Source organism: Pseudomonas sp. NPDC096917, from assembly GCF_044762555.1.
Taxonomy (GTDB): domain Bacteria; phylum Pseudomonadota; class Gammaproteobacteria; order Pseudomonadales; family Pseudomonadaceae; genus Aquipseudomonas.
The window spans coordinates 172486-227244 of the sequence record NZ_JBIWEO010000010.1 but is presented as its reverse complement, the minus strand read 5'-3'; the positions used below and the strand labels follow the sequence as shown (position 1 = coordinate 227244).

The window sequence follows — 54759 nt, the reverse complement described above, 5'->3', positions numbered from 1 at the left end:
CAGCACTAAGGGGAATAACCTGGCAACCTGCCTGAGTTCTTATTAGGACTTTTGACGCATGTCAGTGCGCGACAGCCCTGACATACGCCTGACACGTGGCCAATGCTATCAGTCCTTGATCGCCATCGCCGGTGATTCCGATAATTCGTTGAGCATGCGCTTGGTCAAGGTGGGCTCTACGATCTCCATAAACCACGCCGCCGGGGCTGGTGGTGGCTTGCACTCGATCACAACCAACTGAGTCGGTGGCATCGAGTTGGACTGACAGCCGCAGGTCAGCAGTAGCAAGGCGATTACGCAGGCGTGCCTGTTTCATTTTCTCATCGTTCAAAGCTCGGTAATAGGCTTGGTCGCTGGCTGCCAGCCACTGCTCAAGGGCAAAACGCTTACCCTGTTCCATCAGGATTTGCGCGGAATTGGCATTAGCCAGATTCGTGCGCTCGGTTTGGTAGGCAGCTTCCTTAGCAGCCAACTGCTGACCGGAGGCGTTGGCCTGCCACGCCCATGCGGCCCAAGCGCTACCAGCCATCAGAGCTAGGATCATCAGTAGTTCTCCACCCTACTTCACCGCGTCGAACTTCACGCCAACACCTTCAGCGCCCGGGCATACAGCGCCTGACGATCCGCCGCGCCGTTCTGACCGCCATTGATGCGCAGAGTGATCGTATCGAACTTACCCGCATCGGCCAGAGTGTTCAGGCCTCTACTCGACCAGAAACATGCGGCAGACATACAGGCGTGCTGCGGCTTCTCCAGCAGTTCAGGGTGAGTGAGCAGGTCAAGACCCAAGGCTTCGCCGCATTCGGCGTAATTGGCCCGGCCGGTGATCTGGATCAGGCCACGGCCGCGATACTTGGAGCCGTCACCCACCACGGTATTGCCCAGGTCTACCCTGCCCTCGTATTTAGCCTGGGCTTTTGTGGGGCCCCAGATCTCTTTCACATACTTGAGCTGGCCCGACTCATGCCCGATCTGGGCGATGAACGCCGCCACCCGCTTCAGGCCAACGATCTGGTAGTGGTTCATGGCGGTGTTTATTGCGGACACAAAAACGCCGGCTGCTTGGCCGGCGTTCGGGAGGATCTGCAGTAACTGCTGCACAGTGATGGGCATTACTTTTCTCCGGAGGAATAGCCCGCACTGGGCGGGCTTCACGAATTTCAGGCACAAAAAAACCGCACTAGGCGGCAATTAGGTTCTTACATTCAATCAGACGATGATCCCAAAGCGCCGGATCATATAAGCCCGAATACGGGCAACTACAGCAGCAATTTCGGAAGTTGTAAGCTCAGTAGAATAATGCGCCCACATCGCCATGTCTGCCGTGCCTTTCCACAGGCTGCTGGCTTCGTAAATTGAGCCAATCCTATAAGGTTCCGAAGATACTTTTCGCCCGTACGTGGTGTCCGTGCGTTCTGCGGACGTAGACATCGTGGCGTTTTGTATTGCGTTGAAGCCCGCTTTTGTAATGTCTACGACTAGAGACCATTCGCCTAGGTTGACGGCAGCAGGTGCCCCTAATGACACGGGTGAGGATGTTACGGCTGTCTGTCCCATATCTGTAAATCTGCATGCTACTTTTGTCAGGCTGGCGGCGCCCGCCGGGATCGCCAAATATGATCCTCCATTGCTAGCGGATCGGTAATTGCCATAGAAGGCCGGAAGGTGATCGAGGCCAATCCGTGTATCTTTTGTTCTAATCACGCTGAAGACGGTCTGTGTGGCGGACTCAGCCACCTCCGTCTGAAGGTAGTTTGCCAACCCTTTAAACTGAATATAATCAGAAAACTCTAGCGGTGCGCCCACGACCACTGCGTCAGGCTTACCCCACGCGTAGTTAGTGGCTGCCTTCGCTACGTCGGTGTTTAGGAAATGCCAGGCCTCCAGGTTGCGCGTGACCGGAGGAAAGAATTTCCTCATCCCTGAATTCTCGGCATTGGAGTTTTTTGCAGTTATAGCGGTTCCCATTATTATTCCCCTTAAATTAAATTTGCGAAGATGCATGCAAGCATCTTTGCGTAAGCCTTATGGAGTTCAAGTCGTACGCTGCCACGTGGGTGAACCGTATCTCCCAGCGCGCCTGTGGAGGTGCCGGTGAGCGGGTCAACCTTGGCAGTCGCAGATGCGATTGTGTACCCGGCCTCCTGTGTCATGTGCGCCCATGCCGGAAAGACGATTACATTCGTACTGCCTGCGTCCTTCTTTGCTTGGATTAAAGCCCGTAAATAGGGAACATACTTAGTTTCCCAAAGCACGTCGCGGGCGGGGTCCCTAGGAGTTCCTGGACAGGATAGAACGATCTTTGCGAGAGGCCATGCCGCCCGGCATTGGCTTATAAGCAAGGTTAGATCTGAATAGGCATTGTCGTATATTTCCGCAACAGACCTATCCCGAACGTTATTAGTGCCGAGAGTGATATTTACGACCGCCGGCGTACCCAGAGAAAACCTCGATTGATAAAACGCTGGGTCGAATACCATACCGTTGCGAATAATATCGGCTGAATCGCTCCCGGTAGCTACGCGAAGAAATGGGTTGATTTTCCATTTAGAGCTTTTAGGTAGGGCTAAGTATGCAGCCTCCCCGCCTGGCTCGACGATGCTCACCCTGTCAGTGATCGAGTACGTGAAGTCGCCGGTTTCCCAGCCCTCACGAGACTCACCTAACGGGCCGTCGGAATTCTCGGTGTCTTCAGCTTGGGTCGAACCTTCGAGGGTTCCTATAAAGTCTGGAAAATAACCCCAGCTCTCAGCATATTGTTTCTGTAAATGCGCGCCCTGCCTGTTCTGGATTGAGTCGCCAATAGTGAGAACGTTACCACCCCCAGCTCCTGGATTAGGGGCTGAAACACAAGACATTAAAAGCCTCGACCTCTCGGCATCAGATAATTCTGATCTAAGGTATAGATATGCACTTGCACCCATACTTTCCGTAAGAAACTTTAGTTCGAAGTCACTCGTCTGAATCTCTGGCAGGGTGATAGAGGTAATAGTTCCGAGAACGGTGTTTTTGGCTGGGCGCTCGGTTAATACGTTACGCACGTATAGGGAGGTATACTCTCCGTGTACGCCGCAAATTGGTCCGTAGAGAATAGGTATTGTCGAGGGGATTACCGGATCGACAGGCACTACCTGCGAAGCTGAATCCAATAGGTTGTTCCAGACAAACCCGAGATCGTCTAACACCCACAGACCATCACCGGGCACGTGTCGCACACTTAGTGGACCGAGGGTCATCCCCTCTTCACCGTCTTCAAGAATCAAGAATCCCTCCGGGTCCAGTAAAGTGGTGCTGCTTTCCCGCGTGGGCTTAACTGACAGACCAGGAAGGTCGAAGCCGTCGGTGTTGATGGCTCCCCAGGCAAATCCAATATCATCTAGAAGAGCATAAATGGGCGTCCCATCAGCCGCTCTAATCAGCTCCAGCACTTTCTCTATAGTTTCTGCGCTTGAGATCCGACCAACTTGGACCGCTGCTCCCGCATCATTGCGATAGCGCGTCTCATAAGTATTCCCCGCTTCGGGCACAGTGAAGAACCGATTGTTCGTACCAGTTCCATTGGTAGCCTCAAGCCCATCAGCCACCGTAATAAAGGTGCCAATGCTCGCCATGAAATCAGCATATATTTTCTTCAGCGTTGGCTTCGTGACCCCGTTGATGACGACAAAGTCCTCATCGGACAAAAACAACGAGTTGGCGTTGTCCACCAACTGCTCAAAAAGCTGAAGGTCTTGGGCTCCGCTCATATTTACTCCAGGCGAAAAAAAGCCCACTCAGTGGCGGGCTATAGAATTGAAAAGTGATTTTTAAATCGAGCGGTTATGTCGCACCTTGCCATGACTTGGTGTGCCAACGCTGTAGCAAGCCGCGCAGCCGGGAGTTCATGACGGCGATATTCATGCCGGCCATCATGTCGGTCAGTTCGGCTTCGGAAATAACCGGCATTTCAAAGAGTGAGAGCACAGCGGTATACCGCCAGTGGTCGACACCTACGAGCTCAGGGCCTCTGTAGATCCCAGTAAATTGCGCTTGGGTTGGCATCAGACCCAGCGGGCTTTTGATAGGACAAATGAACCAATCGGCCCAACCAATCCCCCACTTGCACCACCCCTCAAACAGGCGAGCTTGTTTGGCATTGCATAGCCAGGTAACGGTCACCTCAGTCGGCACACTCAGATACCGGCGCCGATTGCGCGCCCGACCGGTCAAGAATGGCGTGCGCGCAATCGGGTTGGTTGGCGTGAACCCATAACCCTCACGCAGTGGTAGCGGAATCCCATCAGGCATTGTCAGCATGTTCCGCAGTCCTTATGTGGGGGCGAAGTGATCGTCATCCGCATAAATACGCGGGTCATAGTTGACGGCCTCCACGTCCGCCGAGTGGTCGCCTGGTTCAATTGAAGTAATCAGCACCGGATAGCACCATCGTGTCGACTCACCGAACAGAAGGTGCGGCGGATCGATGTCCCAGGACAAGCCAGGCTCGAAGTCGAGTGAGGGAATTGCCAAGCGGAACTCATCGATCCTCGACGCAGCCCAAGGCCCGCTGAGCGAGCCGTCCGGCCGGCGAAGCGCCACCACATGTGAGGCTCCCGAAGTCCAAACGAATCGCTCCGTGCTTTCCAGAATCACCGGCCCTACACCGACTGTGCAATCCACGAGAACGGCCGACTGCCCATACCCTGGAATGTCATCGGCGACGGCGTCGTAGCTGAGATAGCCGCTATTGAGCGCGTCGAGCTCAGTACTCCAGCTGTAGGTTTTGTTGCGGTAGACCTGGGCTCGCCGCAAGCGCATACCATAGCGCCAGGCTCTGTCGCGGTTCGTCACGCCTTTTACGGTAACCGTTTGCACGGTCTTGCCGGCATCACCTGGCAGACGGCACGGAACCGTCTCTGTCGCTCGCGTAACCTCGTCCACATACTTGATGTCCACTCCGTCATAGGCGTCTGGCTCCAAAAGCGTGAAGTTGCGCTTCAGCTCCTCGGTCATGTTTTGCGGCGTGTACATGTGACCGATCTGTGTGCGTGGCTCATCCCGCACCGGACTAACCCGCCCCCGCTCCAGGGTGAACTCGGCGAAGCCGGCAAGCAGAGCGTCATTGATGCACTCCTTGACCGTGCTGTCATCCTCAACTGGGAAGTCGAAGTAGTCGCCGCGACTGCTCCAGATCGCGCCGTAGCGCGCCAGCTCCTCGACGTCCATATCCTCATCGGTTCCGCCGACCGACTTCATGACGTAGTTGACCCAGGGCACGATGTCGCGCGTCGCGGTTGGCACGCTCCATGCGCCATTGACCAAAATCGGAAGCTTACGGGTGGCGACGACAGACACCTGGCTTTGCGACTGAGCGGAAAGCTTGTCGCCGCCGCGGACGTAAAGCGCCATCACCGTGCAGCCTTGGTAACGACTCGGGGCCTTATCGATCCGGCCCCGCAGGCCATACCACTGCACTCGGTTAAATTTGAAATTTTCAGAAGACTCCTCGCCAACACGCCGAACTCGAACTTCCGGCCTAATGTAACTCGGGGCGAAAACACTTCGGGTGTAGCCTTGTTGGTCAGCGCTCATCGCCTCAAACTTGAATTTAGCGCTCGTCCAGGCTCCAGCTGTTTCGATGTCACGGTATTGCACTTCCACCTCGGCCCAATGGGAGCGAGTGTTGCCGTTGCGCTCCGTGTATCGAACCAAACCTTGGGGGAAGAAGAAATCGAACTCGATGCGGCGCACGAGCTCACCTTCCGGGCAGGCTGCAAAAGGCCCTGCCCAGTCGCCCTCAGTGGTCGAGCGATCGAGCACAATCGAAGCGCTGTTGGATTGGATATCATCGAAACCCACCCAGTCCTCATCTTCTGCGCCAGTATCCGTCAGGCGGATAACCGTGATCGCTGACGGGCCATGGCTTTCGTCAACATCTTCAGTGTCTTCATCGTCATCAACCGAGTCACCTGAAACGGAGCTGATCCGGTACCGGAGTCCCCGATAACCGATGCAGGACCAGAGCATCCCAGTTTGCAGGCCGATCGCCGGCGCGCCGCCGTCATAGGCTAGGGTGATCTTTGCGGACACCGCATCAGTCGCAGCTACCGTTTTAACACCCGTGACGTACACAGGAGCCCCGCCAAATACCGTTGTCACTGATCCAGCCAACGAAAGCGCCCTACCGCTGAAGGGAGGGGCGGCCTCAGCAACGCGAAGAAACCCGCCGGCGGCGCTGGCCAACAGGCCGGAACCCGCCAATTCGGCGTTCACAGCAACCACCAAGCCAGCCAGATCCGTTACGGCTGAATTGAGATCTACTCTGAAAGTAATGGCTCCGTGGCTGACGGTGAAAGTCAGGGGCGTGACGTCGAAATCATATCGCGCGGGCACGGAGTTACCGGTCACCCGCGAAGCGCTTCCAGAAACAGCCGGGACGCCTGGCACATACGGGGTATAGGTGGCCACCACGTACTCACCGGCATTGGCGCCCGTGATTTCGATTTTCATGCCAACGAAAGGATCGAGCATCGGCACATGGTCACCAGTGATGACCGTCGCCGAGCCATCAGCCGGCGCAACGAACACATAGGGGTACATCACCTCGATTCGCGCAATCAGACCCGCGTCCCAGCCATGCGGGAACCACCCAGCCAACGGCGGAACCGAAATCACGAACTCGCTAAACTGGACGGTTTCAGCGGCCAACTGCTGATCAATGTTCGTGGTGGTAGTCAACGTCAGACCGGCACTTCCTGTCGAGGTTGAGCCAACCTCATCAGAGTTGTGCCACCACAAACGAGCAGGCTCCGCTGCTAGCGACTCACCAGGGCCATAGATCGTGTAGCTGGCCGTGCTGCCCAACGATGCGATCGGTGTTCCACCAATACGTACCTGCCCAGGCGGAATATCGAATTCTCCGACGCCGACACAGAGCAGCATTTCCACCCACTGTACCGTTGGGTCGCTACCAAAATATCGGCGTGTAGGCGTCAGGTAGTCCGGGAAAATTTCGTTCTTGCCGGAGCACTCTCGAATGATGTCCCCAAGCTTCACCTGGTTGGCAGTGGTTTTCGCCAGCCCGAGCCCTTTGCCGGTTGGGTTGTTCGCTGAGGTCGGTACTGCAAGCGGCTTCTGGGTCAGCATAACCACCGCGACCGCCACTATCGCGGCAACAACTGCCCACGCTGCGATCTCCAGCCCGGTGCCCTTCGGCTCCGGGTAGATGCGCACCGTGTCGGGCGGCGCGAATTCGACCTTGGACCATCTGCCCGGATCGATGAACACGCCATTGACCTCAATGCTGATCGGTGGCGACTCCATGGCGCGGTAGGTCCGCACGTTTTCGATCAGCCACGTCTCGAGGGTCATCACGCGATCAGTCTTGTAGCGCTCCAACGGCTGGCCTTCCAGCTTGCTCGGGTAGAGTTCGATCACGGTGATAACTCACTGTCAGATATTGGTCTTGAAATTTGCGCAACGGCTTGATGGTTGCGCCGGAGGACTTCATTTCCATGCCATGAAGCCGGCCGTCGACCTCGACGATGACGGCGACATGGAAGCAAATGCGCCCACGCCAGACGCAGGCGATAGCGCCGATCTGCGGTTCGCAGCGCTCCATGGCGGCGGCGCCCTCATTCACCGCCCGGGTGAATTCCATCGGCATGGTATTGCGGACGTAGCCCCAGCTCGGTAGCAAGGACAAGCCGTAGACTTCATGCCGGACCAGCCGGACCAAGCCCCAACAATCCAGGTGCGCATGGCTTCGCCCGCCATCCTCGTAGGAAGCGTTCAGGTATTTGTCGAACATGGGATGCCTCAGTGCTGGGGAAATACCCAGTAACGCCGCAGAGCTGCCGCGTAGTAGCGTTGTGACTTCATGCAGCAGGATTTCCCCCAGTCCGTTGCCTGCAAGCCCATGGACTGGGGTACCGCCAATTTCGGCGTGGTTTATGACCTGGAGGTCAAATGAAGATTCGCGAAGTTCTCACTCAAGAACAGGTGGATGCCGCCCTTGTAGACATAGCCCGCTGGGCGGATGGCGAGATTAATCTTGGCGAACTGCAGCAGCTAGTCAGTTACCAAGCCGCTGCAGCAGTTCAAAGAACCGGCCTTGCAAACATTTCAGCCACCCAGATGGTAGCGGGAAACTGGAGAATCAGAGTCAAGATGTCACCAGCAATCATGCCGCTCGGGCGAGCACGGATTGAAGCCCTTATGAACAAATAGGGAATGACGGCCTCTATTGAGAGGCCATCTTTTCTTCAAGTAGCTCGCGCGCCTTAACCTCGTTCTCAAGCTCTATCCAAAAGTCTGTTATCGCCTGATGGATCTCCCCAGCAGCTCCGGTTTCCTCGGACAAGTCCCACCACCCCGAACGCAGCATTTCCGCCTTTTTTAGAACACTCCTCTCAAGCGTCAAAAGCCGCTCATTCTGGGCTATTAGCGCATCCAGCTGAGAAAGCTGCTTGCCCTCTCCATAAGCAGCAATCACTCCCGCGCGCAGTTCGGTGTGCTCGTTCATTTCTCTTCCTCTGGTTCGATTAGATGTAGCGAAGGCAGGGCGCGAAGGCCAAGGTGTACTTGCGGCGGGGCCAGCCGAGGTTGATCAAGTCGAAATAGCCGGCGTTAAGTTGGACACTCGCCCCTTGCATAAACCCGTTCAGCACGGTCATGCGGTAGGGGCGCTCTGCCGGCGCGCTCAGGTCACTGGAGATGTACACCCGGAACACGAGGCTGATCCTGGCCCGGGCATCAAGCGCCTTGTCGATCAGTTGCTGTGCCTCCCCTGTCACGTTATCGATGGCAAAGGTCAGCGACTGGTTGCCGCTGTTGTCCCGCTTGGGCAGCGCCACAGCAAACCCCGATGCAGTGAACTTCACTGTTGCACCGGTGTCCGTCTTGGCTGTGGTGTCATCAAACCCATGACAGAGGTAGATAGGCGCCGGCCACGCCGAGCACCTCAACTCCAACGTGGGAATGATCACGGCTTTGCCGCCTGAGGCGTAAAGCGTTTCAAGTGCCGTCATCGCCCCACTCTCTTCAGTCCATAAGTTTGCTCTAGGGTTTTGGCCATCTGGCCGTGGGCGCGGATGTTGGACACCCACATGTCAGTGATCTGCTTGCCGTCCGGGCCGGTACGGTTCTCCACCTGACCCGCGCGGCTGGCGTCTTCGTGAAGGTTGACCACATTGCCAGAGCCGCCAGATGCATCACGCTGGACTCGCTCCAGCGTTCTATCCAGCTTTGCGCTGGTTTCTGCGGTGGTTACCCGCTCACCTTTCTTCAGGTTCCACGTGCCATCAGCCGGAACGTAATCGATACCGTCGTGCGCCTGTCCGTCCAGTGCCGAACCTACGGCCGTCATCATCACTCCAGCAGCAGCTGTCGCTGCGATGGCCGCACCAGGTGCAACGACAGGGCCAACGAAGGGAATGCCGATCATCGCCGTGAACGCGCTAAGTCCGGCCATCGCCACTTGAGCGGCGGCATAGGAAAGCAGCGCATGTCCCACGGACTGGATGAAACTCGCGGCCAAGCCCTTGGCATCCAGCTTGCCGGTCTCGGCCCATTCCGTGATGGCGTCGGTGAGATTGTGGAACGTATCGGCACCTACGCTTTTCATCGTGCCGTAGAGATTCATGCTGGCTTCGGCTTGCGTGGAAACCCCGCTGATGAAACCCACGACTCCCATCTTTTGAAGTTTGTCTATTTGATTGTAGTGGTCCTGCTGTAACACCATCCGCGCCGCCAATGCTTCTTTGAGAATATCGGTTTCTTTGTCATACAGGCCTTTCGAAATATCGCCGGTATTCAGTTGCTCCTGCAGGCGGGTCATCTTCTCGTTGTAATCTTGTTGTATTGCTAGATCCTGCATCAGGCGGTCGCGCGCCTGATCGCCCATAGCCGCGCCGGCCAACTCCATATCGAAACCGGACTTTACCGTCGCGTTTTCCGCCTTTAGATTTGCAGCGAAGGCAGCAGATTTCGCATCATCCTCATTTGCCACCTTGAGCTTTTGGAGAACATCAAGCTCGGCTGCTAAGCCTTCCAAGCGTTTTTGCTGAGTGGCGTTAATGCCAACCAACTTGCCTGAGGCCAGTTCAAACCTGAGCTTGTCAGCTTCCGTTGCTTTCTTCTGCGCATCTGCGGAGGTGTTGATCAGCGCGATCTGGCGCTGATAGTCGGTAATCGCATCCTCTCCACGCTTGGTCAGCGCGGACGCCGCCGTGGCTGCTGCCGTAGCGGCTTGTTTCGAAGCAGCAGCGCTTTTCTTCTCTGCCTCGATCGCAGCTTCGCTGGCGTCCAACGTCTTGGCTTTCGCTATGAGCAGGTCACCCTCGCCTTCTTTCAGGCCCGTGACGAGCCCGGCACCGATACGGGCGGCGAGCTTATCGGCGCTTGTTTTCTTCCCCGAAAGCAATATCTGCTCGTCAAGCGTCTTCGCCAGGTCTCTGAAGGCTTTCGATTGCTCCACCACCACTGGCGCAGCAAGGATCCCGTTCAGCACATTGATTTGCGCGCCGAAGGCCTCAACCCTTTGCCGGGCTGTATCAAGCTCGCCCTGTGCGGTTATCAGGGACGCGTTCCATTCGCGCTGCCGGGTATCATCGGGATGATCACGCAGCAATCGTTGGTACTGGGAAACAGCGCTCTCTGCATCAAGAGCTCGCAGCTGCGCGTCCATCAAATCCTGGTTGATGTCCTGCAAGGCCGAGGCGGCCTGATTCTTTGTGAACCCGTCGAACGACTTATTCAGGTAATCAATCTTGCTGGTCAGGGACGTCGCCGATTCGTCAGCGTCATCGCCGCTCATGGCGAAGTAGGCAAGCGCACTGGCAGCGAGTAGCACTACCCCAACCGGCCCCCCAAGCAACGCCATGGCTGCCGATGCACCACGGGCAGCAACCCCGATTCCGACAAGCCCTGCGGCTGTTGCAGGCGCTACACCGGCCATGCGCGCAAGCGCGAGCTGATAGCGGACAGCCTCGACTTGAGCCGCAGCGAAAGCGATAGCGGTTCCGGCGGCACTAGCGGCTAGGCGAGTTGCCAACACAACAGCTAGAGCTGCTGCTGCCTGTGCAGTTAGTCCAAGCGCGGTGCGTGCCGCCGGAGATCCCAAGGCCGAGTTAAACGCCTCGACCGCTGCGCGTGCACCATCGAGGCTCCCCTCGCCGGTCAGGAGACCGGCAACTGTATTGCGAAGTGCATCCAGCGAGCCGCCGAAGGTGTCCCGGGCAGCTGCGGCGGCACCGCTATACGATTCCTCAAGTGCATTTAGGATAATGCCCTGGGCACCCGCCACATCCCCCACAGACTCAAGTGACTCCGCGAGCTTTTTCTGATCCTCGGTAAATCTGAAACCTTGCTTGCTCAGAGAACTGAGGCCCTCTGTTGGCACGTCCAACGCCCGCCCGATTGTTTCGGCGGCCTGCTGCACTGTTGTGCCGGTACGCGCGGCCATGTCGGAAGCGGCTTGAAGCGCTCGGGTGAACTGCGTCCCGACAACACCGGTGAATGCCAGAAGCGCTGTCTGCGCCTGGTTGATATCACCACCAGAAAACGTGCTCGCCTTCTCCATGGCGTCAGCCATTTCGTTCAGCTGGTCTCGACTGAAGCCGGCTGACTCGCCCGTCGATTTAAGTACTGCTGCCAGCTGGGCTTGTTCCTTTTCAGCATCCCGAGTTTCGGTGATGAAGCTGGTAAGCACCGCACCCACCGAGAAACCCGCAACAGCACCCGCAACGACTTCGCCAAGCGCACTCCAGGCCAGCGAGGCCATATTCGCAGCGTCGGCAATCCCTTTGCCTGACTTCCGAGCCGCAACTTCGGCCTTGTCCAGCGGACCAGTAAAACCACCGATACGCGCGATAAGATCGAGCGTTAGCGTGCCCAGTGAATTAGCCATCTGTAACTCCAAGCGACACCGGCCATTTTGAGAAATGGCCTGTTTTTATGCCCATGTCTCCATGGCCTGTTCCAGCGTCAGTGGCTGTTCCGAATCGTGCGGCATGAAGTCGTAGATTTTGTAACCGCCCTTCGCGCTCTTGGAGTTGGCATAGAGCGCCGCCAACATCGCCGTTCCTCGCTCTATGCGCATGCCCCAGTTAAGTGAGCCTCGCTTTTCGCGATATCTCACCCAACTTCTGTACTCGGCAAGACTCAGGCGCTCTTTCGCTTCCGCGATCGTGGCGCCAATCGAGATTGCAATTTCGTGCCAGAGCTCGTCGGCGTCGGAGAGCTCGTCATCTTTCCCAACTGGTTCACCTCACCAATCACGGTGAGCAGAGCCATGGACAGGCTGCCATCGAGCGCGCCGCGCTCGGGGTCGGCGGCACCGGTGATGTCACCCACGGTGAAGACCGGGTTCCCGGCCTCATCGCAAATGCTTACAGCGATTCGTCCTGCCACGCCGTCCTGCTTCCCGACGCCGGACATCAGGTCGCTCACCGCAGATTGGTAGCCCAGCGGCCGCACAAACACCGTGGCCGTATGCTCGGTATCACCCTGCTTCCAGGTGATCTCTTTCTTAACTGGACGGCCCGTGAACGAGCCACGCTCCATCAGAGACTGAATACTCAGCTGCATAGTCGATCCTTACGGAGTGGTAGTTTTGCGAATCCAGGCGGAGCCGCCCGAACGCTGGATGGTGGCCGCAGTAGTGACCACGGTGTTGGCTGCGAAGTCGAACGGGAAGTCCGAAACGTAGCCCTCGAAGATGAACCAGGTTCGAGTCGTAGGAAGCTCGAAATCGTCCCCGGCAACGTTCACTGTTGGAGGGATTCCTTTGCCGTCCGACCAACCGACCGCCCAAGAGACGCTCTCGATGCTGTCGTCCTCGGAAAGCTGGTACAGCCGAATATGGGACGCATTGCGCGAATCGGCGTTGAGGGTCAACGACGCCTGTCCAGGTGTGCGCAGGCCGCGCATATATCGACGGACGGTCTCGCTAAGACAGGTGGTCTCGATCTGGTCCGCAGGGTTGCCGCCCGGACTTAAAGCGGTAGCACATTCGATCTCAACGACTTCAAGAGTTGAAGGGTTGGCAACGCTCGGGATGAGAGCGTAAACCTGAGTGCCTTGGGTGAGCATCGACATGGCATTCTCCAAATGTCGGGCATAAAAAAACCCGCACATGGCGGGCCTGGGGTTGAAGTTTTCTATCTGGGTACAAGCCAGTCGATGTCGAAGCTCGACCGGTAGTTCTTTGTGGCGGAGTCCTTCGATTCGCCTCCCCATCGCGTGACATACGCGACGAGCTCGATCGCGGAGCTGATAGCGGAGGTCACGGCTCTGGCCGACGTAGCGGTGGCTGCGTAAACGTCAACCTGCAGCGTGTATCCGTCGAGATCAGGGCGACCTGCGAGGAAGTTCTCAGGGCTACCATTGATTAATTGCCAAACCGCATAGGGTTTGGCCACTCCCTCCGGGGCTTCACCAAACGGATACAGCCTAGTGGGCACGGTCCCGAGCAATGCGGTGACCTGAGGACTCGCGGCACAAACCGCAAAGATTGGTGCTGCTGCCATCAGGAACCCCCTCTCGATTTCGCTTCGCGCTTGATGGCCCGATCAATGGTCTTTTCGTAATTTGTGATGAACGCATCGGTCGCCTCGTTGATGCTGTCGGCAAGCGCATTCCTCATAAACGGATCTGCCGCAATTGTTTCTGTTCCGAATTCCAGCAGGCGCCAATGAGGGGTTGGGCTGTTCTGTGACTTTTCGCCCCCATCCTTGAGAACCGCCCCATGCTTAACGCCGATTCGGAAACCAAGATCTCCAGAGGCTCTGAACAACCGTCCGTTCCAGCGCAGAGCGATGTTGTCGGCAATAGAGCGCCCGGTCTCGGCATCATCCAGGCGCAAAGCGCCTTCCCTTGCTTTGTCCGCTATCAACTGCGCAGCCTTGCGTAGAGCTGATCGCCCACCTTTGCGCTTCATGTCGTAGTTGACCGTCCTGAGCTTTTCGAGCAGCGAATCCACACCGAGCATGCTGAATTCAACGGTCTCAGCCATCATTCAACCCCTTCGACACCAGGATGGTGAGGTACTCAAGACCAGAGTCAGGATCGGGAAGCGGCGGCCCCTGTATGTTGTAGATGCCACCTCGGTACAGGATTCGCATCGTGGGCAGGACCCCGGCGCGGTAGCGGATCACCATCCGGCCAGATGCTTCGGACTGGCCCGCCTGTGCAGCGATTAGGTCGCGGGCACTCAACGGCTCAACTGATGCAGGGACTTTCTCCCAGATCGTTTCCCAGCCGTCGAGCATCTCGCCAGTTTCTGGATCTTGAACCTGACCTGCCGCCTGGAACGCTATTCGATGTCGCAATTTGCCCGCGCGCATCAAACACCCATCCGGATGCGATATGGCATCAGTAACGACTTGGATGCCAAAGGCAATTCGGTGGCAATGGTGCCGGTCACCACTTCTTCACGGTTCGCGAACAGGTGGCCCAACTTCAGCAGACAGGCCGCAGTGATTGCAGGGTTGATGACGATCCCGTACTCGTCCATGTCGATGGATTCGAAACTGTCAGCGAGCGACTGTCTTGCCCGCTCACGCAGGCGACAGCGGAATTCGTGGTTCTCAGGTAAATCAGCTACCGCCTTGGCCGCGGCATAAACATCGCGTGCAGCCCGAGTGCGTTGGATGGTTTGGGATTTGGCGGCATCCATAGTGGCCTGATCAACAAAGAACCGGCGCTGCAGGAACTGCTGGGCGGCCTCTTCTGCAGCATCGAGCTGAGCCTGGACAAGCACCTGGTCTTCCGGCTCCGCCAGCAAATGCCTCATCGCTAGTTCAATGTCGATCACGCTCATGCTCAGTCAGCCTTTTTCTTATCGGTGGCCTTTGCCTTGGGGTCAGGCTTTGGATCGTCCACGCTGGCGGAGGTCATGGGTGTTGGTTGGGTTTCCGAATCAGTCAGATCCACAAGCGCCTCATCCTTGCCTTCGTCCAGCTCGGCATAACCTTTCTGAAGCAGCTGCCGCCCGTGCTGTTCCCCGGTTAAAAACGAGGTGCCTTCGACGAGAGTTTTACCGCCGAGGTACAGCGGTTTTAGGGTCTTCAATTTCATGTCGGACTCCGAAGGGCCGCCGCTCGGGCGGCCCCGCTACATCAAGGGGTTGGAGTGGCGAAGGTGCCGTAGATGAACGCTTCCGGACGCTTGACCGCCAGAGCAAGACGCTCTTCACAACGGATCGAGATCATGTTCTTCTCGAAGTCGTCAGCGTTCTCGGTGGAGATCACCACGTTGGCATCTTCGCGATCGAAGATCTGAGCGCCGGTCTGGAAAGCACCGGTCAGGAACTTGCCGAGGAAGGCTGCCAGCTCAGTCGCAACAACTGGCAAGCCCCACAGCGTAGGACCTGCAAGGCTCAGCGGGTTGCCGATGATGTAACGACCCAGGGTGTCCTTCGTCAGCTCGATCTTCGCCCAGTCGGTGAAGTGAAGAACGTGCCCGCTGGCCGGCAGGCGTGCCAGTTGAGACTGGAGAATGGCCAAGCGCAGCTGGTCGATCTGGGTCATGGCGTCAGGCTCGAAGGCGGCCGAGTAAGCCTGGGCCTGCGGCACGATCCCGTGCAGGTGCACACCAGTACCGTCGCCGAACAGGATCTCCGACTCTTCAGCGTATTTCAGGCCATAGCGCATTTCGGCGTCGATGGTCGATTGCAATTGAGCGAAGTCGTCCAGAATCTGCTTCGATGCCTTGAACATATGCGCGATGGTGGTAACCGGCGTGATCTTGGTATCGAACTGGATATCGCTGTACGGCTTGGCGGTGTTTTCAGCAACCACACGGGCGGCGTTGGTGAATCCTGTTTGCTGTACCCAGAAGATCGCCGGGGAGGTAGTACGACCTGGCGCAATCAAGTCGCGGATGAACAGACGCTGCTTCGGCATCACGTCGATACCTGGCAGGCGCTGAGGCTCAACTACGCCTTCGGCAACACCGGTGCTCAGCAGCGCCGCGTTAACCGGAACGCTGACGCGGCGGTTGCCTTGAATGCTCTTGGCGAATTCAGCCAAGGCCTCGCTCTTGATGACGGTACCGCCCAGGGTCTCGCGCTGAGAGGCGGCGGCCTGGGTGGGAATACGGGCGAACTCCTGCTCCAGCTCACCGAGTTGAGCTTTGAGCTGCTTCTCGGCTTCGGTCAGGGTATTGAACTTCAGGGCCATCTCATCGACGGCGGCCTTGGTTTCAGCAGACAAAGTGCCTGCCTTTTTCGCTTCGCCGAGCGCGGCTTCAGCTTTCAAGCTGAAATCACTGGAAGCTTTTTCGAGCTCGGCGCTCATTTTTGCAAGCAACTGGGCTTGGTCAGACATAGTTTCGTTTCCTTAATTAGTAGCGGCTGCCGAGAACCGAGCGAGCGCTCGTTCCAGTTCGGCGATTGGTTCGGCCAGATTGGCCAGGTTTTCGGCAGCGTCTTGCGTACCGGGTCCAGCAGCGCAAGGCGTACCGGACTTGATTTCTTGAATGAGTGACCGTCGCTCGCTGCGGGGCATGCCCTGCTTGGCGAGGATCAAGTCGAGCTTTCGTGCGGCTATGAGACCTACTTGAGCCTTCGTGCCTTCTTTGATGGAGTCGGACTCGAGAAGCGAATCAGCGAACCCTTGCTCAACTGCAGCAGAGCCGCCGATCCAAGTTTCCGCGTCCATAAGCTTTTGCATTGCCTTCAGATCACCACCGGTGCGGGCGGAGTAGATATCGCCCATGGCCGCGTCGAACGGCTCCATCATGTCGGCCACTTCACGAAACTGGTGGCGGTTACCGGCAGAGATGGTCCATCCGTTGTGCACCATCAAGAAGCCCGACCGAGCGACCTGAATTTCATCACCGGCCATCGCGATAATCGACGCGGCAGAGGCGGCCAGTCCCAAGACCTTGATGGTCACGTGGCCTTTGTATTCGCGCAGGATGTTGTAAATCGCCAAGCCTTCAAACATATCGCCGCCCGGGGAATTCACGTTCACCGTGACATCAGCTCCAGCCATGCTGCGCAAGGCGGCAGAGATACGCTTTGCAGTCACGCCCTCGCCGGACCATGGGTCAAAGCCGATGGCGTCCAGTATTGAAATCGTGTTTTTGTCATCTTCCGCCGCGGCTTGTATGTCTGCGTTCCAACGCTCCATGGCCTGAGGCATGAGATCAAAGGAGACGCCCGCGCAGGGACGACCCGCCGGCGCTGCCGGAAGGCTTCGAATTGTCATGAGTCAGTCTCCAGAACTGCCGGGGGCCCGGCTTATTTCATTCGGTAGAAGCCAAGCTGATAGCGCGGCGCGTACTTGCTCGCCACCGTCCTTTCCTTGGCCAAGCTGTTCGATCGGGAGCAGGTTCGACTGCACGGTGTAAACGTCACCACCTGGGATAGGCGGGAGGTTTTCGAGCTTACGAACTTCGTTTCGGCTCATCCAGCCATTCTGCAGGCAGATGTTGTAGTAGCTGGCACGGCCTTGGCTGTCAGCGCGGAGCAAGCCCTCGACGGCGAATTCAGCGAAGTAGCGGTCATCCCGATCCAGCAGGCAACGAATGATCTCTTGCTCAATATTTTCAAGCAGTGGTCTCAGGCAGTTGGTCAGAAACTGAAGGTTTTGACCCTCAACGCTCGACGCCCAGCTGCTCTGCTTGTCCATGTGCCCCACCATGAAAGGCGGAACTCGGAACCAACGGCAGACCTCTTCAATGCCATACGAGCGGGACTCCAGCATCTGAGCCGCCTCAGGGTTCATGGTGATGCCCTGATACTTCAAGCCAGCTTCGGCCACCATGATCTTGCCGGCGTTCTTCGAGCCCATGAAAGCCTGCAGGCTTGCCCGTAGCTGTTCACGCTGCTCGGGCTTGAGCGCGGTATCACTGCTTAAAATCCCTGAGGCCTGCATGCCCTGGGCAAAAACCTTTGCAGCGGCTTCCTCGGCGGATATCGCGGCACCAAAAATCTCCTTGCCAGTTGAAACAGGCAACATGCCGCACACACCATCAAGACCGAAGCCACGGATATGCATGAGGTCGGCTTCGGGTATTACGCGGCTATGCCCCTTGGTGGTGTACTTATATTCAAGCCGGCCCGTATCCAGACGTTTGACGGTCATGTACTGAGGCAGCAGAGGGTCAAGAGCGACAATTCGGCTACCTACACGCTTTTTTTCAACGAATGCGTTTCCGCGCAAACAGATGCTCGCGACGACCATCAGCATAAATCTGCCTGGGGTCATCTCCGCGTTGGGACGCTTGGTCAAAATGTCGTAAAGGGGGTGATTAGTTGCAACAACTCGACCGCCATCTGGTCGGCGCTCGTAAAGCCTGAGAGGCAGAGTGGACACGGTCTCAGACAAAAGACGGACACAAGACCAAACGGCGGATAGCTGCAGGGCCTTGTCTACCGTAACAACTTGGCCGCTGGCTGATGTTCCAAACCACTCCTGCCAAAATGAATCGTTATTGAGCCCAACCGGCACGCCAAGCCAATTCTGGAGGGCAGATCGAACCCGCCCGGGTTTCTTATCGCGCGCCATTAAATGCCTACCATGATTGGGTTGTCGTAAAAGCCACTGGTGTCTGGCTCTGTTGCGGTTATCAGAACCCTACCGACGGCCATGATCAGCGCCACCGCGCCGTCGATCTTGTTGTCGTCGCCCTGCTTGATCGGACGCACCACGTCGTCATTACCGGGCAGGTTCTTCCCAATCACATTGCCGATACACCAGGTCATGATCGGATTGCCGTCGTGATGGAACCGCCCGGCAGTGATGGCCGCCTCGAGCTCCTTCATCGGATCCGACATGTTGGTGTAGTTCTGCGTGATCGTGATCGGATTGAAACCTTCATCGTCGAGGTCGTGGCTCAAACCCGTAGCACCGTGCGGGTCAATCGGGCACTCGCGCACCGGTGCCTGGTGGTTGGCTTCCTTGGTGTCTTCGAGGATCTCGCGGTAATCAATCTCGGCGCCGTCAGTCAAGTCCAAGTGCTTGGAGTTGACCCAGGCCTGAAAGCGTTCAGACATCCGCTTGTTATCGCTGTAAAAAGCAGTGTCGTAGGGGACCCAGAACTTCGGCGCAACACTGTAATAGTGCATTTTCCCGTCGATCACTCGCCAGAACAGCCGGGCTCTGGAGTTCATGTCCAGCTTTCGCGCCAAGTCGAAGCCCGCGATCCATTCGTGCCCCTCGAATTGCTCCAAGGTGAGTGAGGTGTCCTCGCAGGATTTCCAATCCTCCATATTGAAGAAGCCAGTTTTGGCACTTACCCAGAGGTTGAGATGCTTGGTTTTAAACTTATTGGTAAATCGTGCGGAACGGATCGCTTTAGCCTGCATGCTCTCCAAGTAGTCTTGGAACACCGAAACTCCATGGTTCGGGTTAGCCTTCGCGAGTAGCTTCGGATCAGTCCAATCGTCGCCCTCATCGAGCGTCCAGATCCAGCCGAACAATTCATCGTCTGGCACCGTTCCCTCGAGCATCTCGATGACCTGACGCCGCTTGTCATAGCAAGGCCCTTCGATGTCGTCGCCGGCGGTAGTGATGATGAACATCAGCGGCTGCCGACGTGCACCCATACCGGTCAGCATGGTGTCGTATTGGGCCGACGTCGGGTGTTCGTGGTATTCGTCGACGATGGCGCAGCTGGGTGACGCGCCGTCGCCCGGGTTGCCTATCAGCGGCTCGAAGCGACTAAAGTCAGACGGAATATTCATGTTCGAGGCGTTGACCTCGATACCCGCAGCTTTAATCAGCATCGGGGACTTGCTGACCATCAACCTCGCGGGTCGGAACACCTCCCACGCTTGCTTCTCTGTGGTCGCTCCCGAGTAAACCTCGGCGCCGTACTCGCCATCGGCGACAAACATGCTGATGCCTACGCCGCCAGCGACTACTGATTTGCCGTTTTTACGAGGCACTTCCCAGTAGCTTTCACGGAACCGGCGGTGGCCGCCTTTCTTCTTTACCCAGCCGAAGGTGACAGCCAGGCCGAAAAGCTGCCACCCCTCAAGGGTTATGAGCTGTCGCTTAAACGCCCACTCCCCTTTGGTGTGCGGCAGCAACTGGATTAGCTTGAGCTTTTTCTCGGCCTTAGCGGGGTCAAACTTGTACCGATACCCGCGTTTTCGGCTGGCCGCCAGGTCGTCGAAGTGCCGCTGGATCGCCTGGTGGACGTATCGACAGGCCGGCACCTTCCCGCGGAGCACGGACCTTCCCCACACCATCGCCTTGTCGACGTTGGGGTGCAGGGATTTGGTCATCAGGATCTCAGCAGGTTGGCGAATTCGTTGGTTTCTTTCTCCTTGTTGCCGCCAATCAGACGGGTCCGGCTGGCCGGGTCAAGCCCAAGCATCGAACCGAATGTGACCATCTGGCGCATTGTTTCGTTGGCTGCGGTCAGCGCCGGATTTTTCATCGGCCCACCAGTGGCACCCTCAACCACGATACCGTTTTGCTGGATCGATTCCTGTGCCATCCGCCAGTTGTCGTAGGCAACACAGAACGCCTCGACGTTGTGCAAGTCGGTGAGCGCGACCACGTTTTCGCGGAGCAGCTCCGGAACAATCATCTTCCACATCGTGGCGGCGCGATCACTCAGCCACTCAGGCGGATCGACGTTGGTGATCTTCGAGAACTGCGGCTCATCCTTGTTCAGCGCGCGTTTGCCGGGATTCCCGGCCAGTGCTTTCTTGGCCGTCGGCTTGGGTTTGCGACCACGGCCGGCGACCGTGGCGGTGCCTCCCATCGCGCAACTCCTGAATTTTTAATTTCGCGGGTGTAAGAAAACGATTGAGGGCGCGGTCTAGAAGCCAAAAGGCCAAGACTTTTGACCCTCCCCCTCCCCGTGAGCGCGAATCGCTCTCATTTGGTCGAATTTCGCTGTTTTTTCGGGGTTTTTCTGCTTTCAGCGCCTCGCATTGCCGAATCCGCCGTCTTCGGCGGCCGTCTTGGCCGAGTGGCACGGTCCGCACAGGCTCTGCCAGTTGGTCTTGTTCCAGAACAGAGCCATGTCGTTCTTGTGAGGGATGATGTGGTCGACATCGGTGGCCACAACCACCAAACCCCGTGCCGAGCAGTGAAGACAGAGCGGATGCTTGGCAAGGAACCCAGCACGCGCCTGCTGCCACTTGTAGTTGTAGTGTCGCTTGGTGCTGCTCTCCCGAGGCTTGGCCCGGGCCGTGCTCTTCAGTAGGTGAACATGATCATCACAGTAGCGAGGGTTGCGCGTGAGCACGTTGCAGCCCTGAGCGTTGCATGGTTTCTGCGGCCTCAGCGGCATAGCGTGCCATCCATGTAGGTCAACGGCGCCGAGTCAAGGTCTTCACCCTGGTCCTCTGCCAGCGCCTGGATCAGTACCACCTGGTTGCTTGCGATCTGCCTCAGCAGCTCGGTCTGCACATGCTGCTCGACCAGCATCTGCTCTAGCAAGGAGGTCACGGGCTCGCTCATAAGCAACTGCACTCCACTTCTTTATCCAGTCGCGCCGGGCGGCGCATACAGTGCATCCCATCACCAGCAACCTACTTGTTCAGCTTCGGTTGCAGCACGACCCGAGCAATCATCACCAGGAGCCCCAGCACGCCATAGGCAATAGGTGGCAACACGGCCTGAAGTGACGGCATCAGTTGCTCAGCAACTCCAAGGGCAGCGATTGCACCACCAGCCTGAACGCTGGTCATGCTCAGCGCTTGTTTCCAATTGTCGATCAGTTGCATGGGTCACTCCTGCCGCTTGGGCAATTTGAAGTCGGTGAATCGGTCAGCCAAGGCAGCAACCTTTTTCACGCCGAGGGTGCCGATACAGGCTCCGACGGCAGCTGCAAGGCTCGATGGGAGGTTGAAGTATTCGAGCAGCGGGAATGCCCCAGCGGTGATCGCGCCACACAGGCATGACTCAAGCAGGGCCTGTCGCCGGCTACCTCCACCGTAGATGACACGCAAGAAGGCGATCCAGCACGACAGCGCAGCGGCATAGAACATTGGGGCGTTCTGGCTGAGCCAGGCCATGGCAATGAGCCAGGTCTCTGGATTCTTCTCTGGCATATGTGACATCCGGCATCCTCCCTTGCGGGGAGCGAGATAGGTTCGGCCCCAACAGCACTCCCAGCTCGGAGCAATGGGTGTGATGGAGCCGATAACGAAAAAGCCCCGCACGATGGCGGGGCTTTGGTATTTCTTGACATCTTAAGCGCGTGCTTCGCAACCTGGACGCGATGTATCGATTACCAGGTCGCCTTCAACACGGAAGCCGATCATCCCGAACAAGAAGGAATGGTTCAGCTGAGTCATGACAACATCAGTAAGGGCTACTGCGCAGGTATCCTGCTGGATTGCGTTATCCATCGCCGTTTTCATATTTGGGATGCCTGTTGGGAAGATAATTACCGGGTAATTATCCTCGCCAATCACGCGCTTACCCTTTACGAATTTTGAGGCGTTGATGTTGTAGTTCTTGGTGCTCGCGACTGTCATGTCAGCAACACGGAGAGTACAGCCCGAGGTAGCAACGGCTGCAAGAAGTAGTGCAATGGCGGCTTTTTTCATGAGTCCCTCCTGAATTGGGGCGGGAATATATCAATTAGCCACTATTACAAACAGAATTTTTGCCACAAAAAAGCCCAGCTATTAACTGGGCTGCGGATGTCGCATCTCATAACGCGCAACATCGACATTATGGGGTTAATTTACGATCAAAGCGCCACTACGGTCAAGCTGCTTCTACGAAAATTTCTTCCATGTCAAAAAGCTCGGTGGCGTGCACTACTGCGGCCTCTTCCAACCGCTCAAGACACCGGGCTATTCCGGTCTTCCAGCGGCGCCGGGTGGACTCTGGTTTGCCCTCCGTATCCCAAGTATTCATGTCGTAGAACTCAGGCGGCAAAACAATCATATCGGTGGAACGTTTCACGTACTGGTTACGCTCGACCTTCACTTCGGTCTTCCAGCCAGACGCAATCTTCTTCCCAACAGCGGCATGTTCTAGGTCTTCCCGCAGCCCACGACTGACCACTTCACGACCGCCGCGCGGCGCAACATGCACGCCCTTTAGTTTAGGGATCGCCCAAGCGGTCACCGCCTTATAAATGAACAACTGAGGCGCTGGCGTTTGAATCCGATTGATGAGCCGGCCGATTGCCGCGACTTTATTCGCATTGTGCGTCGAATACTTGGCAACAAGGACATCCCACTGGGCCGGAGCTAGACGACTGTGCAGCAGCGCATACAGACAACAGTCATAGTCGAACTTGTCTCGCACCGAGATGCCGGCGCCCTGCCCACCTGAGCGCAACTCGGCATCGATCAGTTTCTGCCAGCTCTGCTTGGTGGAGTTGTCGATGTTGTCTGCCGCAAGCACACGCACCAGGGTGCCCATTACGTCTTTGTACATACCCATCACTTGATCTCCAACGCTACTGACTGGGTGGACTTCAAAGCCCGCACACCACATCTGGCCAACACCATGTTCTGGCAGGCATGAATAGCGCTGCAGAACTCTTTCTGCTCCATCGGGTGTTCGATGGGCAGCTTCAGGTATTCACTCCAAGCATCCCCCAGCATCTGAGCAACCTTGGCTTCTTGATCAGTCAACTCAGCAGCTGCGGTGGCCATTTTTAATCCTCTACTGTGGTTGTTTTCTGAATAGCGCTGCGCGCCACGCCGTTAGCGGCTTCCAGCGCATTACCGGATTCTCCGAATCTAACGCCTGTCTGCCCGTGGATCAGGCTGAAACCCTTTTGGTCTAGATGGGCGTGCCACTTCTCCAGCGCGTCACGCTTGCGACTCATCACATCCGACTGGATGTACACCTTCACGCTGTGACCCATCGCGTGATTGATCAGCAGCTCACCGATCAGGTGGTCGATGCCGAGGTCTGCCCAACCGGTACGGGCCACCTTGCGCAGGTCGTGACTGGTCCACTCACCCTTGCCCAGCCGAGCGAATACAGCACTGGCCTGCCCTTCACTCAACGCCTTGCCATTGCGAGCCGGGAACAGGTACTGGCCGTCATAGCCGCGGGCGGTTTGGGTGTCGCGGTACTGGATCAACAGGCCGCGCACTTGGTCGGTCAGCGGCAGGTGATGCTCCACGCCGGTCTTGGTGTGTTCAGCCGGAATGAACCACTCCCGTTCGGCCAGGCTGATATGCGACCAGCGCGCTTGCCGGGTCTCCCCGATCCGGGTGCCGTGGCACAGCATCATCAAGGCCAGCATGGCGTCAGCGGGTTCATTCGCCATGACCGGGGCCAGCTCGTTCAGCAGGTCCTGCAACTGCACTCCTCGCAGCCGAGAGGGCTTTATGCCGCGCTTGGCCTTCGAGAAGTCGCTGAACTTGATGCCTGCCATTGGGTTGGTCGAGATCCAGCCCAGCGTTAACGCCTGACGGAATGCCGAGGCCAGTAACTGGAACGCCAGGCGCACGTAATCGATGGAGAGGGTTTCCTGCAGCGGCCACATGAGCAGGTTGTCGAGGGTGGCCTTGTTGACCTCGGTCAGCGGCAGTCCGCCCAAACGCGGCAACAAGTGGCACTTCATGGCCGAGGCCCCGGTTGTCTTTCGCTTGGCCGACAGGTTGCGGTCTAGAGCCATGCGACCGGCATACCAGTTCAGCAGCTCGCCCGTGGTGACCCATTGGGAAATGGTCGAGCCCGCATCAGCTGATACACGCAGGCGCACGGCCGGCAGCGCTGCCAGTACCTGCTTGGCGCTCAAATCAGGGAAGGCACCGATGCGATGCCAGCGGCGTTTGTTAAGCAAGTACCAGGAGCCACGGGTGCGGTTCTTGGAGAAGCGAAAGTGCAATGCTGGGTGACCGGCATCCCTTAGGTCGCGCACATGCTCAAGCTTGGCATTTCGACCAATCTCCGCGTCCGACAGCTTCACGGTCAGGGTTTTGATTTTGGTGTTCAACGGTCACCCTCCTGTCGGGGCTGCTGGTGTACAACCTCGTAAGTGGTTGGCCACATCAGGCGACCAAACGTGTGCGCCACGCTTTCATGCTCGAACAGAGCCACGGCGCGGTCTGGGCTGTGGCTCAAGTCGAGCTTGTAGGAGCAGCAGTGAACAGCCCAGCGGTAGGCGCTCTGCTCCACCGGAGCCAGGTGAGGATTAGGCATGCGCTGCACCTCCCGAGCGCATGGCCCGCAGTGCCGCCAGAGCCTTGTTGCCCACTTCGGGCGAGCTGCGTTCAATGGCCCGTGGCGGCAAAGCCAATGGCATTTTCTGCAACGGCAGGCCCGCCAGAATGCGACGCACCGTGATCGTGTAGTTGCGCTCAAACAGCTTGATGCTCAGGTCGTGGGACAGCCGGTTGAGGTTTTCAAAGCCGCACTCTTTGGCCGTATGCCACACCGCGTCATGAGTCCACTTGGCCTGACCAGCCATCGACGGATGCGCGTTACGGCAAGCCTCGCGGTGAGCCGCAGCCAACCTCGGCAGGCCGAGTATTTCCGCTGTCGGTGTGCACCAACCGATAAACACACCCACGTTCGGCACAAAGTCCTTGGCGGCTTGGCGCGCCTGCAACAGGCCGAAGCGCAGTTGCTCAGTGCTGCAGATCCCGGCCTCAAGAAACCCGCGCATCCACTGCTGCTTGGCGGCTTTGTAGGTCGCCATATCCGGCCAAGCCTGCTTCCACGCTGGGAAGATCGAACGCAGTTCGCGGAACAGGCCGTTGATGACCTTGGCCGTGGCCTGGGACAGTTCTGCGGCGGGCTGAATGTGTTCGCTTTCACCGGCAGCGATGAACTGGCCGGTCTGCACCTTGGCCCACAGGCCGGTGGCGATTACTGAAACTTGATTCATTGGGTGGCCTCCTGATGCAGCCAGTCGGTGTTTTCATCGTCAAAGGGTTCGTCAGTACGGGACTTGCCCGGGAAGCGGCTGACGTTGGTTCCGGCGGTCTTGACCTGATCACGCTGTACCCACTTGACCAGCATGCTCACCCATTCAGCCTGGGTGTTGATCACACCCTTCGGCTCGTAGTGGCAGGTGAACAGGGCAATCACCGCTGGAGTGAACAGAGCGCCAGACAGGCCAACGTGAACGGCATAGGTTTTTAGGATTTCTGGATCGGGCAACCAGTCCAGGGTCATGGCGACCATTTCCCGAGGGTCGAACGGTTCGAGCGCGTTGGGTGGGTTTTCTCCCTTACATTCCCCTTCCCTTCCGGGGGTGAGGGCTCGTCTAGGCTCTTGCGATTCCTCGGCGAGGGCTCGTCGAGCATTCTCCGAATCAGCGTCGATAGTCAGTCGATATGCAGGGTGTTTAATCGTCGGCCGATCGATCTTTTGATGCTTCCAGCCGCTGACGTGCAGGTACTCTTTACCCGACACCTCGTAGAGATCGATCAGCCCATTTGTTGACAACTCGGCGAGCAATTCAGCGACTTTCGCCGAGGTGATGTCATCGCCTGGGAACACCAGTGCCTTCAGGGTCTTGGCCGACATGGGGTGATTGCCCGCGTCGTCGCAGAAATTCCACACACCGATAAATAACAGGCGCGCCAGAGGACTGCATTCCATGACCTGTTCACTGGTCCAGAATTCGGGTTTGATCGTGCGGATACGGGCCATTACACGGCCTCCTGTGCGGTGGTCGTGGCAAGTAAGGGTGCAAGGCGAGGTCTCACGTCAGCGGTGTTGCGTGATGAGAAAATGGTGCACATAATGGCCCCCGAAATAAGTTGTGAAGAAGCCGGTCTAGCCACCGGCTTTTTTTTTGCCTGCGATTTGGTAACTGGATGGATTAACAGCTAATCCGAGGTGCTGTTGGGTGAGTTCGGAAGGATTGATAATTCACGTCCCAGATAGCTCCTTGCAGTGGGGTTGGGTTAAGCGGCGGATTTTTGGGACGGAAATGGGCGCTGCTCCAGCGCCGAGAGGCTCCCATCTTCGTTACAGGTCACGACTACATCGCGACCTACGCGAATAGCTTTGCTCAGGGCACCCTGGGTGCAACCAAGCATCTGCGCAGCCTTGGTATGGCCGTACTCTTTAGCGAAATCAGAAAGCGGGATACGACGCATGTCGACGGCCTCAACATAATTACGAGCAACGAGTATGACCGCCGGTATTGTTTTCAGTCAATACCGGCGATATTGGCTGGCTGAATACCGCAGGTAATATGATCCATCCATGATTAAAGACTCTCGAAGACTTCCTCTTGCCGACTGGCAGCTGGAAGACAGTGATCGCCTGAAAGCAATTTTTCAGAAAAAGCGCGGGCAACTGAAGCTCACCCAAGAAAAGATCGCCGCCGAGCTGGGTGATGGAGTAACGCAGGGCGCTGTTAGCCACTTTATGAATCGGCGCACAGCTTTGAGCCTACGTGCTGCAGCAGTATTTGCCCGTATGCTTGAGGTTCCAGTGGCTGAGTTCAGTCCTGTCTTAGCCGAGCAACTTGAGAAGATGAGTTCGGCGTTGACACCGCCTCAGGACTCTTCCCCATCCAAGGATTCAGTGCTGACTGCTCCGGCTGCCAACACTCCTTTCCCTGCCGGCGATGACGTTAAGGCTGTAGATGACAAGTACGCCTTCATCCCTCAGTACGATGCAAGAGCAGCTGCTGGCCTTGGAAGCGAAAACTCGCACGTTGAAATTCGCTCCACTCTCGCTTTTAAGCGTGACTGGCTGAGAATGAAAGGCGTGAACCCACAGAACCTGATTGTCATCTACGCCGAAGGCGAAAGCATGTGGCCAACGATCAACGACCGCGATGTGCTGCTCGTTGATAGATCAAGAGTCGAGCCTACCAGCAAGCACATATACGTACTGACCAGCACTGACAACGGCACAATCGTAAAACGCCTGATTCAGACGGCTATGGGCGATTGGATCATACGTAGCGACAACAACGACGAAGAATATCCGGACCGCACGCTTTCGCGGAGCGAGTTCAACGAGCACCACATCCTAGGCCGAGTCATCTGGCGTGGCGGGGATTTGTAGTTTTTCAATAACCACAGGAAGTGCGTCATGAAAATCTTCACCTTGATACTGGCTGCTGCACTGGCGATAACTTCTGTGTCCGCTATCGCGCACGGCGGGCGCACCGATAAGCAGGGATGCCATAACGATAAAAAAGCTGGCACTAGACACTGCCACTGATCCTCTCCCTGTTCATTTGAAGCCAGGAGATCGCCTTATGCCCCTAACGAAACCCAATCAAGAACTGAAGCGCGACCTGAAAGAGGCCGCTGCCCTACTCAAGTGGTCAGGAGTGGATTTATTCACCATCTCTAAAAGGTTGCTCGATGCCGGGGATGAGATAGGTGCCGCCGAACTGATGAAGATCGCATTGAGCTACCAGGCGATCGAGGACAAGCTGGTGAGTTATGCGGATGAGGTGAAGTCTGGTCGGGTTAAGCGGAATGCGGAACAAAGCGGATGAGGTGAAGGCTGGATGATTTGGCGCGGTAACGACTTTCAGGGGGATTCATGGAGCTCAATAAACCAGAGCAGGATTTGAAGCGCGACCTACAGGGCATCGCCTCCGACCTGAAGTGGTCAGCCGTAGAGCTGAAGAGGATCGCTGAGCGACTGAGCCAGTCGGGGCATGAGGCGGATGCGCAGGCGGTGCTGAAGATGTGCACCGTGTTTCAGGCTGGGGAGGATCGGCTGGCGTGGTATGTGGCAGATATCACGAGTGGGAAGATTGTGCGGGAAATATAAATTAGACGGCTCAGCGGGGATTTTTAGGGTCGCTGCGAAACTGCACACCATGCACGGAATATAATTAGAGCAAGGGGGATGCGCTTTGCCTTTACCAGAGCTTGATAAGCGCGGTTTCCTGCCCGAAGGATGCCATAGGGCGTCATGGGATGAGATCAGGACGACCTTCTGCTTCAGCGGTCACCGCCGAAATCTCATGAAGGAATTTCACCGCTTTATAGACACAGAGCTAAGACCCGCAGGTAGCGGTCTGTCGCTTATCGTCGCAGGGAGCTTTATCTCTGATAAGGTGACACCAGGCGATATAGAATCATCCATACTCATTCCAAACGCAGAGCTCGCGGCACGCGCAGATCTTTTGCGCATCGGCTCCCCAGCAGAAAATGCCCGCATTAAGTCCACTTATGGAATGGATTTTTATGTGACTTTGGACCTCGCCGGGCACAACGATTTCTATAATTTCTTTCAGTACGTTGGCCCAAAAGCCGCCGGAAAGAAGAAAGGCTTAAACGAAAAGGACCGGCGCGGGATAATTGAGGTTTCACCATGGTGACCTGGGTAGATCAAGTTCACAAAAGAGCTTCAGCTTTTCAAGGTCAGATTGCGGCCGCAAAAGCTGCGGAAGCCGGCACGGGGATCGATCTCTCAGGGATGATTGACCTCTACCGCCTAAAGCTTGAGGAAATGTACCTGGAGGAGATGCCGCTCGCCAAAATAATGGATACCTCTGATTTGGTATTTCATGCTGAGGGGCCGTCCACCTTTGCTGGGGAGCCTGGCCTAAGAGCTTTCAACTGGCTGTGTGTTTCTGCAGAAAAACAGTTGCGCATGCTCGCTAAGGCGATCTTCAATTTGACCGACCTAGATGCCAAGAAGCTTGCCAAGAACCTTGATCTGCGTTTTTCAGGGTTCGCGCCTGGCAGTATCTATGCCGGCTTTTCCATCGCCCCTATGGCTTCGATCATGGATAGCGATGAGCCAGAGTCTGTACACGAGGCCATCAAGTTCGCCATCCGCCAACTTCCGACCATTCCTGAGTTCATTGACGACGAGTCGCTCAATCTTGGGATTGCAGAGCTAATACCTGATCCAGCGATGCGCGATGCAAGCCTGGAGGCGCTGTTTAAGCTTTCACCTACTGGCAAAGTTGGAATTCATACGCTCGATATCTCGTCCCCTGACGCGGGCCAAAGCGAGCTTGGCAACCGCGAGCGCGTCGTCCTTCGGGATGCTCTTCGGAAACCAGTGACACTCAAGAAGAAGTTTGGAGAGTTTATTGGCGAGGTTCGCGAGGTTGATCTTGATTCCGGGAGATTCCATCTGCGCAATATTTCCGGCGTCGGCACTCTTCGCTGTGTCCTCCCGAGTGTAACCAGTGAAATAGGTCAGAAAATACTTGGTAGCGTTATCGCAGTCTCTGGTGATTATGAGTGTGACGCCTCAGGACGCCCCCGGCTAATGTTCGCCCATGACCTGAAGCTGGTTAAGGAAATGTCCGAACAACATCGGATCTCAGTCTAATTATCAAGCCCGGCCCAGCGCCGGGCTTCTTGTATCTGCCATCCTTGCAATCACCCGCACCCCGCCTAGACTCCAAGCACCGAGATTGAGGCTCCATCCTCTCGGTGTTCGCCCGCCCCTCCACAGGCGGGCTTTTTTGTGTCTGCTACGCTTTCCTCATCAACCAGAGGAGACACCATGGCAGCCCTTCCTGATGATCCAACCCCTGCCCTGCTCAGCCGCTTGAATCAAAATATCAACGCCTTGGGCTCAGCTATCGAAGAAATAGGACTCTGGATTGATCAGCGAGGCTCCGCAGAGACATCCCATCGAGTTAACGAGCACCTTGAGGTGCTGTCAGATAACAGTGACGCTATCGCAGAGCTGCTGGTTGATCTAATAGCCAGATGGGTACCAGAGAATGAGACTGATCCGGAAGACTGAGCTCGTCACCAGACGCAGACGGTGCTTTTGTGCATGTCACACCTAAGTAATACTCCCTAAGCATAATCGGATCAGCCAAAGGGATCTGGCTCCTTTTCTGAATGCCGGATTGGCGTCGCAATTTGATTCAGGCAACCGCGTTACGAGTACTTCAAGCCCGCCACTGAGCGGGCTTTTTTATGCCCTCCGAAAATACATCACCGGAGGTATTGACCAACACACAATACCGGCGGTATTGTTGCCACCAATAAAGCAAACCGAAGCGACCCGCTCTTTAACAACCTGCAGACGCACCCTGACGCCATACGGCACTTGAGTTCAGGGAACAGCACGCAATACAGCCTGCTTCCGTGACCGATAACTCGACACGCAAGGTTTGCTGGCAACACCGGACACTTTCACTGCTGCACCTGGGCAACCGGGTGCATCGGGAAAACAACCGAGTAGACATCATGGAATCGACAATCGTAGACGGTGCATGGAAGGGCCACCTCGGCCGAGGCCTTGCGCCACGGGAACTGCAGTTCGTGCTTTCAGTTGCCCAGGGGCTGACAGCCAAAGAAATCGCCAAGGTGTTCGACATTGCACCGGGCACCGTAGTCAAGCGACTGGCATGCGCCATGTTCAAGCTCGGCGTTCACCGCCAAGGCGCAATGGTTGCCGAAGCGATGCGCCGACAGATCATTACCCCGCTCTGCTTGATGCTCATCGCGATCATGGCAACTCAGGGGTTCGATGATGCCGGAATCTCTCGTCGTGATCGTCGCCCAACTGAACGCCGAGGCGGCGACCTAAGGATGGTGCGTCGCGCAGATTCATTTGACCTAGTTGGCTAGAGCCGCCAACCAGGTCATGGAGTAAACGGCGCAAGCGAGTCCGAGGGCGAAGATCGCCAGACTTGACGCATTCCGGGAAGCGCCGGACGTCTTGCGCATAAGTGACCGAACAACACGGAGGATTTGCAGCCATGCACAACTAACCTACCAGGGCCCGCCAACTTAGCGCGCCCCGGCCTTGCTCTCACGTACGGAGGCGTTGTTGAGAGCGCAACACAGCCCGGTTTCGACTGGGCTTCTTCACGCCTGCTTTTATTCGTCAGCACTCCATTGCGCACTACTGACAATCCGAGCGCTGACGAATAACCGCAACCCTGTCGAGGATCGACCATGCATCAATCTATCTTTCAACGCCGCGCCATTCTTGAAGGGTTGCGCGAGCGAGCGCGTCAGGCTACAGCCGACTTTTACCAAAAGCCCGGCGTCATGCCGCCACCCTTGGCGCCACTGATCGTTGTGAAGCCGAGCGGCAACAATACGTTCGCCCTCATCAATCGCGCTACTGGCGTGGTCGTCGCCGAGCGCTTCGGGCACAACAACGCAACCAGCCATGCGCGTGCGCTGGAAGCCAAAGCCAAGCAGTTCGACGTCAAGCAATTAGGGCGTGCGCTGAGCATTTGGGCTTTGCGTATTGGCGCAATCCTGACTGTGTTCGCCTTCTTCGGAAGTCACGTGTGAGGCGCGTCAATACCTCCGTGCGTCATCGCCTTCGTCAAATTCAACACCAACTGCCGCCAAGCGGAATTAAAGAGGTAGGCCGTGGCCAAAACTCCAACCGAACGGAAGCGCGATCAACGCGAGCGGGACAAGTTGAGTGCGCAGGAAAAAGAAGCGCGATTGCTGTCAAGAAAGATTGTCACATCGCTCTATCACAACGATGAAGCGGCGCTAAAGCGAACAATGGGGCGAACCGGAATCGACGAAGAGTCGGATCTTTTGTAGCGCTTCATTCGCGGCGCTGACCGCATGACCGATCAGCAATTGGCCGAGTTTATTCACCTGCCCTAACTGTCACGCCCTCATGTCACCAACAATAAACCACCTTGCTGCATCCGGTCACGGAGGGCGGCGCCATCCCGAGGTAAACACATGCCCATCCGCCACAGCATCATCCACCAGATCGACAAGAAGCCAGACGGCACTCCAGCCGTGCTGCACGTCAGCGACATCGAGCTGGTCGAGTCTCAGTCCACCGAAAACCTGCTGCAGGACCTGAACGAAGCCTACAACGCAAAGACTGGAAAGGGTTGGGGCTTCTTCCATGCTCAGTCCGGAGCCTACCCGCTCAGCGGATGGCTACAGGCCTATATCGAAGGCGGCGACTTCATCGAGTTCAGCCGTACTGCTATCGAGCACCTGACAAAGCTAATGGAAGAATCAAACCTCTCTGTTGGCGGGCACGTGCTGTTCGCTCACTACCAGCAAGGCATGACTGACTACCTGGTCGTTGCCCTGCTCCAGCATAGTGAAGGGGTAACCGTGAATGCAGATCTGAGCGTTACGCCTTCCAAGCATCTGGACTTCGGCAACATCAACCTGGCTGCCCGGATCAATATCTCGGAGTGGCGCAACAACCCGAAGTCGCGACAGTACATTTCATACCTGAAAGGCTCGAAGGGCCGCAAAGCAACCGACTACTTCCGCGACTTCATCGGTTGCCAGGAGGGAGTTGACGGCCCGGGCGAAACTCGCACTCTGCTCAAGGCGTTCAGCGACTTCGTGGAAAGCGAAGACCTGGGGGAAGAGTCGGCCCGCGAGAAGACCCACGCCTTGGTCAGTTACTCCATGGCCCAGGCCAAGCTGGGCGAGCCGATAACCATCGACGAGTTGTCAGAGCGGATCGATGAAGACCAGCCTAATATGTTCTCCAAGTTCATCCGCGACAAGGAGTACGGCCTGTCGGACACCATCCCCGCCGACAAGAAGACCCTGAACAAATTCAGGCGTTTCACTGGTCGTGCCGAGGGCTTATCGATCAGCTTCGAGCAGCACCTGCTCGGCTCGAAGATAGAGTTTGATGAAGCAGGTGGAACACTTACTCTCCGTGGGTTGCCATCCCAGCTGAGCGAGCAGCTCAAACGCGCGACTACCTCATAAAGCTGACATGCTAATTACTGAAGTTGGAGTCTAATTTTAATTAACATGCGTCCGAAGTACCTGCAAATTGATCGATGAGACATAAATAAGGGTGCTTGCTTCCTTGATAAAGGCATGCTCCTTTTTTGCAGATTCCTGATCGATTAAGCCATGGCATAAACTTTCTTTTTGCAGGGCCACTTCTAGGGTTGATCGCACCTTGAGAACCTCAATTAGAGTTTTTTCGCTAGGAAGTTTCAGTAAATCGATCGACATAAAAGATGCAAGACTGCTTTCAACGTAAGCAACATCCTCAGCACTTCTTGAGTTCGGAGAAATGTTTGCATGCAGGCGTTCGACTGCGAGAGCTGCGTTGTGAGTCATTGAAATAAGTCCTGAGATTAAAACTCTCTCATGTTCGGTTCGTTCTTTTTTTAATCTTCTTGATTCGCTGCTTGCTATATAAATGGCAACAAATATTGCCACTACAGAGCCCATTGCTTGTATCCAACCAGACGAATCGCTTGGCAGCCACCCTGACTTACTGAAGAAGCCGATCGATCCAACCGCAACCCACAATGCGGCTCCGCCGACGAGCAATCCCCAAACCGCCCAGAGGGTAGGCTCTAAGAACCTCTTCAAATGCATATCTTGCCGCTCCCGATCAGTCGCGGCACTTTGCCTTAAAGCGCTGCCGCATATCAACCCACCCTCCACCGCCCCGGCATAGGACGCCCCATGCCCACAGAAAACCGCATCGACTGCCCGACGCTGCTCGCCAGCGCCGCTACGGTTGCGCTTTTCTAGATCGGAACACCTTAGAGGCCGAAGAATATCCGATGGCGATCTCGACAATTGCCGCGATCCCAAAGACGGGGCCGAACGTGAATGACGAGGCGACAAACCCTATTCCTGCAAGGACCATGACGCCCTCGGTAATCCACTGAGTCTTTTTTGATAACGGCAGTAACCCAGACTCAATGAACCCAGCAACAAACCCGATTAAAAGCCCCGCGATTATTCGCTCAAGCATCGCTTCTCCAAACCGGCTCCATGCCGGGCCGAACACAAATACCCCACTTCAACGAATCACGCCAGCCGGCGAGGATCCCCTATGTCCGCACAACAGAAGAAACACCCCTTCGATTTCAAAACTCAATACGGACTCGGCTTCAGCACTCAGGACGATGAGATCGTTGTCGATTTCTTCTGTGGCGGTGGCGGCGCTGGTACCGGCTTGGAGATGGGTCTGGGCCGCGCGGTGAATGTCGCGAAGAACCACAGCCCCCAGGCGATCAGCATGCACACCGTCAACCACCCGGGCGCAGTGCATTACACGACCGACGTGTTCGAAGGTGATCCGGACACGGAATGCGGCGGCAAGGCCGTTGGCTGGTTCCATATGTCGCCAGACTGCACGCACCACAGCCAGGCGGCCGGCGGCCAGCCGCGCAAGCGTGAGATTCGAAACCTGTCGTGGATCGGCTTGAAGTGGGCAGGCAAGAAGAAGCCCCGGGTGATCAGCTTGGAAAACGTGAAACAGATTCTCCAATGGGGGCCGTTGATTGCCAAGCGCTGCAAGGTGACCGGCCGAGTAGTGAAGCTGGGTGGCGTCATCGCCGAACCGGGCGAAGTGGTTCCGGTCCACCAGCAGTTCCTGGTGCCCGACCCAAAACGCCGCGGGCAGACCTGGGCGGTGTTCGTGGCCGAGCTCCAGCACCTTGGCTATGTCGTCGAGTGGAGGGTACTGAAGGCCTGCGACTTCGGCGCACCGACCAGCCGCGAGCGATTGTTCATGATCGCCCGCTGCGACGACCAGCCGATCGTGTGGCCTGAGCCGACCCACGCTAAGCACCCGGCCAAGGGCCAGAAGAAGTGGCGCACTGCCGCCGAGTGCATCGACTGGACAATCCCGAGCAAAAGCATTTTCGACCGGCCGAAGCCGCTGGCACCGGCTACGCTGCGCCGGATCGCCAAGGGCATGAAGAAGTTCGTCATCGATGCCGCTGATCCATTCATTGTGCCGATCGCGAATTGGTCCGGGGAAAGTGTGCAGTCAGCGCATGACCCGCTACGCACCGTGACCTCCTGGCCGCGCGGTGGTTCGTTTGCCATGGCCAGCCCGATCATCGCGCCAGCCACGCATCAAGGCAGCGATCGCATCAACGACCCGCACGCCCCGCTGCCGACGGTGACCTGCGCGAATCGCGGTGAGTTGACGCTGATCAGTCCGGTACTGGTCGGAGCCGGAGGGCCCGAGTACAGCGGTAAGCCAACAACAGCGGATCAGCCTGCCGGGACGCTGATGACGCAGAATCACCGAGCGATCGCAGCGGCACACTTGGTGAAGTTCCGGTTTGCGGACGAAGGCAAGGCGCTCGACGAGCCGCTGCCGACCATCACCAGCGGCGGTAACTACCAGCGCCCGGCCGGCGCCACGCACGCCATGGGCATCTCTACGGTGTTCATGGCCCAGATGAATGGCGGGTTCAACACCACGGCTGCCAAGAGCATCGAAGACCCGATGACCACGGTGACCAACACCGGCAGCCAGCAACAGCTGGTCACCGCCAACCTGGTGCACTTGCGTGGCAACTGCGATGCACGGGACCTCAACGATCCACTGCACACCATCAGCGCAGGCGGTACGCATCACGGACTGATGACGGCATTCCTTGAGCGTCAGTTCGGCGCCAGTATCGGCCAGGGCCTGAACGAACCGGCCCCCACCATAACAGCGGGCGGAGGCGGCAAGAGTTCGCTGGTCGAGCTGCAACTCTCGCCAGAGGTTGAGGCCGGTGCGCTTAGGGTCGCGGCCTTCCTTATCAGTTACTACGGCACGGAGAATGTGAGCGACGCCAGCGAGCCTGCACCGACCATCACCACCCGCGACCGCTTGGCACTGGTCACAGTGACCATCAAAGGTACGCCGTATGTGATCGTCGATATCTGCCTACGCATGCTGCAACCCGCCGAGCTGTACAAGGCGCAAGGCTTCCCGGACGACTACATGATCAGTCACGGCGCCGACGGCAAGCCGTTCACCAAGACTCAGCAGGTGCACATGTGCGGGAACAGCGTCAGCCCGCCGCCAATGGCTGCACTGGCCAGAGCCAACGACCCCTGGCGTGCTGCTGAGCGCCAAGCAGAAGCCGCTTGAAGAAACTTTCATCTGCCGGGCATCACCCGGCAAGGAGAAACCATGACCGCCCTACGCCGAACCGTCCGGTTACGCGGCGCGCCCATGCGCCCGCTGGACCTTCAAACCATCTGCGATCAATGCAGCAGATCACGCGCCCACGGCAACCACACCAAATGCAGCAAGTTGCGCCAGGCCGAAGCGGCTGAGCGAAGAGCCCGGGAGAGGGTATGACCAATAAACCGATGTTGAGCGTTGAGCGGGAGTTGCTGGAGGAATTGCTGGCAGCTATGAAAGAGATACATAGCCTTCCCGCAAAGTTCTATGGCAGCACCCTGGGTGATCGCGTGCGAGAGATTCTCGAAAGTGCAGCCGGCCCTGTGGCAATCGGAACCCTACACCGTGACTGCGACGAGCGCATTGTTTTTGAGTCGTCGGGTGAAATTCATATCAAGGACGGCATGAAGGTTTATTCCGAGCCAGCCGCCCAGCGCCAGGGCGAGCCGGTGGCATGCGCCCACGAATGGACTGATGACGGCGAATACCTACTTGTGTGCACCGCTTGTGGGGTGCAAGAGGATTACACCCAAGCATTGCAGCTCGCATTTGAGCTGGGCGGTACTGATGACGGCAGTTATCACCTTGAGGCTGAAGAGCTGTGCGAAGTTATAAGGCGCTACGCCGAGCAGCCCACGCCGGTAGCGGTGGTGATGCCTGAGCGCTCAAGTCAGGACTATGCAATCGAGCATGCCGAGTACATGGCCCAATCGGCCGATGACGCACTAGCGAAGTTTCAGGCGTATGGTCTGGCCCTGTTGGCGGTAGATGAGGGCGGCGACGAAGGCGAAGGCGAGCTATTCGAAGCGATCGATACCGCCCGCGGCGACCTTCAGAAGTCTCTGGTAGATCTGCGCAGCATGGTTTACGAGTTCCGCAAGCGCTCCAGCCGCTGCACATCCCTGTAACACCTAACCCTCCCCCAATTCAAAGTCAGCCGCTATAGCGGCGGAGGATGAGTCATGCCTGAAGAAATCAAATTGATCCAACCGGCCCCAGTCGTGCGCGACGCAAACGGCATGTTTGCTCACCCCGACATGCCCGATTTCGACGAGGGCGACGGAGACAAGGTGAAAGCCTGGGTTGCTGAGCAGGCGTTAGAAGTGGCAATGGTCAGCATCGAATACGCGGATCAAGCAATTGCTGATCGTTATTTTGAAGCCGGCGATCCGGACTGCAGCTACTGGGAGCCGGATCGGCCTGATGGCGAAAGCTGGTTCTGCCTGGCAATTCATGACACTGACGACGGCCCGGTCTGCTGGTGGGCACGCCGCGAGGTGGCGCCATGACCCAGCAACGTGAACCGCTGCGGCGGTCAGAAACAGACGAAGACCGTATGAACCTTCCGGAAGGCAAGACCTGCGGTGACTGCGTGCATGCCCGGCGCTGCACGATGATGTTCGGTCACATCCCGGAAGATGAGGCTTGCGACTGGGCACCGTCCCGGTTCCGCGAGGCAACTCAGCAGGTGACGCCATGATCGCCATCGCCTGGTTCGCCTACGTGTACAGCTACAAGGGGCCGCGGTGATGAACTTACCACCGCTGATCAGCAGCCAGCGATATCTGAACCGCGATGTCATCGCCAGAAAGGCTGCCACGTTCAAGGTCTTCGTTGTCAGGACAGTGACCATGGAGATTCGCGGCAAGCACTACCGCCTTCTACTGGATGGTCACCATAACCTGGCAGCCGCCCGCCTCGTCGGTGCAGAGCCAACTTGGAAAGGGCCAGCGCCGAAGTTTGAACGGATCATGAAGCGCATGTCGGCTGACAGTTTCGCCGCCTTCATGATCAACAACCTGACCGACAGCGACTGGTACTTCCACGATACCGGCGAAGTGGTTCCTGACCTGCTCGCACCACAACTCTAACCCCTCCCCCACTCAACAGCCTGCCGGTGTACGGCGGGCGAGGTATTCGTATGTCTGACAAAAATATCAAAGCCATCATGGACCAGGCGCAAGTGTTCGCCAGCAGCTGGTCGATGGTCGAAGGGCCGTTCGCCGCAGACGATCAGCTCGAACGCGCCGAAGAAGAGAAGGCGGAACTGAAGAAGCTGGTCACCGGTGCACTGGAGGGATCGGTGAACGCCCCGCAGGACGTCGGCGAAATGATCGAGTCGTTACTGGCGTGGCACAAGCGACAGGCCGAACAGCTGGAGGTCATCAGCGACAACGCAAAGGAAGGCGTGACGCTTCAGCTCGGCACCGACGACCCCGTCGAGATCGTTCTGACAAAAGACATGGCCAAGGGATTGAAGATCGGTCTCGTACTCGCCATCGAACGCCTCGGCAAACTGCCGATCAGCGTGAGCCATGACGGCGATGACGACTTCGATCCGGACGAAGACGAATAACCCATCACCACCTTGTGCCGCCACGCGCGGCATGGAGACGCTCATGAGCATCCAGTTTTTATCCCACGAGGAGGTTTGCGAGCTCACCGGCGCGCGGACCAAGGCAGGTCAGATCCTCAACCTGAAGAAGAACGGTGTCAGACACACCATCAAGATGAATGGCTGGCCAAGTGTCACGGCAATGGCTGTGACGGCCGTCGGTATGTTTGAGCCAGAGAAACCCGTATGGACACCACGCAAGGCTAGCTGACATGGGACGACGACCAAGTAAATCCGGATCAATTGCCCGGCTGCGAGAGCGAAAGAAAGCCAGTGGTAGGATCTTCTACTACTACGATACCGGCGGTAAAGACCGCAAAGAAATCCCGCTCGGCAGTGACTACGGCCTAGCGATCATGGAGTACGCCAAGCTCGAGCGTGACCGCACTGCAACCGACCTTGTGGCCAAGGTGATTACTTTCCGCTACGTAGCCGAGAAGTACCTGGTTGACGTAGTGCCTTCAAAGAAACCAGCAACGCAGAAGGACAACGTCAGGGAGTTGAAAAACTTGATGTCGTTCTTCGACGACCCGCCGGCCCCGCTCGAAACCATCCAGCCACTGCACGTCCGCCAATATCTGACCTGGCGCAAAGCCGCGCCGGTACGTGCCAACAGGGAGAAGGCCCTGCTCAGTGCGATCTGGAACTTTGCCCGGGATATCGGCTATACCGCGCTCGCCAACCCTTGCGCAGGAATCAAGGGCAACAAGGAGACGGGGCGGGACATCTACATCGAAGACGCACTCTTCAAGCGCGTGTACGAGAAAGCGGATGCCGGCCTACAGGACGCAATGGACCTCGCCTATTTGACTGGCCAGCGGGTTACCGACACTCGACTGATGGATGAGAGAGACGTTCGCGAGGGTCAGATATGGGTACTTCAAGGCAAGACAAACGCAAAGCGTCGAATTGAAATCACTGGAGAGCTAAGGGTTTTGATTGATCGAATCATGTCCCGAAAGTCAGAACACAAGGTCCGCTCGACGCGGTTGATCGTTACAGAGAATGGCACACCGATGTCGGTGGCGATGCTGCGGGGAAGGTTTGACTTGGCCAGGGAAGCGGCCGGGGTCGAAAAGTCCGAGTTCCAAATGCGCGACTTGCGCGCTAAAGCCGGCACAGACAAAGCCGAATCAAGCGGCGATATTTTGCAGGCAAGGGATCAACTTGGGCATACGACCGTCGTGATGACTGAGCAGTACATCCGCAACCGGAAGGGTAAAAAAGTCTCGCCAACCAAGTGAGTTGCGGACCAATCCAATAATTGCGGACCAAAAACGAACAAGGGCCTGCCTGATAAAATCACGCAAGCCCTTGATATATATGGTGCCCGAAGCCGGAATCGAACCGGCACGTCCTTTCGAACGGGGGATTTTAAGTCCCATGCGTCTACCAATTTCGCCATTCGGGCGGTAGCGCTGTAAAGCGGGTCATGCAGGGCAGGTTTTGACGTTTAAAACAATCAGTAGCCTGCGTGACAGGTGAACGAATATATAGAGCCTGCGCCGATGAGGCAAGTTGCTTAATGGCTTTTGAGTGATATTTTTTAAATTTTCATTCACGCTAAAACCATCGAAAAATCAGAGAGCTAGGTAACTAGCGGTTAGACAGAGTAAGAATTTTCTCCGTATGGAGGCAGATAAAAACACCAAGCTGACGGTTCTGGTAAAGCGTACTCGAATGGACCTGATATTTAGACGCAACGGGGTCGCCGCGTTTAAGGCGGTTTGAAAGGTGATGGTTTTTTTCAATGCCGCATTTAGTCTTGCGCTCCATCACGCCAGTCAATAGTCACCATCAAGCCTGCTGAGTTTGTTTTTCCGCCCGGAGTTGGATAATAGCGAGCATTGAATTGCGTCCATACCGCTTGCTGACACATTAAAGGTTTCAACCCATGCGTATTGCTGCCATTACCAGCGTCTTTCTGTTGCTGTCATCACTCGCAGGGTGCGCCAGCGCGCCCAACCAACCCACTTTGACCCTGGACACTCAAAAAACCCCTGAAGCCTACGCCGCCTGTCTGGTGCCAAAGCTGCAGGCTAAAGCGTTTGATCCGAATGTATCCCAGACCAATCGTCACTTTAGAATCGTGGTCTCCAGCTCACTGGCCGCAGACAATATTGTTGAAACATTCAAAGCCAGCACAGGGGCAAAGGTCGTTATCTATCAACGCAGCCTCTTCGCCCCAGACTTTGTGCAGACAGCCAAAGAGTGTGTCTGAACAAGAAAAAAGGGCCGGCACACGATTCGCCTGCCGGCCCTTGGGTGTTACACCGCACCGATCTCATCGCGGGCAAGTCGGCTCCCACAGAGGACAAGCCAAGATCAGCCCCCTGCCCCCATGAAAGGCAACGCCAAATACAACTTGATCACTATCGCGTTCATGATGTCGATGAAAAAGGCCCCCACCATCGGCACCACCAAAAAAGCGATCTGCGATGGGCCGTAGCGCTGTGTCACCGCTTGCATGTTCGCAATCGCCGTTGGCGTTGCTCCCAACCCGAAACCGCAGTGACCAGCCGCCAAAACCACCGCATCGTAATTGCTGCCCATGACGCGAAACGTCACAAAAATCGCGAACAGGGCCATCATTAACGCCTGCGCAGCCAAGAGAATGAAAACAGGCAGCGCCAGTGCGGCCAGATCCCAGAGTTTTAGCGACATCAGGGCCATCGCCAAAAACAGCGACAAACAGACATTGCCCAACACTGAAACTTCGCGCTCGAACACCTGATGCCACCCCAGCGCTGACAACCCATTACGCAGCACCACGCCCACAAACAGCACACACACGAACGTTGGCAGTTCAAAAGCCGTGCCCTGGATATAACCGCTCAGGAGTGTCCCGACCTGCAGGCTGATGGCAAGCAATGCCAACGTCTCGATAAACGAGAACGAGGTGATCAGGCGCTCCTGATTGGGTTGTTCAAAGCCGGTTGGCAGCCTCGAATCGGCTTGCCCCGCTTGCCCAAGACCCGGTGTTTGCACCCGCTTAATCAGAAAACGAGCCACCGGGCCGCCAATCAACCCACCCAGAATCAGGCCAAATGTGGCTGACGCAATGGCCAGCTCAGAGGCCGAAGGCACGCCGTATTTCTCACTGAACACCGCGCCCCATGCAGCCCCAGTGCCGTGACCACCCGACAAGGTAATCGAACCGGCCAGCAAGCCCATCAACGGGTCCAGCCCCAATACCTTGGCCAGCACTATACCCATCGCGTTCTGTGCCACCAGCAGGCCCGTCACCACCAGCAGGAAAATACTCAACACTCGCCCGCCTTTCTTCAGGCTGGCGAAATCCGCGTTCAAGCCAATAGTGGCAAAGAATGCCAACATCAGCGGCACCTGTAACGAAGGATCAAACCGTACTTCCACATCAGTGAACAGACGCAGAACCAGAAGCAGCACAGCCACTAATAACCCGCCAGCAACCGGCTCCGGAATATTAAACGTGCGCAAAAAACCGATTCGGGCCACCATCCCGCGCCCCAGTAAAAGCACCAGCGAAGCCGCTACCAGCGTGGAATAAAAGTCGAGTTGGAGCATCGGGCTGCATCCTCTGTATTGACCATCAAGCACACTCACTCCAAAGCTTCGTGCAGTGAAGGAGCCGTCCCCTCGTCGCTTCAGGCTGAGTCAAGCGAGGTATTTCCTACAGTCTAGATGCCTTTTGCGACAGCAATCATAGACTTGAGTGTATAAGCCGTTCGCTCACCGCCAACCTTTGTGGGCAAAAGCCGTAGCACGAGGGCATCACTATGGAATATCCGATTCGACTCGCAACCTGCCAGGATGCTGACGCAATTAGCCGCGTGGTGATCAGCGCATTAAAAGAATCCAATGCACAGGACTACTCGCCCGAGGTCATTGCCAACGTGATGCAGAACTTTTCATCCCAGGTAATTGTGCAGTTGATGTCCCGCCGCCAAATAACAGCGTGCCCCCCCCTCGGACGGCAGTTCCTGGGCATGCAGCATCGAGCCCAGGCTTGGCAGTTCTTTATAAGACAGGTCGGAATGCCAGAACTTGCCAGCATCCCCCAGGCCGATGGATTGGCCGTTTTCAATGATGTTGGAAACGATGAGGATTTCCGGGTGGCCGGTGAGCAAAAACTGCTTGAGCACATGGATTTGCAACACGCCAAAGCGGCGGCTGAAATCGATCTGCTGCTGCGCAGTGATGCGCTGATCTCGGAATACCACCACATGATGTTCAAGATGAGCACGGTGAATACGGGCTAAATCCTGGTCATTGACCGGCAGCGCCAGGTCCAGACCGATTATCTCGGCACCTACGGCGCCACTGAACGGGCGAATGTCGAAGACTTGAGGGGGGATGCCAACGGCATTCGCAGAGGCAGACGGTGCAGACATGATGTCACTCCCACACGGTGCGCAATCAAAGGCGCGCACCTCGATCAGAAACTCACGGTGGTCCCGTGTTCGTTCATTTCGTGCGGCGCGCCGATTGGTCGGCCTGTACGCAGGGAGATAACTTTATAGGCATAAGAAACTAAATTTAAATACCTTTAGAGAATAACGATATGACGCATTGAGCGCGCCACTCAGTCAACGAATCCGAAATCCAAGACCCGGCGACTCATTTGCGTACCGCCCAGGCCTTGGGACGAACGCTTTTTTCCTGAGCAATCCCACTGACGGGGCTGAACAAATCCGGCACTATCGCAATGCTTGCAGCGGCCAACGCTCGTGTCTACAGGGCCCGCTTAAGTACACAGATTGTCGCTATTATCGGCCCACTCGCCCTGCCCGGTATCGCGCAGGTCGCGCACTCGGGACACTTTAGAGGAGTAAAAATGGACAAGCACATTGCCGCCGTCCCCTTGGACAAAGCCTATCGACTGATCAATCACGGCCCGACGATTCTAGTGTCGGCACGCCATGCAGGCGTGCAGAACGTCATGGCGGCCTCCTGGGCCTGCGCGCTGGATTTTGCCCCGCCAAAAGTCACCGTGGTATTGGACAAAAACGTCAAGACCCGCGAACTGGTGGAACACAGCGGGTTGTTTGTGATTCAAGTACCCACCGTGGCGCAGCTCAAACTGACCAGTCAGGTTGGCAGCCTGAGCTTGAATACCGACCCACACAAGCTCAGCGACAGCGGCGTTGAACTGTTTGAGATCGATGGGCATGACCAGCCATTTGTAGCCGGGTGTTCTGCCTGGCTGGCGTGCAAACTGATTCCGGAACCCCACAACCAGACCACCTATGACTTATTCATCGGTGAAGTGGTCGGCGCCTGGGCCGACACCCGGGTGTTCACGGACGGGCACTGGCATTTCGAAAACGCCGATCCGGCCTGGCGCAGCCTGCATTACATCGCGGGCGGACACTATTACGCGACCGGTGAAGCGCTGGATGTTGATGATGTCTTGTAGCCGCTTTCGAGGTGCGAGGTTGCGATCGGTTGCGCAGCAGCCGCAACCCTATAGCGTCTGCGTTTTTATCTAAAACAGCCCTAAAGCCCCTGCTCCAGCGGCCGATGGCCTTTAATGAATGGGCTTAAAGGATAAAACATCATGCTCGGCAGCATAAACAACCTGGCAACCAGCTTGAACGTTCCTGGCGCGTCAAACGTGAACACATCAGGCACCGCCAGCGTGAATATTCCAGATGCGACCGGCACCACCCGCAAGACCGTGATCCCAAACGCCGACAATACGGCTGTGTCTGATTCCGAGGCGACAGCTACCCGCGAAGTCAAGCCGCGTGCCGCCCGAGGGGCCGCGTCAGCACCTGCGGACGATAGTGACGACAGTTCCGACATCGTCAAACAGCTGAGAAAACAAATTGCGCGCCTGCAAAAACAGCTGCAACAACAGTTGCAAGAGATGCAAAGAATTCAGGCCAGCAATCAGACGGCAGAGGCCAAGGCCGCCGCCTTGACTGCGGCTCAAGCTGCCGTGACAACCACCACTACCGCCTTGCAAGAAGCGACTGCTGCACTGCTGCAAGCTTTGACCGTACAAGGTGGCAGCAGCTCGGGCTCGATGGTCAACACCTCAGCCTGATCCGCTTAGTGAGCAACGATATTCAAACCTTCTTGCTCATTCGGGGCCTGGAAGTGGCTCGTAATCAGGTCGAACTCGGCATCGGTCGCAGCGAAATCATGATCACCTGTGGCATTGCGCGCCCTTAACCGGGCGCGGCACGTATCGTCATCGACAGCCAGGTAATGCAGGCAATGCGGCACCTGAGCGCCATCAGCCAAGGCGCGCAGCCATTCGCGATCAGCGCGCGTATTGGCCGGTACATCCAGTACCACGCTCACCCCCGAACCCAGCAGTTTGATCACCAACGGTTGCAACACCTGACGAATTCGTCGGGCGCAGCGCACGTAATCAGCCACCGAATGAATCTCATCGGGATAGAGCGCCGCCAACCAGCGATCTTCGCTAATCAAAATCGCGGCGTGTTGTTCAGCCAACGTTGTTGCCAGCGTCGATTTACCCGAAGCGATCTTGCCGCACATCAGATGCAATACAGAGCGGGTCATGGGCGTCTTTCCTATTGGCGAGCCAACGATCATGCCCAAACACGCAGTCCACGAGCAAGTGCCCCCCGCGGCGGACATTCCACTTTCACGTTGCTGTCCGCTTGGGACGGCATCCACAGATCATTCAGCAACACGGGGGCAGGAGCTGCAAATGCACGCCCTTTCGGCAATCGGATTCGATTCTGCCAACGCGGATGTGCCCAATCACAAGGGCCATAAAAAATTATGTGGTAATGATAGTAATTCTCAATAGAATGCTCGCCGGGCACGCGGGATTTGCGTGGGGATGGCGGGAGCGGTTCGGCATGAGCACACAGGACAATCAGCAAAAGCTGAGCGAGCTGTACATCAACCAGCGCAGTGCGCTGGTTCGGATGCTAGCTCGGGTGGTGGGGTGTGCCAGTCTGGCAGAAGACCTGGCGCAAGAAACCTATGTCAAGGTGGCCAATGCCTTAAACACCCGGCCAATCGAATACCTGCACCCTTTTCTGTACCAGACCGCCCGCTATCTAGCCTTCGATCACCTGCGCAGTTTGCGCAGCAAAAGGCGTTTCGAGTGCCAGGTCAGTGATGAGCGCCACCTCGCCGAAATTGCCACCCATGCGCCCGGCCCCGACAGTCAGTTGCAAGGCCAGCAGTCGCTGAAGCAGTTTCAGGCAGCGCTCACCACCCTGCCCAAGCGCCAGCAACAAATTCTGGTGCTGAGCAAATTGCATGACCTGTCCAAAGTGGAAATCGCCCAGCGCCTGGAAGTGTCGATCAGCACGGTTGAAAAAGATTTACGGACTGCGCTTAATGCCTGCGCCAAAGCCATCCAGAAGCAAGCCTCCCATGACTGAATTACCAGACGCCTTTGTTGCGCCCAGCGAGCACGTGCAGCGCCAGGCCACTGATTGGTTCGCCCGGCGCGAGGAGATGGCGCAACAGCCAGCGCTGCGTCAACGCTTTGAGCAATGGCAGCAGGCAAGCCCGGAACACGCCGCCGCGTACCAAACCCTGGAAACACTGTGGCAAAGCCATGCGTTCGAGCAGGCGCTGCGCAGCCTTGACCTCGACCTGCCAGCCGCCCCGGCACGCCCTGTCCGCACAGAACGCAAAACGTGGCGGGTGGCGACAGCGGCCATGGTCCTGATGATGCTCACCAGTGGCTGGCTCGCCGACTTGCCGATGCGTCTGCGCGCCGATCAGATCACCGCCGTAGCCGAAGTTCGGCACCTGACCCTCGACGACGGCTCGCAGATTGTGCTCGGCAGCCATAGCGCCATCAGCACTGACATTAACAACGACCACCGACGCGTGCGCTTGCTACGCGGCGAGCTCTACGTCGAAGCCTTTCATGATCCCTCGCGCCCGCTGACCATCAGCGCGGCGGATGCCACCGTGACCGTAGTGGGCACCCAGTTCAGCGTAGGGCTACAAGGTTCGGACGTGACCGTCTCTGTGCGTGAGGGCAACGTTCGCTTTGCCGACCCGACAGGTGAGCACAGTCTGTTGCTGGCGGGTAACTGGCAGCAACTCAAGAACGCTCACCTTCAAGCCGTGAACACCGAAGGTGCTGAACGGCAAATGGCGTGGGTGCAAGGCCGACTGTCCTTTCAGGACCAACCGCTGGCTGAGGTCCTGAACACCCTTGGACGCTATTACCCGCAGCCCATCCTGCTGTTCAACGACGACGCCGCCAAACACCACGTCAGTGGCAACTACCAATTGGATAATCCAGTGGCAATCGTCGAGGCTCTGAACAAGGTGACGTCGACTCAACTGACCCGCTTACCGGGCGGCATGCTGGTGATTCACTAAAGCCAACCGCGGCCTGAATATTTTTTTAAAAAGCTTTACGGCTTTCGCGAGCTCAACCCGTCAAGGTGTTTGTTGTTGCAAATACTTCCTATTCGCTCGGGGCTCGCATGTACTTTCCTACCCTCAGCACCACCTATGCACGCAGCGCGTTGGCGCTCGCTGTATTTCTGGCATACAGCAACGTTCAGGCCGTCGAGCCCGCCACTCACTCTGTCAGCAATCAAGCGCTTGAGACTCACACCTTTGCCATTGCTCGCCAACCGCTGACCAGCGCGCTAGACCAGTTGAGTACGCAAAGCGGCCTGCAAGTCGCCTACTCATCAGACATGGCCCAAGGAAGAGTGTCGCCGGGTGCAAACGGCACCATGACCACCCACCAGGCGCTGACCCAGTTACTGACAGGAACTGGCCTTGAAGCGCAGCCAAGCGGCGAAAATGCAGTGGTTCTGGCACCGCTGCCCCAGGCCGGATCCGCCCTGGAACTCGGCGCAACAGCGGTCACCACTAACCAGCTGGGCACCGTTACCGAGGGCTCGGGCTCTTACACACCGGGCACCATCGCTACCGCCACGCGGCTGATTCTAACCCCCCGCCAGACGCCGCAATCGGTCACCGTCATCACCCGCCAGCACATGGACGACTTCGGCCTCAACAACGTCGACGATGTGATGCGCAACACCCCCGGCATCACCGTATCGGCCTACGACAGCGACCGCTCCAACTACTACGCGCGCGGTTTTTCGATCAACAACTTCCAGTACGACGGCATCCCTTCAGCGGTGCGCAATGTCGGTTATTCGGCGGGTAACACCTTGAGCGATACGGCGATTTACGACCGCATCGAAGTGATCAAGGGTTCAACCGGCTTGCTCACCGGCGCAGGCTCGCTGGGCGCGACCCTCAACCTGGTGCGCAAAAAACCGACCTCCGAGTTCAAGGGCCACGCCTCGCTAGGTGCAGGCTCGTGGGACAACTATCGCAGCGAAGTCGACGTGAGCGGCCCTTTGACCGAGACCGGTAACGTCCGTGGTAGAGCGGTAGCGGCCTACCAGGACAAAGATTCGTTCATGGATCACTACTCGCGCAAAACATCGGTCTACTACGGCATTCTCGAATTTGACCTGACGCCCGACACGCTGTTGACCGTCGGCGGCGACTACCAGGACAACACCCCCAAAGGCTCCAGTTGGTCAGGCAGTTTTCCGCTGATCAACGCCAAGGGCGATCTCAACAGCGTCAAGCGCTCGTTCAACAACGGCACCGACTGGAGCAGTTGGCAGCAATACACCCGCACCGTGTTCGCGACCCTTGAACATGACATGGGTGGCGGCTGGGTGACCAAGCTGCAACTCGATCACAAACTCAACGGCTACGATGCGCAACTGGGCTCGATCCAGGGCGCTTACCCGTTCGAAGACGGCACCACGCCGATCACCGCCCAGCGCTACGTGGGCGACACCCGCAGCAACTCCGCCGACCTGTATGTCAGCGGCCCGTTCCAGTTGTTCGGGCGCGAGCATGAAGTCGTCTTGGGCGGCTCCATCAGTTCCGCGCACTGGAAAGGCCGCGGCTACTGGAACCCCCTCTACCAGAACCCCAACGTGGTGGATTTCGACAACTGGGACGGCCACGCCGAAAAACCGGCCTGGGGCCCTGTTGGTCAATACACCGACGACGTGATTCGCCAAACGGGCACCTACATGACCACCCGGTTCAACGTCAGCGATGACTTGAAAGTGCTGGTCGGCGGTCGCGTGGTGGATTACCACATGACCGGACTGACGCCGTCCTTCCGCGAGTCGGGACGATTCATTCCTTATGTCGGTGCGATCTATGACCTCAACGACACTTACTCGGTGTACGCCAGCTACACCGACATTTTCATGCCGCAGGAAAATTACAACCGCGACAAAAATGAGCGGCTGATCGAACCAGATGAAGGCGAAAACTACGAAGTCGGGCTTAAAGGTGAATATTTTGACGGCCGCCTGAATGCCAGTCTGGCTTACTTCCAGGTCAAGGAAAGCAATCGCTCGGTCGCTGATGATGCCTATAACAACCAGACCCCTACCCCGCCGAACTATGCATTCATCGGCACGAAGGCGGTGACCAAAGGTTTTGAACTTGAGGTGTCGGGCGAACTGAGCCCGGGCTGGCAGGTACAGGCGGGGTATACCCACAAAATCGTGCGCGATGACAACGGCGAGAAAATATCCACGTTCGAGCCGCAGGATCAGCTCAAGGTGTACACCAGCTACAAGCTCAAAGGTGACCTCGACAAGTTCACCGTCGGGGGCGGTGCTCGCTGGCAGAACACCGCCTGGCAGAATATCTACAACTCACCGCGCAGTCAGTACCAGAAGTTTGAGCAACCTGACTACTGGGTGGTTGACCTGATGACCCGCTACCAGATCAGCAAAAACCTGTCGGCCACGCTGAACGTCAACAACGTGTTCGACAAATCCTATTACACCAACATTGGCTTCTATAACTCGGCAGTGTATGGCGAGCCGCGTAACTTCATGGTTACCACGCGCTGGGATTTCTGATGCCCTGCGCATGTTGAGCACAGGCCAGAACACTGATGCCGCCCTAGGGTCTGTTACCGTTTCATTGCAGCCGCGACGAAACGGCAACAACCCCAGGCTGCGATCTGCAGAGGTTAAAAATCAACAGATCGCAGCCTTCGTCAGGCCTATACAGGGTGTTGGGTTAGTCCAGTTTAAAGGCAATCACACTGTCGCCCAGTGTGGTGCCCAACGAACCATGCCCACCGGCCGAGATGATCACGTATTGCTTGCCATCACTGCCCATGTAGGTCGATGGCGTGGCTTGGCCACCGGCTGGCAATTCGTACTGCCACAACAATTCACCTGTGTTGATGTTGTAAGCACGAATGAAGTTATCCGCCGTGGCACCATGGAACACCACACCGCCAGCCGTCACCAGCGGACCACCGTGGGCCACCATGCCCATAGGAAAACCAATCGGGAAACGCCCCGGCAAGAAGCTGGTTTTCAGATTTTTGGTGTTACCCACTCGGCGCATCCACTCGGTTTTGCCGGTGTTCAGATCAACCCCGACCATACGCCCCCATGGCGGCGCAATGCAGGGCACACCCAACTCAGAGGCGAACTGCTGGATGTGGATCGCGTAGTCGCCCTTAAAGTTTTCGTTCCAGTACGGCTGCCCCTCTTCGGTGAACAAACGTTTTTCTTCGGTCTGCGGCGAACGCTTGATCAGGTTGTATTTGTACGCAAGGCGCACAGGAGCAGCGATCAACAACTGACGATCCGGGTCTACCGCGACGGAGCCCCAATTGAAAGCACCGATGTTGCCCGGGAATATCAGCGACCCGCCCTCAGTGCTCGGTGTCCATGGATTGGCATCGTAACGCAGGTTTTGATAGCTGATCCGGCACGACATCTGATCGAACGGGGTCAGGCCCCACATGGATTTTTCAGTCAGTTTCTCAGGAATAAAGTTGAGTTTTGACACCGGCTGAGTCGCTGCGAAATGTTCACCCGGCACGCCGCCTGTCGTCGACACCGGCACTTGATCCACCGCCACAATGGGCTCACCGGTCAAGCGATTGAGAACAAAGATGTTGCCCACCTTGGTCGGCAACAACAGCGCTGGCTGCTTTTGGCTGCCTTTGCCCAGATCCATCAAGGTGGGTTGCGAAGGGTTGTCGCGGTCCCACAGGTCGTTGTGCGAGGTCTGGAACTTCCATTTGAAGGCACCGGTTTTCAAATCCAAAGCCACCAAAGTGTCGCGGAATTTTTCGGTGTTGCTGTCCATTTGGCGCTGAGTGCCCAATTCGTCAGGCGAGGCATTGCCAAAAGGCACGTACACAAGACCGTTGGCGACGTCTGCGCTGAGGGTGCCCCAGGCCACTGGCGTGTCTTGAGGGTAGATCTGCCCGGCGGCTATCGGCTGGGTCTGCTCAGGGTTGGCCGGGTCGAAGTTCCACACCAACTGACCGCTGATCACGTCGTAGGCACGAATCACCCCGGACGGGTTACCCCTGTTGTAGCCGTTGTCCATCACCGAGCCACCCACGATGATCAAGTTGCCAGCCACCAGCGGTGCGGCCGTCTGCATCAAGGCGTGGGAGCGTATATCACCCATGTTGGCGGTCAGGTCGACGACGCCGTTATCACCGAAATCAGCGCACAGTTTGCCCGTGTCGGCATCCAGTGCCACCAGCTTGGCGTTGGCCGTGGCAGTGAAGATACGCTTCTGGCACTGCTGCGGCTGCGCCGACGCTTGAGCCGATTCAGCCCCCGCTTCGAAGTAACTCACACCCCGGCAAGTCTGATGCTGTTGCAGGTAAGAACGGTCTTTTTCAGTCGAATACTTCCAGGCCAGGGCACCGGTTTGCGGGTTCAAGGCGTGGACTTCGTTGTGCGCGGTGCACAGGTACACATGATTATTGACCTTCAGCGGCGTGGCTTCGAAGGTGTATTCACTGGCGTCTTTGGCCGGGTCGCGCAGGTCGCCGGTGTGGTATTCCCAGGCAACTGTCAGTTTGTGCGCATTGCTTGCGTCTATCTGCTGCAAGCGCGAGAAGCGCTGGCCCTTCTCCGTGCCACCGTAAGCGGCCCAGTCATCACCGGCACCGTCGGTGGTGGTAGACGCCACCGGCGCGTCGAGCGTGCCTTGCACCGGGTAAGGATCATAAAACATGATGGCCACGACCATCGCCATCATGATCACCACGGTTGCGCCAAGCAACGGATGAAAACGTTGTTGGCTTTTGGCGTCTTGCGCCTGGTACAGCGGGCGTACCACCCACGGCAGCGCCAGCCACAGCCCGATCAAGGCAAACAGATCACCGCGCGGGATCCACTGCCATTTGTCGAAGCCCACTTCATAAACTATCCAGATCAGTACCCCCCACATCAGCACGGCATAGAGGGTCAGCGCCGATTTTTTCTTCCGGTACAACAGCACCGCCGTTGCCAGCACGACCACAGCAATGATGGCATAGGCCGGTGAGCCGCCAACCGCAAGCAATTTGCCGCCCATGTACAAAAGGGCTATGCCGAGTATCGCCATGACGATACTTGTCACTCTCAGAATCATGATTGTCTACCTGTGGTTATAAAATTAAGCCGCATACCCCACCGCATCATGGGGGGCTGGGGGTCTCAAAAGACGGTGTTGACGGTCAGGCCCACCACAGTGGCGTTGTCGACTTCATACACGCCGCCAGGATTGGCCAGGTATTGGATGTTGGGACGCAGCATCAACCAGGGCGTGAGCTTGAAGTCGTAATGAATTTCGGCGGCATACTCTGCATGTTGCAGCGGCTGGTATGCAGGGTTGTTGTAGTCATCCAGACTCAGCGCCTGATCATGTAATCGCTGGTTTTTGGTCAGCGCCGGATTGACGTGCAGTTCACTCAAGCCAATGGCCAGGGAGTCCTGGGGCCGGGCATCAAACGGCCCGGCATAAATGGCCCCGACCTGAGCCTGCCAATCCAGGGTGCTGCTGCGTTTATCATACTGCGCGTAGTGGGCAAACAGGCTCAAGCCGCGCTTGGTGTCGCCACCGACCGTGGTGATTTGTTGGCGCGCGTAGGCATAGATGCCATAGCGACCATCGAGTTCATCAGCCGCCTGACCGGTCAGTTGCTTATCGTTGCCATTGCGGTCTTTCAATACATCGTTGGCACTTGCATCGTTCCAGTAACCGCCGAGCATGTACTTGCCGAGCATCCCGGCGTCCCCCAGGGTCGGGGTCCAGCCGACCTCGCCCACATAGGTCGTGCCTTCGCGGCCTGAAGTGCTGAGCTTAAAGCCGTTGTTGCGCTCAAGCAGGGTCGGGTTGTACTCATAAGCCCCGACCTGGAAATAGGTTTGATGAGGCAGGTTGATCTTGATTCGACCGCCCCACTGACCGACAGGCGAGTTGTACCAAACAGTCGAGGCATGCCCTACCAGGCCCCCACACAGGGAGTTGTTCTGGAACACGCAGCCGGTCGAATCGAAGTCGCTGCCAATAGGCAAACGGCCGACCTTTATGTCCAGCACATCGTCGAAGTACTTTTGCTGATAAGCCAGGGTGGTAATGCGCCACGTCTGGCCACGCCCATAGTTTTCCTGCACCGAAGAACCCAGTGTGCCGGTACGCGGATCAGCAAGACGGTCGTTGGTGATGTCTCGGCCGCTGCGCTCGGTGATCAACAGTTGCAGATTGGCGTCGCTCCAACCCAGTATTTTCTCAAGATCAAATGCCCCGCCCATGTTGAACTGGTCGGTGTACCGGGCGGTGTGATCGTGGTCGAAACCGCCTTTGAGGTTGGCCGCACTTTCAGATTGATAACTGAATTGAAAGTCATACCCTTTATCCAGTAACTCGGTCCGCAAACCCTCCCAATCTCCTGTCATCCAGCGCGACGACGGCGAAAACATGGGTTCACTGGCCCATACTCCGGCCGCCCAAATACTCAGCAACAATGTGCTGAAGGGAACGACTTTGTTATTCACATTGTTACCTTCGAGTTATATACACGACACGTTAAAACGCGGCACACATTGCGTGCGCGAGTGCGATATGAAAGAAGGCAGGCTAACACGCAAAAAGTTAGCTAGCTACCTAACATAGAGAGCAAGAAAAATCCAAAAATCCTCTCCAGCCCTTTTATTACGGGGCTTTCAGCGCTGCCATCCAGCACATTTATACCCACTATCTACCCGATGGATAACACGGTCACAGCCGTAAGTTTGAAATGATCGCGTGGCTGTTACTTATGAAAATCAAAACGAAACAGCGATGTCCTGAATAACATCTCTTAACCACATCACCCCCGGCTCATAATGATTTCTCGGGTGCCATGCCATCTTCAACGCAAACTCCGGCACGCTGAATGGCAACTCATACAGTTCAAGCCCTTCGGCGCCCTTCATCAGCAGCGAGGTCGGCAAGGTACACACCAGATCACTGTGGCAGAGCATTCCGGGCACCAATGAAAGTTGCGGCAAGGTCGCCACCACATTGCGCTGGCGCCCCAACGTCGACAGGTACTCATCGGCATAGCCGCGCGGGTTGAGGGTGTCGCTGGAAACCAACAGGTGTTCCAGTGCGCAATACCCTTCAAGGTCAAGGGGCCCCTGACCTCTTGGATGGCCTTGGCGCTGGGCCATGACAAACCCGCAAGGCAACAACGTGCGGGTTTTCATGTTGTCCGGGATGAGCCTTGCGTCATCAATCAGCAGGTCGATATCGCCCTGCTCAGCTTGCGCTGCAATCGCACCTTTGTGCACCCGGCTAAAACTGAAGCGCAACTGATGGGGCGCATAACATCGCAGGCTGTCGAATAACGGGCCCCCAAAGACCGCCATCGCACTGTCACTGGCGGCCAGT

67 protein-coding genes, 1 tRNA gene and 1 pseudogene (1 of these 69 only partly in view) are annotated in these 54759 nt (G+C 56.9%); 26 read left to right on the top strand and 43 right to left on the bottom strand.

Features of this window, described 5'->3' with window-relative positions; genetic code table 11:
- Positions 1–61 precede the first annotated feature (61 nt).
- The 7 genes from ACIQYF_RS14145 to ACIQYF_RS14115 form a co-directional block, all read right to left on the bottom strand.
- On the bottom strand, positions 62–529 hold the full coding sequence (locus tag ACIQYF_RS14145) for a lysis protein (protein WP_402862593.1): 468 nt from the start codon (positions 527–529) through the stop codon (positions 62–64).
- Between the two features lie 50 nt (positions 530–579).
- Entirely contained in the window at positions 580–1113 is a 534-nt protein-coding gene (locus tag ACIQYF_RS14140) for a glycoside hydrolase family 19 protein (protein WP_402862557.1), read from the bottom strand.
- Positions 1114–1209: 96 nt separating this feature from the next.
- Positions 1210–2004, bottom strand: a complete 795-nt coding sequence (locus ACIQYF_RS14135; protein WP_402862554.1) for a hypothetical protein — start codon at positions 2002–2004, stop codon at positions 1210–1212.
- Positions 1980–3746: a hypothetical protein gene (locus tag ACIQYF_RS14130; protein ID WP_402862551.1), complete on the bottom strand. Its 1767-nt coding sequence runs from the start codon at positions 3744–3746 to the stop codon at positions 1980–1982. The genes ACIQYF_RS14135 and ACIQYF_RS14130 overlap by 25 nt, the downstream gene beginning before the upstream one ends.
- 73 nt (positions 3747–3819) lie before the next feature.
- On the bottom strand, positions 3820–4296 hold the full coding sequence (locus ACIQYF_RS14125) for a hypothetical protein (protein ID WP_402862548.1): 477 nt from the start codon (positions 4294–4296) through the stop codon (positions 3820–3822).
- A gap of 12 nt (positions 4297–4308) precedes the next feature.
- Positions 4309–7416: a host specificity factor TipJ family phage tail protein gene (locus tag ACIQYF_RS14120; protein ID WP_402862545.1), complete on the bottom strand. Its 3108-nt coding sequence runs from the start codon at positions 7414–7416 to the stop codon at positions 4309–4311.
- Positions 7358–7789 carry a hypothetical protein gene (locus ACIQYF_RS14115; protein WP_402862542.1) on the bottom strand — a complete coding sequence of 144 codons (432 nt, stop codon included), beginning with the start codon at positions 7787–7789 and terminating at the stop codon, positions 7358–7360. Before ACIQYF_RS14115 ends, ACIQYF_RS14120 begins: the two co-directional genes overlap by 59 nt.
- A gap of 158 nt (positions 7790–7947) precedes the next feature.
- Here ACIQYF_RS14115 and ACIQYF_RS14110 point away from each other — a divergent pair, with 158 nt between their 5' ends.
- Positions 7948–8208 (top strand): hypothetical protein, encoded by a 261-nt coding sequence (locus ACIQYF_RS14110; protein ID WP_402862539.1) that lies wholly within the window; start codon positions 7948–7950, stop codon positions 8206–8208.
- Positions 8209–8221: 13 nt separating this feature from the next.
- On the opposite strand, the gene ACIQYF_RS14105 is transcribed toward ACIQYF_RS14110, so the two are convergent.
- The 28 genes from ACIQYF_RS14105 to ACIQYF_RS13970 form a co-directional block, all read right to left on the bottom strand.
- Positions 8222–8503 (bottom strand): hypothetical protein, encoded by a 282-nt coding sequence (locus ACIQYF_RS14105; protein ID WP_402862536.1) that lies wholly within the window; start codon positions 8501–8503, stop codon positions 8222–8224.
- A gap of 19 nt (positions 8504–8522) precedes the next feature.
- Positions 8523–9008, bottom strand: a complete 486-nt coding sequence (locus tag ACIQYF_RS14100; RefSeq protein ID WP_402862533.1) for a DUF1833 family protein — start codon at positions 9006–9008, stop codon at positions 8523–8525.
- Positions 9005–11887: a phage tail tape measure protein gene (locus tag ACIQYF_RS14095; protein ID WP_402862530.1), complete on the bottom strand. Its 2883-nt coding sequence runs from the start codon at positions 11885–11887 to the stop codon at positions 9005–9007. The genes ACIQYF_RS14100 and ACIQYF_RS14095 overlap by 4 nt, the downstream gene beginning before the upstream one ends.
- 45 nt (positions 11888–11932) lie before the next feature.
- Positions 11933–12118, bottom strand: coding sequence for a hypothetical protein (locus ACIQYF_RS14090; protein ID WP_402862527.1), 186 nt, complete (start codon positions 12116–12118; stop codon positions 11933–11935).
- A 23-nt stretch (positions 12119–12141) separates the two neighbouring features.
- Entirely contained in the window at positions 12142–12567 is a 426-nt protein-coding gene (locus tag ACIQYF_RS14085; protein ID WP_402862524.1) for a phage tail assembly chaperone family protein, TAC, read from the bottom strand.
- Positions 12568–12576: 9 nt separating this feature from the next.
- Positions 12577–13077, bottom strand: a complete 501-nt coding sequence (locus ACIQYF_RS14080) for a phage tail tube protein (protein ID WP_402862521.1) — start codon at positions 13075–13077, stop codon at positions 12577–12579.
- 62 nt (positions 13078–13139) lie between these two features.
- Positions 13140–13508 carry a DUF3168 domain-containing protein gene (locus ACIQYF_RS14075; RefSeq protein ID WP_402862518.1) on the bottom strand — a complete coding sequence of 123 codons (369 nt, stop codon included), beginning with the start codon at positions 13506–13508 and terminating at the stop codon, positions 13140–13142.
- Entirely contained in the window at positions 13508–13993 is a 486-nt protein-coding gene (locus ACIQYF_RS14070) for an HK97-gp10 family putative phage morphogenesis protein (protein ID WP_402862515.1), read from the bottom strand. The genes ACIQYF_RS14075 and ACIQYF_RS14070 overlap by 1 nt, the downstream gene beginning before the upstream one ends.
- On the bottom strand, positions 13986–14324 hold the full coding sequence (locus ACIQYF_RS14065; protein WP_402862512.1) for a phage head closure protein: 339 nt from the start codon (positions 14322–14324) through the stop codon (positions 13986–13988). The genes ACIQYF_RS14070 and ACIQYF_RS14065 overlap by 8 nt, the downstream gene beginning before the upstream one ends.
- Positions 14324–14800, bottom strand: a complete 477-nt coding sequence (locus ACIQYF_RS14060; protein ID WP_402862509.1) for a head-tail connector protein — start codon at positions 14798–14800, stop codon at positions 14324–14326. The genes ACIQYF_RS14065 and ACIQYF_RS14060 overlap by 1 nt, the downstream gene beginning before the upstream one ends.
- A 2-nt stretch (positions 14801–14802) precedes the next feature.
- Complete coding sequence (locus ACIQYF_RS14055; protein WP_402862506.1) at positions 14803–15057, bottom strand: hypothetical protein; 255 nt, start codon at positions 15055–15057, stop codon at positions 14803–14805.
- Positions 15058–15098: 41 nt separating this feature from the next.
- Complete coding sequence (locus ACIQYF_RS14050) at positions 15099–16307, bottom strand: phage major capsid protein (RefSeq protein ID WP_402862503.1); 1209 nt, start codon at positions 16305–16307, stop codon at positions 15099–15101.
- Between the two features lie 12 nt (positions 16308–16319).
- The gene (locus ACIQYF_RS14045) at positions 16320–17192 is read right to left on the bottom strand and encodes a head maturation protease, ClpP-related (RefSeq protein ID WP_402862500.1); all 873 of its coding nucleotides are present in this window, start codon (positions 17190–17192) and stop codon (positions 16320–16322) included.
- A gap of 3 nt (positions 17193–17195) precedes the next feature.
- Positions 17196–18494 carry a phage portal protein gene (locus tag ACIQYF_RS14040; protein WP_402862497.1) on the bottom strand — a complete coding sequence of 433 codons (1299 nt, stop codon included), beginning with the start codon at positions 18492–18494 and terminating at the stop codon, positions 17196–17198.
- The gene (locus ACIQYF_RS14035; protein ID WP_402862494.1) at positions 18494–20218 is read right to left on the bottom strand and encodes a terminase large subunit; all 1725 of its coding nucleotides are present in this window, start codon (positions 20216–20218) and stop codon (positions 18494–18496) included. The genes ACIQYF_RS14040 and ACIQYF_RS14035 overlap by 1 nt, the downstream gene beginning before the upstream one ends.
- Positions 20218–20703 (bottom strand): phage terminase small subunit P27 family, encoded by a 486-nt coding sequence (locus ACIQYF_RS14030; protein ID WP_402862491.1) that lies wholly within the window; start codon positions 20701–20703, stop codon positions 20218–20220. The genes ACIQYF_RS14035 and ACIQYF_RS14030 overlap by 1 nt, the downstream gene beginning before the upstream one ends.
- Before the next feature lie 159 nt (positions 20704–20862).
- The gene (locus ACIQYF_RS14025; RefSeq protein WP_402862488.1) at positions 20863–21192 is read right to left on the bottom strand and encodes an HNH endonuclease; all 330 of its coding nucleotides are present in this window, start codon (positions 21190–21192) and stop codon (positions 20863–20865) included.
- A 35-nt stretch (positions 21193–21227) separates the two neighbouring features.
- Positions 21228–21407, bottom strand: a complete 180-nt coding sequence (locus tag ACIQYF_RS14020; protein WP_402862485.1) for a hypothetical protein — start codon at positions 21405–21407, stop codon at positions 21228–21230.
- 71 nt (positions 21408–21478) lie between these two features.
- Positions 21479–21673: a hypothetical protein gene (locus ACIQYF_RS14015; RefSeq protein WP_402862483.1), complete on the bottom strand. Its 195-nt coding sequence runs from the start codon at positions 21671–21673 to the stop codon at positions 21479–21481.
- A gap of 3 nt (positions 21674–21676) precedes the next feature.
- Positions 21677–22009, bottom strand: coding sequence for a phage holin, lambda family (locus ACIQYF_RS14010; protein WP_402862480.1), 333 nt, complete (start codon positions 22007–22009; stop codon positions 21677–21679).
- A 132-nt stretch (positions 22010–22141) separates the two neighbouring features.
- Positions 22142–22501: a hypothetical protein gene (locus ACIQYF_RS14005; protein ID WP_402862477.1), complete on the bottom strand. Its 360-nt coding sequence runs from the start codon at positions 22499–22501 to the stop codon at positions 22142–22144.
- A gap of 163 nt (positions 22502–22664) precedes the next feature.
- A complete protein-coding gene (locus ACIQYF_RS14000) occupies positions 22665–23345 on the bottom strand; it encodes a hypothetical protein (RefSeq protein ID WP_402862474.1) in 681 nt (226 codons plus the stop codon).
- Positions 23346–23350: 5 nt separating this feature from the next.
- A complete protein-coding gene (locus ACIQYF_RS13995; RefSeq protein WP_402862471.1) occupies positions 23351–23566 on the bottom strand; it encodes a hypothetical protein in 216 nt (71 codons plus the stop codon).
- 2 nt (positions 23567–23568) lie between these two features.
- Positions 23569–24864, bottom strand: a complete 1296-nt coding sequence (locus ACIQYF_RS13990; protein WP_402862468.1) for a tyrosine-type recombinase/integrase — start codon at positions 24862–24864, stop codon at positions 23569–23571.
- Complete coding sequence (locus ACIQYF_RS13985) at positions 24861–25070, bottom strand: hypothetical protein (protein WP_402862465.1); 210 nt, start codon at positions 25068–25070, stop codon at positions 24861–24863. Before ACIQYF_RS13985 ends, ACIQYF_RS13990 begins: the two co-directional genes overlap by 4 nt.
- The gene (locus tag ACIQYF_RS13980) at positions 25063–25758 is read right to left on the bottom strand and encodes a replication protein P (RefSeq protein ID WP_402862462.1); all 696 of its coding nucleotides are present in this window, start codon (positions 25756–25758) and stop codon (positions 25063–25065) included. Before ACIQYF_RS13980 ends, ACIQYF_RS13985 begins: the two co-directional genes overlap by 8 nt.
- Positions 25755–26528, bottom strand: a complete 774-nt coding sequence (locus ACIQYF_RS13975) for a DnaT-like ssDNA-binding domain-containing protein (RefSeq protein ID WP_402862459.1) — start codon at positions 26526–26528, stop codon at positions 25755–25757. The genes ACIQYF_RS13980 and ACIQYF_RS13975 overlap by 4 nt, the downstream gene beginning before the upstream one ends.
- A 257-nt stretch (positions 26529–26785) precedes the next feature.
- Positions 26786–26980 carry a Cro/CI family transcriptional regulator gene (locus ACIQYF_RS13970; RefSeq protein WP_019829105.1) on the bottom strand — a complete coding sequence of 65 codons (195 nt, stop codon included), beginning with the start codon at positions 26978–26980 and terminating at the stop codon, positions 26786–26788.
- 109 nt (positions 26981–27089) lie between these two features.
- Between ACIQYF_RS13970 and ACIQYF_RS13965 the strand changes: the two genes are divergently transcribed.
- From ACIQYF_RS13965 to yejK, 11 genes are all read left to right on the top strand, one after another.
- Positions 27090–27902 (top strand): S24 family peptidase, encoded by an 813-nt coding sequence (locus tag ACIQYF_RS13965; RefSeq protein ID WP_402862455.1) that lies wholly within the window; start codon positions 27090–27092, stop codon positions 27900–27902.
- A 27-nt stretch (positions 27903–27929) separates the two neighbouring features.
- A complete protein-coding gene (locus ACIQYF_RS13960; RefSeq protein ID WP_095021058.1) occupies positions 27930–28061 on the top strand; it encodes a YHYH domain-containing protein in 132 nt (43 codons plus the stop codon).
- Between the two features lie 37 nt (positions 28062–28098).
- The gene (locus tag ACIQYF_RS13955) at positions 28099–28344 is read left to right on the top strand and encodes a hypothetical protein (RefSeq protein ID WP_095021057.1); all 246 of its coding nucleotides are present in this window, start codon (positions 28099–28101) and stop codon (positions 28342–28344) included.
- Positions 28345–28391: 47 nt separating this feature from the next.
- Entirely contained in the window at positions 28392–28625 is a 234-nt protein-coding gene (locus tag ACIQYF_RS13950; protein WP_402862450.1) for a hypothetical protein, read from the top strand.
- Between the two features lie 85 nt (positions 28626–28710).
- Entirely contained in the window at positions 28711–29178 is a 468-nt protein-coding gene (locus ACIQYF_RS13945; protein WP_402862447.1) for a DUF6932 family protein, read from the top strand.
- Positions 29172–30146, top strand: a complete 975-nt coding sequence (locus ACIQYF_RS13940) for a hypothetical protein (RefSeq protein WP_237149512.1) — start codon at positions 29172–29174, stop codon at positions 30144–30146. Before ACIQYF_RS13945 ends, ACIQYF_RS13940 begins: the two co-directional genes overlap by 7 nt.
- Positions 30147–30323: 177 nt before the next feature.
- Positions 30324–30569: a hypothetical protein gene (locus ACIQYF_RS13935; protein ID WP_237149513.1), complete on the top strand. Its 246-nt coding sequence runs from the start codon at positions 30324–30326 to the stop codon at positions 30567–30569.
- Between the two features lie 452 nt (positions 30570–31021).
- A complete protein-coding gene (locus tag ACIQYF_RS13930) occupies positions 31022–31405 on the top strand; it encodes a LuxR C-terminal-related transcriptional regulator (protein ID WP_402862443.1) in 384 nt (127 codons plus the stop codon).
- Between the two features lie 330 nt (positions 31406–31735).
- The gene (locus ACIQYF_RS13925) at positions 31736–32083 is read left to right on the top strand and encodes a hypothetical protein (protein ID WP_402862440.1); all 348 of its coding nucleotides are present in this window, start codon (positions 31736–31738) and stop codon (positions 32081–32083) included.
- 81 nt (positions 32084–32164) lie between these two features.
- Positions 32165–32347, top strand: coding sequence for a hypothetical protein (locus ACIQYF_RS13920; protein ID WP_402862437.1), 183 nt, complete (start codon positions 32165–32167; stop codon positions 32345–32347).
- Positions 32348–32494: 147 nt separating this feature from the next.
- Positions 32495–33502 (top strand): nucleoid-associated protein YejK, encoded by a 1008-nt coding sequence (yejK, locus tag ACIQYF_RS13915; RefSeq protein ID WP_402862434.1) that lies wholly within the window; start codon positions 32495–32497, stop codon positions 33500–33502.
- Between the two features lie 36 nt (positions 33503–33538).
- On the opposite strand, the gene ACIQYF_RS13910 is transcribed toward yejK, so the two are convergent.
- Positions 33539–34129: a hypothetical protein gene (locus tag ACIQYF_RS13910; protein WP_402862431.1), complete on the bottom strand. Its 591-nt coding sequence runs from the start codon at positions 34127–34129 to the stop codon at positions 33539–33541.
- A 466-nt stretch (positions 34130–34595) separates the two neighbouring features.
- Here ACIQYF_RS13910 and ACIQYF_RS13905 point away from each other — a divergent pair, with 466 nt between their 5' ends.
- From ACIQYF_RS13905 to xerC, 8 genes are all read left to right on the top strand, one after another.
- The gene (locus tag ACIQYF_RS13905) at positions 34596–36641 is read left to right on the top strand and encodes a DNA cytosine methyltransferase (RefSeq protein WP_402862428.1); all 2046 of its coding nucleotides are present in this window, start codon (positions 34596–34598) and stop codon (positions 36639–36641) included.
- A gap of 209 nt (positions 36642–36850) precedes the next feature.
- Complete coding sequence (locus ACIQYF_RS13900; RefSeq protein ID WP_402862425.1) at positions 36851–37585, top strand: hypothetical protein; 735 nt, start codon at positions 36851–36853, stop codon at positions 37583–37585.
- 54 nt (positions 37586–37639) lie between these two features.
- A complete protein-coding gene (locus tag ACIQYF_RS13895) occupies positions 37640–37966 on the top strand; it encodes a hypothetical protein (RefSeq protein ID WP_402862422.1) in 327 nt (108 codons plus the stop codon).
- Entirely contained in the window at positions 37963–38157 is a 195-nt protein-coding gene (locus tag ACIQYF_RS13890) for a hypothetical protein (protein WP_402862419.1), read from the top strand. The genes ACIQYF_RS13895 and ACIQYF_RS13890 overlap by 4 nt, the downstream gene beginning before the upstream one ends.
- 49 nt (positions 38158–38206) lie before the next feature.
- Entirely contained in the window at positions 38207–38548 is a 342-nt protein-coding gene (locus ACIQYF_RS13885; RefSeq protein WP_402862416.1) for a hypothetical protein, read from the top strand.
- A 50-nt stretch (positions 38549–38598) separates the two neighbouring features.
- Positions 38599–39033, top strand: a complete 435-nt coding sequence (locus ACIQYF_RS13880; protein ID WP_402862413.1) for a hypothetical protein — start codon at positions 38599–38601, stop codon at positions 39031–39033.
- Between the two features lie 43 nt (positions 39034–39076).
- Entirely contained in the window at positions 39077–39283 is a 207-nt protein-coding gene (locus ACIQYF_RS13875) for a DUF4224 domain-containing protein (RefSeq protein ID WP_402862410.1), read from the top strand.
- A 1-nt stretch (position 39284) separates the two neighbouring features.
- Positions 39285–40316 (top strand): tyrosine recombinase XerC, encoded by a 1032-nt coding sequence (gene xerC, locus ACIQYF_RS13870; protein ID WP_402862407.1) that lies wholly within the window; start codon positions 39285–39287, stop codon positions 40314–40316.
- Between the two features lie 80 nt (positions 40317–40396).
- Here xerC and ACIQYF_RS13865 read toward each other — a convergent pair.
- Positions 40397–40483, bottom strand: a tRNA-Leu gene (locus ACIQYF_RS13865).
- 483 nt (positions 40484–40966) lie between these two features.
- Here ACIQYF_RS13865 and ACIQYF_RS13860 point away from each other — a divergent pair.
- Positions 40967–41293, top strand: coding sequence for a hypothetical protein (locus tag ACIQYF_RS13860; protein WP_402862404.1), 327 nt, complete (start codon positions 40967–40969; stop codon positions 41291–41293).
- A 104-nt stretch (positions 41294–41397) separates the two neighbouring features.
- On the opposite strand, the gene gltS is transcribed toward ACIQYF_RS13860, so the two are convergent.
- Positions 41398–42618 carry a sodium/glutamate symporter gene (gene gltS / locus ACIQYF_RS13855; RefSeq protein ID WP_402862401.1) on the bottom strand — a complete coding sequence of 407 codons (1221 nt, stop codon included), beginning with the start codon at positions 42616–42618 and terminating at the stop codon, positions 41398–41400.
- A 395-nt stretch (positions 42619–43013) separates the two neighbouring features.
- Positions 43014–43445 (bottom strand): annotated as a pseudogene (locus ACIQYF_RS13850) (TauD/TfdA dioxygenase family protein); the annotation flags it as partial.
- 443 nt (positions 43446–43888) lie between these two features.
- Here ACIQYF_RS13850 and ACIQYF_RS13845 point away from each other — a divergent pair.
- Positions 43889–44470: a flavin reductase family protein gene (locus ACIQYF_RS13845; protein WP_402862398.1), complete on the top strand. Its 582-nt coding sequence runs from the start codon at positions 43889–43891 to the stop codon at positions 44468–44470.
- Positions 44471–44611: 141 nt separating this feature from the next.
- Positions 44612–45103, top strand: coding sequence for a hypothetical protein (locus tag ACIQYF_RS13840; protein WP_402862395.1), 492 nt, complete (start codon positions 44612–44614; stop codon positions 45101–45103).
- 5 nt (positions 45104–45108) lie between these two features.
- Here ACIQYF_RS13840 and ACIQYF_RS13835 read toward each other — a convergent pair whose 3' ends face one another.
- Positions 45109–45588 (bottom strand): AAA family ATPase, encoded by a 480-nt coding sequence (locus tag ACIQYF_RS13835; RefSeq protein WP_402862392.1) that lies wholly within the window; start codon positions 45586–45588, stop codon positions 45109–45111.
- Between the two features lie 305 nt (positions 45589–45893).
- On the opposite strand from ACIQYF_RS13835, the gene ACIQYF_RS13830 reads away from it, so the two are divergent.
- The 3 genes from ACIQYF_RS13830 to ACIQYF_RS13820 all read left to right on the top strand — a co-directional run bounded on the left by ACIQYF_RS13830 (position 45894) and on the right by ACIQYF_RS13820 (position 49937).
- Positions 45894–46427, top strand: coding sequence for an RNA polymerase sigma factor (locus tag ACIQYF_RS13830; protein ID WP_402862389.1), 534 nt, complete (start codon positions 45894–45896; stop codon positions 46425–46427).
- Positions 46420–47388 carry a FecR family protein gene (locus ACIQYF_RS13825; protein ID WP_402862387.1) on the top strand — a complete coding sequence of 323 codons (969 nt, stop codon included), beginning with the start codon at positions 46420–46422 and terminating at the stop codon, positions 47386–47388. The genes ACIQYF_RS13830 and ACIQYF_RS13825 overlap by 8 nt, the downstream gene beginning before the upstream one ends.
- A 107-nt stretch (positions 47389–47495) precedes the next feature.
- Positions 47496–49937 carry a TonB-dependent siderophore receptor gene (locus ACIQYF_RS13820; protein ID WP_402862384.1) on the top strand — a complete coding sequence of 814 codons (2442 nt, stop codon included), beginning with the start codon at positions 47496–47498 and terminating at the stop codon, positions 49935–49937.
- A gap of 163 nt (positions 49938–50100) precedes the next feature.
- Here ACIQYF_RS13820 and ACIQYF_RS13815 read toward each other — a convergent pair whose 3' ends face one another.
- From ACIQYF_RS13815 to ACIQYF_RS13805, 3 genes are all read right to left on the bottom strand, one after another.
- On the bottom strand, positions 50101–52476 hold the full coding sequence (locus tag ACIQYF_RS13815; RefSeq protein ID WP_402862381.1) for a membrane-bound PQQ-dependent dehydrogenase, glucose/quinate/shikimate family: 2376 nt from the start codon (positions 52474–52476) through the stop codon (positions 50101–50103).
- A gap of 65 nt (positions 52477–52541) precedes the next feature.
- Positions 52542–53882 (bottom strand): carbohydrate porin, encoded by a 1341-nt coding sequence (locus ACIQYF_RS13810; protein ID WP_402862378.1) that lies wholly within the window; start codon positions 53880–53882, stop codon positions 52542–52544.
- A gap of 270 nt (positions 53883–54152) precedes the next feature.
- A protein-coding gene (locus ACIQYF_RS13805) for a LysR family transcriptional regulator (protein ID WP_402862375.1) crosses the window boundary here: on the bottom strand, positions 54153–54759 show its 3' portion. It continues 305 nt past the right edge of the window; the window shows 607 of its 912 coding nt (coding positions 306–912); its start codon lies beyond the right edge, outside the window; the stop codon is at positions 54153–54155.

Coding starts and splice junctions, on each gene's coding strand:
- ACIQYF_RS14030 (WP_402862491.1), bottom strand. CDS start 20,703: ATGGGAGGCACCGCCACGGTCGCCGGCCGTGGTCGCAAACCCAAGCCG.
- ACIQYF_RS13835 (WP_402862392.1), bottom strand. CDS start 45,588: ATGACCCGCTCTGTATTGCATCTGATGTGCGGCAAGATCGCTTCGGGT.
- ACIQYF_RS13845 (WP_402862398.1), top strand. CDS start 43,889: ATGGACAAGCACATTGCCGCCGTCCCCTTGGACAAAGCCTATCGACTG.
- ACIQYF_RS13905 (WP_402862428.1), top strand. CDS start 34,596: ATGTCCGCACAACAGAAGAAACACCCCTTCGATTTCAAAACTCAATAC.
- ACIQYF_RS13940 (WP_237149512.1), top strand. CDS start 29,172: ATGGTGACCTGGGTAGATCAAGTTCACAAAAGAGCTTCAGCTTTTCAA.
- ACIQYF_RS13980 (WP_402862462.1), bottom strand. CDS start 25,758: ATGAATCAAGTTTCAGTAATCGCCACCGGCCTGTGGGCCAAGGTGCAG.
- ACIQYF_RS13965 (WP_402862455.1), top strand. CDS start 27,090: ATGATTAAAGACTCTCGAAGACTTCCTCTTGCCGACTGGCAGCTGGAA.
- ACIQYF_RS13895 (WP_402862422.1), top strand. CDS start 37,640: ATGCCTGAAGAAATCAAATTGATCCAACCGGCCCCAGTCGTGCGCGAC.
- ACIQYF_RS14010 (WP_402862480.1), bottom strand. CDS start 22,009: ATGTCACATATGCCAGAGAAGAATCCAGAGACCTGGCTCATTGCCATG.
- ACIQYF_RS13910 (WP_402862431.1), bottom strand. CDS start 34,129: ATGCATTTGAAGAGGTTCTTAGAGCCTACCCTCTGGGCGGTTTGGGGA.
- ACIQYF_RS13820 (WP_402862384.1), top strand. CDS start 47,496: ATGTACTTTCCTACCCTCAGCACCACCTATGCACGCAGCGCGTTGGCG.
- yejK (WP_402862434.1), top strand. CDS start 32,495: ATGCCCATCCGCCACAGCATCATCCACCAGATCGACAAGAAGCCAGAC.
- ACIQYF_RS13935 (WP_237149513.1), top strand. CDS start 30,324: ATGGCAGCCCTTCCTGATGATCCAACCCCTGCCCTGCTCAGCCGCTTG.
- ACIQYF_RS13890 (WP_402862419.1), top strand. CDS start 37,963: ATGACCCAGCAACGTGAACCGCTGCGGCGGTCAGAAACAGACGAAGAC.
- ACIQYF_RS13885 (WP_402862416.1), top strand. CDS start 38,207: ATGAACTTACCACCGCTGATCAGCAGCCAGCGATATCTGAACCGCGAT.
- ACIQYF_RS13900 (WP_402862425.1), top strand. CDS start 36,851: ATGACCAATAAACCGATGTTGAGCGTTGAGCGGGAGTTGCTGGAGGAA.
- ACIQYF_RS14070 (WP_402862515.1), bottom strand. CDS start 13,993: ATGGCTGAGACCGTTGAATTCAGCATGCTCGGTGTGGATTCGCTGCTC.
- ACIQYF_RS13860 (WP_402862404.1), top strand. CDS start 40,967: ATGCGTATTGCTGCCATTACCAGCGTCTTTCTGTTGCTGTCATCACTC.
- ACIQYF_RS14080 (WP_402862521.1), bottom strand. CDS start 13,077: ATGTCGATGCTCACCCAAGGCACTCAGGTTTACGCTCTCATCCCGAGC.
- ACIQYF_RS13930 (WP_402862443.1), top strand. CDS start 31,022: ATGGAATCGACAATCGTAGACGGTGCATGGAAGGGCCACCTCGGCCGA.
- ACIQYF_RS13985 (WP_402862465.1), bottom strand. CDS start 25,070: ATGCCTAATCCTCACCTGGCTCCGGTGGAGCAGAGCGCCTACCGCTGG.
- ACIQYF_RS14100 (WP_402862533.1), bottom strand. CDS start 9,008: ATGACGGCACTTGAAACGCTTTACGCCTCAGGCGGCAAAGCCGTGATC.
- ACIQYF_RS14085 (WP_402862524.1), bottom strand. CDS start 12,567: ATGCAGCTGAGTATTCAGTCTCTGATGGAGCGTGGCTCGTTCACGGGC.
- ACIQYF_RS14135 (WP_402862554.1), bottom strand. CDS start 2,004: ATGCATCTTCGCAAATTTAATTTAAGGGGAATAATAATGGGAACCGCT.
- ACIQYF_RS14020 (WP_402862485.1), bottom strand. CDS start 21,407: ATGAGCGAGCCCGTGACCTCCTTGCTAGAGCAGATGCTGGTCGAGCAG.
- ACIQYF_RS14060 (WP_402862509.1), bottom strand. CDS start 14,800: ATGAGCGTGATCGACATTGAACTAGCGATGAGGCATTTGCTGGCGGAG.
- gltS (WP_402862401.1), bottom strand. CDS start 42,618: ATGCTCCAACTCGACTTTTATTCCACGCTGGTAGCGGCTTCGCTGGTG.
- ACIQYF_RS14035 (WP_402862494.1), bottom strand. CDS start 20,218: ATGACCAAATCCCTGCACCCCAACGTCGACAAGGCGATGGTGTGGGGA.
- ACIQYF_RS13955 (WP_095021057.1), top strand. CDS start 28,099: ATGCCCCTAACGAAACCCAATCAAGAACTGAAGCGCGACCTGAAAGAG.
- ACIQYF_RS13815 (WP_402862381.1), bottom strand. CDS start 52,476: ATGATTCTGAGAGTGACAAGTATCGTCATGGCGATACTCGGCATAGCC.
- ACIQYF_RS14005 (WP_402862477.1), bottom strand. CDS start 22,501: ATGAAAAAAGCCGCCATTGCACTACTTCTTGCAGCCGTTGCTACCTCG.
- ACIQYF_RS14130 (WP_402862551.1), bottom strand. CDS start 3,746: ATGAGCGGAGCCCAAGACCTTCAGCTTTTTGAGCAGTTGGTGGACAAC.
- ACIQYF_RS14105 (WP_402862536.1), bottom strand. CDS start 8,503: ATGAACGAGCACACCGAACTGCGCGCGGGAGTGATTGCTGCTTATGGA.
- ACIQYF_RS13925 (WP_402862440.1), top strand. CDS start 31,736: ATGCATCAATCTATCTTTCAACGCCGCGCCATTCTTGAAGGGTTGCGC.
- ACIQYF_RS14000 (WP_402862474.1), bottom strand. CDS start 23,345: ATGTACAAAGACGTAATGGGCACCCTGGTGCGTGTGCTTGCGGCAGAC.
- ACIQYF_RS14050 (WP_402862503.1), bottom strand. CDS start 16,307: ATGTCTGACCAAGCCCAGTTGCTTGCAAAAATGAGCGCCGAGCTCGAA.
- ACIQYF_RS14115 (WP_402862542.1), bottom strand. CDS start 7,789: ATGTTCGACAAATACCTGAACGCTTCCTACGAGGATGGCGGGCGAAGC.
- ACIQYF_RS13840 (WP_402862395.1), top strand. CDS start 44,612: ATGCTCGGCAGCATAAACAACCTGGCAACCAGCTTGAACGTTCCTGGC.
- ACIQYF_RS14045 (WP_402862500.1), bottom strand. CDS start 17,192: ATGACAATTCGAAGCCTTCCGGCAGCGCCGGCGGGTCGTCCCTGCGCG.
- xerC (WP_402862407.1), top strand. CDS start 39,285: ATGGGACGACGACCAAGTAAATCCGGATCAATTGCCCGGCTGCGAGAG.
- ACIQYF_RS14110 (WP_402862539.1), top strand. CDS start 7,948: ATGAAGATTCGCGAAGTTCTCACTCAAGAACAGGTGGATGCCGCCCTT.
- ACIQYF_RS13970 (WP_019829105.1), bottom strand. CDS start 26,980: ATGCGTCGTATCCCGCTTTCTGATTTCGCTAAAGAGTACGGCCATACC.
- ACIQYF_RS14065 (WP_402862512.1), bottom strand. CDS start 14,324: ATGCGCGCGGGCAAATTGCGACATCGAATAGCGTTCCAGGCGGCAGGT.
- ACIQYF_RS13960 (WP_095021058.1), top strand. CDS start 27,930: ATGAAAATCTTCACCTTGATACTGGCTGCTGCACTGGCGATAACTTCT.
- ACIQYF_RS13875 (WP_402862410.1), top strand. CDS start 39,077: ATGAGCATCCAGTTTTTATCCCACGAGGAGGTTTGCGAGCTCACCGGC.
- ACIQYF_RS13975 (WP_402862459.1), bottom strand. CDS start 26,528: ATGGCCCGTATCCGCACGATCAAACCCGAATTCTGGACCAGTGAACAG.
- ACIQYF_RS14125 (WP_402862548.1), bottom strand. CDS start 4,296: ATGCTGACAATGCCTGATGGGATTCCGCTACCACTGCGTGAGGGTTAT.
- ACIQYF_RS14015 (WP_402862483.1), bottom strand. CDS start 21,673: ATGCAACTGATCGACAATTGGAAACAAGCGCTGAGCATGACCAGCGTT.
- ACIQYF_RS14095 (WP_402862530.1), bottom strand. CDS start 11,887: ATGGCTAATTCACTGGGCACGCTAACGCTCGATCTTATCGCGCGTATC.
- ACIQYF_RS14145 (WP_402862593.1), bottom strand. CDS start 529: ATGGCTGGTAGCGCTTGGGCCGCATGGGCGTGGCAGGCCAACGCCTCC.
- ACIQYF_RS13950 (WP_402862450.1), top strand. CDS start 28,392: ATGGAGCTCAATAAACCAGAGCAGGATTTGAAGCGCGACCTACAGGGC.
- ACIQYF_RS14140 (WP_402862557.1), bottom strand. CDS start 1,113: ATGCCCATCACTGTGCAGCAGTTACTGCAGATCCTCCCGAACGCCGGC.
- ACIQYF_RS13995 (WP_402862471.1), bottom strand. CDS start 23,566: ATGGCCACCGCAGCTGCTGAGTTGACTGATCAAGAAGCCAAGGTTGCT.
- ACIQYF_RS14040 (WP_402862497.1), bottom strand. CDS start 18,494: ATGGCGCGCGATAAGAAACCCGGGCGGGTTCGATCTGCCCTCCAGAAT.
- ACIQYF_RS13830 (WP_402862389.1), top strand. CDS start 45,894: ATGAGCACACAGGACAATCAGCAAAAGCTGAGCGAGCTGTACATCAAC.
- ACIQYF_RS13825 (WP_402862387.1), top strand. CDS start 46,420: ATGACTGAATTACCAGACGCCTTTGTTGCGCCCAGCGAGCACGTGCAG.
- ACIQYF_RS14075 (WP_402862518.1), bottom strand. CDS start 13,508: ATGGCAGCAGCACCAATCTTTGCGGTTTGTGCCGCGAGTCCTCAGGTC.
- ACIQYF_RS13880 (WP_402862413.1), top strand. CDS start 38,599: ATGTCTGACAAAAATATCAAAGCCATCATGGACCAGGCGCAAGTGTTC.
- ACIQYF_RS14055 (WP_402862506.1), bottom strand. CDS start 15,057: ATGAAATTGAAGACCCTAAAACCGCTGTACCTCGGCGGTAAAACTCTC.